Raw genomic sequence first — 57,213 nt, forward strand, 5'->3', positions numbered from 1 at the left:
TCTGTGTGCCTGGCGAGCTGGCAACGCTATGTTAGTCCCGGGGCGAGACGTTGGAAGCTGACAGACATGAAAGAACAATACGCGCAAATTATCGAAGCCATTGGTGAAGACCTCGATCGTCCGGGTCTGAAAGACACTCCCCTGCGCGCCGCCAAGGCCATGCAGTACCTCACCCGCGGTTATCAGCAGACCCTGGATGACGTCGTCAACGACGCCCTCTTCCCCTCTGACTGCAGCGAGATGGTACTGGTCAAAGACATCGAACTGTATTCGCTGTGTGAACACCACCTGCTGCCGTTTATCGGTAAGGCCCACGTGGCCTACATTCCCGACGGTAAGGTACTGGGACTGTCCAAGGTGGCGCGCATTGTAGACATGTTTGCCCGCCGTTTGCAGATTCAGGAACAATTGACTGTGCAAGTTGCGCAAACCATCCAGCAGGTAACCGGCGCCGCCGGCGTGGGTGTGATCATCGAAGCGAAGCACATGTGCATGATGATGCGCGGTGTGGAAAAGCAGAATTCGGTGATGAAAACCTCTGCCATGCTGGGCTCCTTCCGCAGCCAGCAGGCCACTCGCAACGAGTTTCTGTCCCTGATCCGCTAACCTTCAAGTACGCAAGGAGAGTCCGGCAATGCCACATCTGGTGATTGAGTATTCGCAAAAACTGGAAGACAGCATTTCCATTCCCGCCCTGATCAGCAATGGCCAACAGGCGATGAGCGATACCGGACTCTTCAACGCGGGCGCGATCAAAACCCGCGCCCTGCCCTACCGGGATTTTGTGCTCGGCAAAAGCCACGAGGGTTCCAGCGATCTGTTTATCCATGCGGAAGTGCGAATTCTGGAAGGACGCACATTGAAGCAGAAAGAAGACCTGAGTGCGGCCATCTTCAATTACCTTTGCGAAGCGGCGCCGGAAGTGCCGGAAATTTCAGTGGAAATTCGCGAGATGGAAAAGGCGAGCTACTCCAAACGGGTTCCCTTTTAACCGGGTTAACCTGCTAACCAGTCCCCTCCAGGAACGGCAGAAACCAGCGCGCAATTGCCTCAGCCCCGTCTTCCATATGCAGGTGGTGACCGCCGGGAAATTCGCGGATCGTGATATTAGCGTACAGCTCCGCCAGCGGACGGATACGCTCGATCATTCCCTGAATCCCGTCCTCACCCAATGCCAGGTAAATCGGCATGGTGGCCCGCTCCAGAAACGCCCGCACCTGCGCTTCATTCAATTTGGCCAGAGAGCTGGCCATCAGTTGCGGGTCATTACTCCAGGTGTAGCCCCCATCACACTGGCGCACGCCCCGCGCGACCAGGCGCCGGGCGGCGTCATCGGTCAGCTTGAACAGGCCGTTTCTGCGCGCAGCCACCGCCACCTCCAGCGACTCGAACACCTTTGACTTTCGTCCCCGATAACGCGCGCGCTGCTCAATCCCCCGGCGCAACGTCTCCGGCGCCTCGGCATCGGTGGTGGGTGGCGGCACCAGCCCGTCGATCAGTGCCAGGCGCTGTATGCGCTCCGGGAAAGTCGCTGCGGCAATCGTGGAAATCACCGCGCCGCGAGAGTGGGCCAGAACGGAGAACGACTCCCACTGCAGGGCATCGGCAATACCGAAAACATCTTCGATTTCCGTCCAGATGTTGTAATTGGCATCCCGGTGGCGGTGATAGCTCTGGCCGTGGCCGGCGAGATCCGCCGCCACCAGATTGAGGCTATCCAGAAACGGGGCCATGGCATCAAAGCTGGCGCAGTTGTCCAGCCAGCCGTGCAGCGCCAGCACTGGCACGCCGTCGGGATTACCCCACTGGCGGCCGGCAATGGTGTTGCCCTGGATATCGAGAGTGATTTCGCGCGGAGACTGGTTCATGGGGAATACAGCACTGTCTGACGTTGGCATAAATGCTGACAGCGGCGCCCCGCGACCTCAATGGCCGCAGGGTTCAGATTGAGTGGCCGCGATTTACGGCCGGTGTTGCAGCCATTCCAGCTCGGCGCAGTCCCGCGCCCACACATCGGCCCTCAGGCAGGCGAGACTGGCAGTGCCCATGGGATGCTCATCGCCGCTACCACAGAGGCCGTTGACCAGGCTGCCGACAAGGGGCTGGTGACTAACAAGCATCAGCGGGAACAGGGATTCATCCGCTTGCCCAAGCGCTTCCAGCAAGGCACTTAGCGGGGTTTCGCTGGTGAGCAGCTCCTGGAACTCGACCGCGAGACCAAAGGCCTCGGCGACTATCTTGGCGGTCTGTCGGGTACGCACAAACGGGCTGGCCCAGATGGTTTTCACCTGCGCCAGTTCCGATGCCCGCTCATTACACACCGCGGCAACCTCCGTGCGCCCCTCTTCGGTCAACGCCCGGGTCTCATCGCTTTTGCTGAAAGGCTCCGCATGGCCATGACGCATGACAAACAACAGCACTACCGTCTCCCGTCAATTTAAATACAGCGGACCAAAAGCGACCCGGTTACTTGCGCTCACCGGAGGGTTTCTCTTCCCCCTCGCCAGATGCCGTCTCGGTTGCCTCGGCGGTATTCTCTGACGCGTCAGCACCCAGCTCGATCACGGTTTCATCTTCGGCTTTCTCGGATTTTTTGGCTTTGGCGGACTTGCGCTTCGCGGGTTTTTCTTCGGTCTTTTCCGACTCCACGACGGACTCCGCTTCCGCGGTTGCCTCTTCTGCCTCCGCCGCTACATCGGCTGCCTCTTCGGCAACCTCCGCTTGCTCTTCCTCGGCGATGACTTCGCCATCGAGCTCCTCGGCACTTTCGTAAGTGGAAAGGTCTTCTTCCTCAGACTCGGGCCATTCGGAAAACGGGAACGGCTTCTCTTCGGAGTTGTAAATCAGGAATTGCAGGGTCTGATAGATATACGAAGCAATCTGGTCACCCAGGCGACGCAGATTGTCATTGGCACCACCGGAGACGATGGCAAACAGGAATTGCGCAATGACCACGGCCAGCATGACAAAGCCGGCAATCTCCAGCAGCACGGCAAACAGCACCATATAAAGCAGGCGCATCCACTGGTTGGAGGAGGTCAGGTTATGTTTCAGTTCTTCATTGCTCATTGGGCGATCACCAGTCCGTTGTTGGGCACCACAAAATGGATTGGCCGGCGACTGCCGGCCGCGGGTACTACGTTTAAGGGCCGATCATAGATCGGAAAAATGTCAGGGCTGTGGCCACTCCGCAAACGGGAATGGCTTCTCTTCGGTGTTGTAAATCAGGAATTGCAGGATCTGATAAATATAGGATGCAATCTGGTTGCCGAGCTGTCGCAGATTGTCGTTCGGGCCGCCAGATACGATCGAAAACAGGAATTGCAGTACGATCGCGGCCAGCATCACTACCCCGGCGACTTCCAGCAGGATCACAAACAACACCATAAACAGCAACCGCAGCCAGTGGTCGGCGGAGGTGAGATTGTGCTTCAGCTGTTCGTTATTCATGGTACGTCCTATCAGTAGAAATTTAGAGCTGTGCGATTCAGGGCTTGGCCGAATAGGCCACGTCAAACGTCTGCTCGCCAGACATCAGCTCGCGGATGACCGTAGGAATCGGGGTACCTTCAAATAATATGGCGTGAATTGCAGAAACCAAGGGCATGTAGACGCCTAATTCATCAGCTTTCGCCTTAATCAGACGAACGGTGTTCACCCCTTCCGCCACCTGGCCGATCTCAGACACGGCTTCGTCGAGCTTTTTGCCCTTGCCCACCAGGTAACCTACCCGGTAGTTACGGCTGAGATCGGACGAGCACGTGAGGATCAGGTCACCAACGCCCGCCAAACCGATAAACGTCATCGGGTCCGCGCCCACCGCCTCGGCAAAGCGCATCATTTCCGCCAGGGCGCGGGTGATCAACAGGCTGGTGGTGTTCTGCCCCCGCCCCAGTGCCACCGCCATACCGGTGACGATGGCGTAAATATTCTTCAGCGCACCCGCCAGCTCAACACCGAATACATCGTTGCTGGAGTAGACGCGGAAAGTCTCGGAATGCAGAACCTTTTGAATGGTGGTGCACAGGGATTCATCTTCGCTGGCAATCACCGTCGCGGTGTAGTGGCCGGCGACGACTTCCTTGGCAAAGTTGGGGCCACTCAGCACCCCCACACGCATGCCTTCGGTTTCCGAACGCAGGATATCGCTCATCAGGTGAAAGCTGTCGTGCTCGATGCCCTTGGTAAGGGAAATCAGCATGGTGCCCGGGGCCAGCACCGGCGCGGCGCGGTGCACCACTTCGCGGAAAGATTTACTGGGGATTGCGACAAAGACAATCTGGCAGCCGCTGACGGCCTGCTCCAGGTCCGCCGTTACATTCAGGTCCGGGTGCAGGGCCACGCCCGGCAGATAATACTGGTTCTCGCGCTGGGCCATACAGGTGGCCGCGCGCTCCGCGTCGCGCATCCACTGGCGAGTATCGTGGCCATTGCCGGCAACGATATTCGCGATGGCAGTACCAAAGCTGCCACCACCGAGGATAGCGATGGATTTACGAGATTCAGGGGCGCTCGAGGATACGTCTCTCTGGGTCATAACGCTCTGTGTTGTTTGCTGTGCAGCGGGGGATTATACGGAGCCTCGCCGCGGGGCCCAACGGCTCGGTAACAAATTGGTCATTTTTGCCAAGTTATCCATCAAATGCCGTCTGATAACGGCCATTTCGTGCAAAAAACCGGCAAGAAATTGATGAGGGAAATATAGCCCAGAGTATACGGGCTGCGCGGGCATAAGAACCCGGAAACAGACGGGAAGAGTCAGAAAAACGCCCGGCCGGACAGCGCCAGCCGGGCGTTAACCTATCGCTTAGCGATTGAGTTCCAGCAGCAGCGCGTTCAGGCGACGCACATAATCCGCCGGGTCCGCCAGCTGGTTGCCGGCCGCCAGGTTGGCCTGGTCCATCAGGATATTGGTGAGGTCCGCAAAGCGATCCTCATCCTGCTCCTGGTCCAGGCGCTGCACCAGCGGGTGGCTCGGGTTCAGCTCGAAAATCGGCTTGGCGTCCGGCAGGGACTGGCCCGCCTGCTCCAGAATACGGCGCATTTGCAGCCCCATATCGTTGTCGCTGGCCACCAGACACGCCGGGGAGTCCACCAGGCGCGTGGTAGCACGCACGTCTTCCACGCGCGCTTCCAGTACTTCCTTCACACGCTCTACCAGCGCACCGGATTCCTTCTCTACCTTTTCGCGCTCGGCCTTGTCGTCTTCGTTTTCGGCTTCGCCCAGATCCAGCGCGCCCTTGGCCACGTCCTGGAACTGCTTACCGTCAAACTCCTGCATATGGCCGACGAACCACTCGTCCACCTGGTCGGTGAGCAACAGTACCTCGATACCTTTCTTGCGGAAGACTTCCAGATAGGGGGAAGACTTGGCGGTAGCGAAATTATCCGCGCACACGTAGTAGATGTGCTTCTGGCCATCCTTCATGCGACCCACGTAGTCTTCCAGGGACTGGTCCTGCTTTTCGCTGTCGGTGTGGGTGGTGGAGAAGCGCAGCAGCTTGGCGATTTTTTCCTTATTGGAGAAATCTTCCGCCGGCCCTTCTTTCATCACAGAACCGAACAGGTCCCAGAACTGCTGGTACTGGTCCGCGTCTTTCTTCGCCAGCTTGTCCAGCATATCCAGCACGCGCTTGGTCAGCGCACTCTTGATGGCATCGGTGTTTTGATCTTTCTGCAGGATCTCGCGGGAAACGTTCAGTGGCAGGTCATTGGAGTCCAGCACCCCTTTGACGAAGCGCAGGTACAGCGGCAAGAACTGCTCGGCGTCGTCCATGATGAAAGTGCGCTGTACGTACAGCTTGAGACCACGGGCGGCATCGCGCTGGTACAGGTCGAACGGCGCGCGTGCGGGGATATACAGCAGGCTGGTGTAGTCCAGCTTGCCTTCCACACGGTTGTGGCTCCAGGTCAGGGGATCGTCGAAGTCGTGGGAGATGTGCTTGTAGAATTCCTTGTACTCCTCGGATTTCACCTCGGAGCGCGGGCGCGTCCACAGGGCCTGGGCGGCATTGACCGCTTCAAACTCAGGGGCCTTGTCTTCTTTGTTGTCGTCTTCCGCGGTCGGCGACTCTTCACTCGCCGCAGGCGCTTGCTTCAGCATCTCCACCGGGATGGCGATGTGATCGGAATACTTCTTGATGATGGAGCGCAGGCGCCAGTCGTCGGCGAACTCTTTGGCTTCCTCTTTCAGGTGCAGTACCACACGGGTACCGCGGTTCGGCCACTCGACGTTCTCGACGGCGTACTCGGCTTCACCGCTACACTCCCAGTGCACGCCCTGGCTGGCGTCGGAGCCCGCGCGGCGGGTAAACACGTCTACCTTGTCGGCGACGATAAACGCGGAGTAGAAACCAACCCCGAACTGGCCGATCAGGTGGGCGTCCTTTTTCTGGTCGCCGGTGAGGTTCTGCATAAAGCTGGCGGTGCCGGAGCGGGCGATGGTGCCGAGGTTCTCAATCACCTCGTCACGGCTCATGCCAATACCGTTGTCGCTGATGGTGAGGGTGCCGGCGTCCTTGTCGAACTCGATGCGAATGCGCAGATCCGGGTCTTCCGCCAGCAGTTCCGGCTTGGAGAGGGCTTCAAAACGCAGCTTGTCCGCGGCGTCGGATGCATTGGAAACCAGCTCGCGCAGGAAAATCTCCTTGTTGGAGTACAGCGAGTGGATCATCAGGTGCAGCAGCTGTTTGGCTTCTGTCTGGAAGCCGTGGCTTTCTTTATGCGCCTCAACTGTCATGAATCGGTTCTCCCCTATTTAAATCATCTACAGCAGATCAGGTCAGGAGAGGTGATATTGGGCCACAATCAGCCAATTCAAGCGCTGATTGCGGCCCACCTATCGGGGAGGGAGTCGCTGGGGAGGTGACGTCTACTTTTTCGCCGCGGCGATCGCCTGGACCAGCTTGCCGCGACCGGTGATATCGGCAATGAAATTGCCGGTCAGGTCTGAGATAACGCGAGACTCGGCGTTCATCAGGATCGCGATGCCCACCTTGCGCTTCTCGGAGTAAGCCACCGCGGCGCGGAAGCCAGCCACCCAGCCGCCGTGGAAGATGATCCGGTCATCGCCCACAGAATAGAGACGCCAGCCGAGGCCGTAACCAGCGTGGTCAATATAGTCACGCCAGATCCGGTGGCGCAGGTGGCGGCGGGTTTCCACGCGCTCGGTGGTGAGATCATCAATAACGTCGTGGGACAGCACATCCGGGTAGTAGCCCATCTGCGCCTTCAGCCACTGCCCCATATCGCTGATGCTGGCATTCACACCCGCGGCCGGTGCTGCCAGATAGTATTCCTTTTCCACCTTCACCGGACGCCAGCCGCGCCCGGTCTGCACATGGGGGGCGGCGCGGTTGTTGGCCGCCATAAAGCTCTCCCAACCCAGGGAGGCGTCTTCCATTTCCAGCGGCGTGAAAAAGCGATCCTTGAGCTGGCGACTGTAAGGCACCCCGGTGGCCTTGTGGATCACATCCTCAATCAGGCTGAACAGCACATTCTGGTAGCCGTAGCACTTGCCCGGCTTGCAGTGGGGATCGATGGTGGCAAACATCGGCAGGATCTTGGACAGCGGCCGATTGTCTTCCAGGTAATTGTCGTAGGCGTTGGGCGTCAGCCCGGAGGAATGGCTCAGCAGGTGCTGCACCTGCAGCTGCATGGACAGCGCAGGCGTCTTGAAGCTGAGCTTCGGTACGTAGCGCACCACCTTGTCGCCCCAGCTGAACTTCTGCTCGTGCTCCAGCACCGCTGCCATGCTGGCGGCAAAGGTTTTGGACACCGAAGCCAGGCGGAACACCGTGTGAGTGGTGACCTTGGCATGCTTGCCTTTTACCCGCACCCCGTAGGTATTCATCGCCACCACCTGGTCGTGATCGACGATCACATAGGCGGCACCGGGAATCCCGTGCTGCTCCAGCAGCTGGCGGAAGTAGCGATCAAATTCCTTGGCACTGGCCTGAACATCCTTGCTTACCGCCTTGCCAGCGACGCGCGCGGATTTTTCCTGGCCCGCGGCATCCGCCACCGCCTGACCCGCGGCCAGCAGCGACAACGCCGCCAGGAGTGGTATCAACCTACCCTGGAGGCCCCGGAAACTGTTGGTAATACCCTGAATCACCGTGAAAAACACCATGTGCCGTACTGCAAACTGCCCCGGCGGCGACTCCCCATAAGGGGAAGCACACGGCCGAATATTTGTCGTGGAACTTGTATTAAGACTAGCAGCCCCGGAAAAAATTCTTGGCGATCGCACCTTTTTGCCGGGCCAGCGAACGCCACATATTCCACGCCGCAGCCACTGGTCACCGCGGACCCTGTCGCCGCTGCGCGCACATTGTAATAAAACTGGCACAAACGCGCACTGTTACGCAATTTTCACCCAGAAGCCATCACAAAACCCCGGCAGGTATCGCCCGCGGTAGCTAACCCGCAGCAGATTCTGCGGGCACAAAAAAACCGCCTGACGGCGGTTTTTCGAGCGATGGAGGGCAGTCTGTGCCCTCCCTCACAGACAGGCCTTACAGCTTGTCGGAGTTCTCGCTCAGGTACGCAGCAACGCCTTCCGGAGAAGCGTTCATGCCTTTGTCACCTTCCTGCCAGCCAGCCGGGCAAACTTCGCCGTGCTCCTGGTGGAACGCCAGCGCGTCAACCATGCGCAGCATTTCGTCAACGTTACGGCCCAGCGGCAGATCGTTTACTACCTGGTGACGAACAACACCTTCTTCGTCGATCAGGAAGGAACCACGGAAAGCAACACCGCCTTCGGACTCAACGTCGTAGGCCTGGCAGATTTCGTGCTTGGTGTCGGCAACCAGGGTGTACTTGACCGGACCAATGCCGCCCTCGTTCACCGGGGTGTTACGCCAGGCGTTGTGGGAGAACTGGGAGTCGATGGAAACACCGATAACCTCAACACCGCGCTTCTGGAACTCTTCCAGACGGTGGTCGAATGCGATCAGCTCAGACGGACATACAAAGGTGAAGTCCAGCGGGTAGAAGAAGATAACCGCCTTCTTGCCCTTGATGGTTTCCGCCAGGTTGTAGGTGTCAACGATCTCGCCGGTACCCAGTACTGCAGCTGCAGTGAAATCCGGAGCGGGCTTGCCTACTAATACGGCCATGAGAACCTCCTCAATGAGATATATGATTTACGGTGAAATTGTTCAATTTATAACCTTCGGCTATAGATTGATAAAAGCTTGATAGGGGGCCGCTATGATACACAGGCGCCTATGCCAGTCCCATTAAATTTTTATATAAAGGCGATAGCAGGCGCCACTACCCATCCCCACCGCAGACACCGCGATTTCGCGTCTTTTTTCCCCAAGAAACCCCGCCGACCAGCAAGTCAGGCAAACTGCTACCGACTGCGCAATCAACAACTAGAATATTTACTGAACAGTCGAATAATCTTATTGACACTTATTCTCATTACCAATAAGATCAACCGTACGTTCACTAGAGCATAGATTTTGCGCCAGGGTTACTCGCGATGTATGTATGTATCTGTAAAGGCATTACCGACAGTCAGATCAAAGAAGCCGTCTACGATGGCTCCACTTCCGTGAAGGCCCTGCGTCGCCATCTGGGGGTTTCCTCGCAGTGTGGTCGCTGCGCCGAGCTGACCCAGGAGATCATCGACGAGACCATGACCGCCGGCGTTATGGCCAGCGCCAACAGCGCCCTCTTCTATTCCGCGGGCTGAGTCGCTTCAATACAGACAACGGCTCGTTAGCGCGCGACGCGCCCCTGAAGGCACCGATCTCTCCGGTGCCTTTTTATTTTCTCCCAAACCAAACCGCCCCGATCCCCACTACCTGACTCTGGCAACTCTCTGGCAACCCCGCAGCCCTGACCTATCTTTAAAGCCACTGCCGCAAAGTCACTGACGGCTATCGCTTGCCAATTATGCCGGGGCGCCATGAGACACCAGCTGCTGCACCTTTCCGAACGCCTGCGCGCCAGCTTCTGGGTGATCCCGGCGTTGATGATGATCACCGCAATTATCCTGGCGCAGACGTTCCTCGCCATCGACCAGCGCTGGGACATTCACCATATTCCCGGCCTGAGCTGGCTGCGCCTGCGCGACCCGGACAGCGCCCGCGCCCTGCTCTCCACCATCGCCGGCTCCACCATTACCGTGGCCGGTACGGTTTTTTCCATCACCACCGTGGCGCTGACCCTCGCCTCCAACCAGTTTGGGCCCCGCCTGGTACGCAACTTTATCCGCGACCGCCGCACCCAGGTTTCACTGGGGATATTCCTTTCAACCTTTGTGTACGCCCTGCTGGTCATGCGCGGTGTCGACGCCCGCGGACCAGACAACCGCCAGACCCTGGTGGTGAGCTTTGCCCTGTTGCTGGCGCTGGCGTGTATCGCCTACCTGATCTACTTCATTCACAACGTCGCCCAGTCGATCCAGGTCGACAACATTACGTTTCAGATCAATAAGGAGTTCCGCGGTGCGCTGGACGCGATCTACCCGACGGAAGAATGCAGAGATCCGCGCAATCACCGCAAGGATCTGCGCGAAGTCAATCTAGGCGAGGACTGCCTTTGTGTACCGGCAAAAAGTGGAGGATACGTGCAACGTATCGATCGCCAGAAACTGATCGACTGGGCCGCGGAACACCATTGCAGTATTCGTATGGAATGCCACCCGGGCACCTTCCTTTTTCACTGGAGCTGTGTCGCACGGGTTTTTGATCCACCGCGGAACATCGACAGCAAGCGTATCTCCGACGCCATTCAGGGTGCCATTACCCTGGGACCACAGCCAACCGCGGAACAGGATGTCATTTTTTCCGTACGCCAGCTGGCACAGATCGCGGTGCGCGCCCTGTCTCCCGGCATCAACGACCCGTTTACCGCCTACACCTGTATCGACAGACTCATCGATGGCATCGGCGTCATCCTGCAGCGCCCGCCCCTGCCCAACTGCTTCTACGACGATGAAGAAACCTTGCGCCTGGTGACCAGCGAACTGGATTTTGCCGATGTGCTGGCGGCGGCACTGGATGAAATCCGCGAGTACGGTCGCGACAGCGGCGTGGTGATGCGCCACCTGCTGAACTCACTCAATGCACTGGCGGAGCTCTGCACCCAACGGGACGATCGCCACGCAATGAAATTTCTCATCCAGCGATTGATGGAAGACTGCGCAAACAGCGTCGATGACAAATTCGATAACACCGCCCTGCAGAAACAGCTTTCCGCCATGCGAAAAAACCTGAGCTGACGCCTCAACTGCCTCAAGACCTGCGGCTCCACGAACAATCTAAACGGCAATCGTTCTCGTTGTAGTTTTCTGCCTTTTTCCCGTTAATTTTCCCGCTTTTTTCACGCAAGATCGCCGACATTCGGCGCTTGACTTGTGGTTTTCTGCAACGCAAACTCCCTCCAATCTCGCGCGGCGACTCTACAATTTCAAAGGTGCCCGACTATTGGTACCGACCGAGTTTTCGCGGCCGATTAATTGATTACCGACAAATACCAATTAATAAAATCCCGCACAGGACACAGCCATCCGGCTCAAGGAGACAACCATGAAGGGCGATCCCAAGGTCATCGAACATCTGAACAAAGCACTGGGTAATGAACTCATCGCCATCAACCAGTACTTCCTGCACTCGCGCATGTTCAAAGACTGGGGCCTCAAGGAACTGGCCGACAAGGAATATCACGAGTCCATCGACGAGATGAAACACGCCGACTGGCTGATCGAGCGTATCCTGTTCCTGGAAGGCATCCCCAACCTGCAACACCTGGGCAAGCTGCTCATCGGTGAGAACACCGAGGAAATGCTCAAGTGCGACCTGAAGCTGGAGCAGAAAGCCATTCCAGACCTGCGCGACGGCATCGCCTACTGTGAATCCGTACGCGACTACGGCAGCCGCGAGCTGCTGGAAAAAATCCTCGATTCCGAAGAAGAGCACGTGGACTGGCTGGAAACCCAGCTGAGCCTGATCGACAAGGTGGGTATCCAGAACTACCTGCAGACTCAGATGGCCAGCGCCTCGGAAGAATAACGCCGAGCTGCAGCAGCCAGCCTGCTACCGAAAGCCCGGAAGAAATTCCGGGCATAAAAAAACCGCGGTCAATGCCGCGGTTTTTTTGTGGGCCGGGAGAGTGAATCACTCGCCTTCGCCAGCACCCTTGGACGCTTCTTCGATCAGGGTCTTCAGCTCGCCGCTTTCATGCATTTCCATGATGATGTCGCAGCCACCTACCAGCTCCTGCTTTACCCACAGCTGCGGGAAAGTCGGCCAGTTGGCGTACTTCGGCAGTTCCTGGCGGATATCCGGGTTGGACAGTACATCCACATAGGCGAAGCGCTGGCCGCAGGCCATCACGGCCTGGGATGCGCGCATGGAAAAGCCGCACTGGGGCGCGTTCGGGCTGCCCTTCATATAAAGCAGAATGTCGTTGTCGGCGATCTGCTGCTTGATGTTTTCCAGAGTATCCATAGTGGAAGCAAACCTCGGGTTGGGAAATTTCCGGCACAGGCGCTCGGCGCCAATCCGTCTCGAAAGCGCGCATTGTACCCGATTCCGCCCCGCGCGCACGCCTCGGAGGTGGTACTACCCCCTATCGACTTTAGGATTAACAGGCCCTATATTGGCCGGCTTCCCGGGAAAAGCGCGGTCAGATTACGTCAAAGACGTATTTTCTGCGGTTTCCCAATCCATGGCCCACTTACAGAGGAGATTTAACGTGGCCAGTCCCGCATTAATGCAAAACTACGGTAACAGAACCCTGACCCTGGTCAGAGGTGAAGGCAACTACCTGTGGGACGACAGTGACCGACGTTATCTCGACGCTCTCTCCGGAATTGCCGTGTGCGGCCTCGGCCACTGCCACCCGGCAGTCACCCTGGCCATCCAGGAGCAGGCCAACACCCTGCTGCACGTGTCCAATCTTTACAACATCCCACCCCAGGAGCAACTGGCCGAAAAGCTGGTGTCCCTGTCGGGCATGGACAACGTGTTTTTCTCCAATTCCGGCGCAGAGGCCAACGAGGCAGCCATCAAACTGGCGCGCAAGCTCGGCAACGAGCGCGGCCTGGCGTGCCCCAAGATTATTGTGACCGAAGGTGCGTTCCACGGTCGCACACTTGCCACCCTCACCGCCACCGGCAACCCCAAGGTACAACAGGGCTTCGCGCCGCTGCCGGAAGGCTTCCTGCGCGTCCCGTACAATGATGTCGCGGCCATCGAGCAGTTGATCGACACGCACAACGACATCGTCGCCATCCTGGTAGAACCGGTGCAGGGCGAAGGCGGTATCCGTATTCCCGATGCCGATTACCTGCCGCGCCTGCGCAAGCTGTGCGACCAACAGGACTGGCTGCTGATGCTGGACGAAATCCAGACCGCCAACGGCCGCAGCGGCAAGCTGTTCGCCTACCAGCACTGCGACGGCCTGCTGCCGGACGTGGTCACCACCGCCAAGGGGCTCGGCAATGGTGTGCCCATTGGCGCCTGCCTGGCGCGCGGCAAGGCCGCAGAACTGTTTTCCGCAGGCAGCCACGGCTCCACCTTTGGTGGCAACCCGCTGGCCTGCCGCGCCGCCCTCGCCGTACTGGATACCCTGGAGAGCGAGTGGCTGATCGAACGCGCGCAACAGCTGGGCACCCAACTGCTGGATCAGCTGGGTAGCGAACTGGCGGGCTGCGCCCACGTAAAAGAGATCCGCGGCCTCGGCCTGCTGATCGGTATTGAACTCGACCGCCCCTGTGGCGAACTGGTGGATCTGGCGCGCGCACAAGGCCTGTTGATCAATGTCACCGCCGGCAATGTAGTACGCCTGCTGCCGCCGCTGACCCTGACCGACGGCGAGTGCAACCAGATCGCCACCACTGTCGCTGCCCTGGTGCGCGACTTCGCCCAACAAGCCGCCTGACCTACGGAGAAATTACCCATGGCAGTCAGACATTTTCTTACCCTCCTGGACCTGAGCAAGGAAGAGCTGCACGGCATTATTGAGCGCGCGATCGAGCTCAAGGCCCTGCGCAACCAGGGGGTGGCCAGCGAGCCGTTCCGCAACAAGGTGCTGGGGATGATTTTCGAAAAATCCTCCACCCGTACCCGGGTTTCCTTTGAAGCCGGTATGGCACAGATGGGCGGCAGCGCCCTGTTCCTGTCCCCCCGCGACACCCAGCTTGGCCGCGGTGAACCCATCGAAGACAGCGCGCGGGTCATCTCGCGCATGGTGGACATGGTGATGATCCGCACCTTCGGCCACAACGTGCTGGAGCGCTTTGCTGAATACAGCAAGGTGCCGGTGATCAACGCGCTGTCCGACAGCTACCACCCCTGCCAGCTGCTGGCGGATCTACAGACCTATGTCGAGCACCGCGGCAGCCCCGAAGGCAAAGTGGTGACCTGGGTGGGCGACGGCAACAACATGTGTCACTCCTATATTAATGCTGCACGTCAGTACGACTTCGAGCTGCGCATTGCCTGCCCGGAAGGATACGACCCGGACGAGAGCATTGTGGCCGCCGCCGGCGACCGCGTTTCCATTTTGCGCAACCCGGTGGATGCGGTGCGCGGTTCTGACTGGGTTGCCACCGACGTATGGGCCTCCATGGGCCAGGAAACCGAACAGCAGCTTCGCCTGAAAGCATTTGAAGGCTTCCTCGTCGACCACGAGCTGATGAGCCACGCCAACAGCGATGCCGTGTTCATGCACTGCCTGCCCGCCCACCGCGGCGAGGAAGTCAGTGGCGAGCTGCTGGAAGACGACAAAATCTCGGTGGTCTGGGACGAGGCGGAAAACCGCCTGCACGCACAGAAAGCCCTGATGGAGTTCCTTCAGGACAGCAGCAACTGATATCGCGCCCCGAGTGCGGCGGGGCGATATCCACAAAGGGCGCCGGAAACCATTCTGGCGCCCTTTTTCACTTCAAGATCGGCAAAAGTCGAGCGCTCGCAAACGGCGCGCGGCAGGCGGGAAAATGCACCACTTTCCGGCAACCGTGTTGACCGGCAGGTGCCGGTTTGATCAGGGAGTAATCAACCGCATTTTGTTATTGCCCCGCTTAATTTGAGACCTGGTTACTATTAAAAAATATTCTTAAAACCGCCCACAGCCCCTACCCCCTGTTCACTTTTTATACCCGGCCAGCAATGGCGGGCGCTGGCGAGGGGAAAAATCCACGTCGCCCCTGCTACCCACACTTTATCCACAAGTAACCCCAAAGTTATCCGCCTTGAATTAGCCCCTCAATCGCATTATCTTGTTGCTCATCCGAGGTCACACCCCAACATATAGGGTTCTGGCAGAAAAAAGGGACTAATATCCCCAGGGAAGCCGGCGCACCGCGCCCCCACCGAACCACAATATGTTGTGTTTGCCCTCGTCCGTACCAACAAGCTTCAAGCTGAAGCCAGCCCACAGGCTGGCGCCGGAACGGTGGATAAGTTCGCGCGAATGCAGTCGCCAGTACACATATCCACCAACAGCCCTCCCCAGCGAGGCAATCCGGCGACGGGACGGCATCCATGTTCAGACGCAGTATCAAGCAGTACCCCTCAAGTGTTATCCGAGCGGAGCCCAGGCTTCGCCGTCAGCGCTTGCGCCTGCTGAACCTCTGAACCGGTGCCTCCGGTACGGCACAAAGGTTTTACGGCCACAAGCCGATTGATCGCAAAAAACCAAAGCAAAAACCAAAGCAAGTCGACCAGACACGCGCGCAAACTTTACGGAGAAATTCATGCACACAGAGACAGGGCGCTCTAAGTCTGTGCCAAACGGCACTACCAAGGATTCGGTAACAGACCAGGCCAGCAGCAATACTTCACTGGCTGCCACTGCCCCCGGTCAGATCCGCGTCATCAAGCGCAACGGCACCGTCGTGCCTTACGCGGACAGCAAAATCTCCGTGGCCGTTACCAAGGCGTTCCTCGCGGTAGAAGGCGGCACCGCCGCTGCTTCCAGCCGCATCCACGAACGCGTGGCCGACCTGGTGTCCCACATCAGCGCCACCTTCAAGCGTCGCATGCCTTCCGGCGGCACCATCCATATTGAAGAAATCCAGGACCAGGTAGAACTGGAACTGATGCGTGCCGGCGAGCACAAGATTGCCCGCGACTACGTGCTCTACCGCGAAGAGCACGCCCGCCTGCGTGCAGAGAAAGAAAAAGAGAAGCCGGCCGCCGACGAGCCTGCCGCCGATACCCACCCGAGTATCCGCGTAAAAATGGAAGACGGCAGCCTGGTCGCCCTGGACATGGAGCGCCTGCGCACCATCGTCAGCGAAGCCTGTGAAGGCCTGACCGACGTAGACGGCAGCCTGATCCTGAACGAAGCGCTGAAGAACCTGTACGACGGCGTTTCCGAAACCGACATCAATACCGCACTGGTGATCACCGCGCGTACCCTGGTTGAGCAGGAGCCCAACTACACCTACGCCACCGCATTCCTGCTGCTCGACAAGCTGCGCGCCGAAGCCCTGCGCTTCCTGGGTGTGGCCGAGTCCGCCACCCAGCAGGAAATGAAAACCCTGTACAAGCCGGCACTGGCCGCGTACGTGGAAAAAGGTATCGAGCTGGAACTGCTGGACCCGGCACTGGCCAGCTTCGACCTGGAAAAACTCGGCGATGCGATCAAGCCCGAGTGCGATCACCAGTTCACCTACCTCGGCCTGCAGACCCTGTACGACCGCTACTTCCTGCACTCCGACGAAGTCCGCTTCGAACTGCCGCAGCTGTTCTTCATGCGCGTTGCCATGGGCCTCGCCATCAATGAAGAAAAGCCGAACGAGCGCGCCGTAGAGTTCTACAACCTGCTGAGCTCCTTCGACTACATGAGCTCCACCCCGACCCTGTTCAACGCCGGCACCCTGCGTCCGCAGCTGTCCTCCTGCTACCTGACCACCGTGCCAGACGACCTGCACGGCATCTACGGTGCCATCCAGGACAACGCCATGCTGTCCAAGTGGGCCGGCGGCCTGGGTAACGACTGGACGCCGGTGCGTTCCCTCGGTTCCTACATTAAAGGTACCAACGGCAAATCCCAGGGTGTTGTGCCCTTCCTGAAAGTGGCCAACGACACCGCGGTAGCAGTGAACCAGGGCGGCAAGCGCAAGGGAGCCGTGTGTGCGTACCTGGAAACCTGGCACCTGGACATCGAAGAATTCCTCGAGCTTCGCAAGAACACCGGTGACGACCGTCGCCGTACCCACGACATGAACACCGCCAACTGGGTGCCGGACCTGTTCATGAAGCGCGTATTCGAAGACAAAGAGTGGACCCTCTTCTCCCCGGCAGACTGCCCGGACCTGCACGACCTGTTCGGCGATGCCTTTGAAGAGCGCTTCACCCACTACGAAAAACTGGCTGCCGAAGGCAAGCTGAAGCTGTTCAAGAAAGTGCGCGCACTCGACCTGTGGCGCAAGATGCTGGGCATGCTGTTTGAAACCGGCCACCCCTGGATCACCTTCAAGGACGCCTGTAACCTGCGCAGCCCGCAGCAGCACGCCGGTGTGGTACACAGCTCCAACCTGTGCACCGAGATCACCCTGAACACCAAGGCGAACGACGAGATCGCGGTATGTAACCTGGGCTCGGTAAACCTGTCCCAGCACATCGGCGAAGACGGCAAGCTCGACATGGGCAAGCTGGAAAGCACCGTGAAGACCGCCGTGCGCATGCTCGATAACGTCATCGACATCAACTACTACTCTGTGGAAACCGCGCGTCAGTCCAACATGCGTCACCGTCCGGTGGGCCTGGGCCTGATGGGCTTCCAGGACGCGCTGTACAAGGCCGGCATCTCCTACTCCAGCGATGAAGCCGTACAGTTCGCCGACACCACCATGGAAGCGATCAGCTACTACGCCATCTCCACCTCCAGTGACCTGGCGGCAGAGCGCGGCAGCTACGGCAGCTACGAAGGCTCCCTGTGGAGCCAGGGCATCCTGCCGATCGACTCCATCGAGATCCTGGCCAAGAACCGCGGCGAGCAGTTCATCGACCAGGACACCAGCAGCACCCTGGATTGGGACGTGGTGCGTAAGAAGGTTTCCAGCCAGGGCATGCGTAACTCCAACGTGATGGCCATCGCCCCGACTGCAACCATCGCCAACATTACCGGCGTTTCCCAGTCCATCGAGCCCACGTACCAGAACCTGTACGTGAAATCGAACCTGTCTGGCGAATTCACCGTAGTGAACCCCTACCTGGTACACGACCTGAAAGCCCGCGGCCTGTGGGACAAGGTGATGGTCAACGACCTCAAGTACTACGAGGGTTCCGTACAGAAGATCGACCGTATCCCGGAAGACCTGAAAGCCAAGTACGCCACCGCATTTGAAGTGGAGCCGCGCTGGATCGTGGACGCCGCCAGCCGCCGCCAGAAGTGGATCGATCAGGCCCAGTCCCTGAACCTCTACATCGCCGGCGCCAACGGCAAGAAGCTGGACCTGACCTATCGCATGGCCTGGTACCGCGGCTTGAAGACCACCTACTACCTGCGTGCACTGGCCGCCACCTCCACGGAAAAATCCACCGTGACCAGTGGCACCCTGAACGCAGTGAGCGCCGGCGGCGCACCGGCTACCAGCGCAGCCCCGGCACCGCAAGCCGAGCCAGCACCTGCAGCTGTACCCGCGGCCTGCTCGCTGGACGATCCGGACTGCGAAGCCTGCCAGTAACAGGTAGGAGCCTGCCTGCAGGCGAACCGCGAGCCAAGCTCGCGGAATTGATTCGAAAAGACTCTCGGGGGAGAGCACCGCGTGGAGCCGCCGACAACAGCGGCCCCACGCAACCAAGACCATAAGCGCCGCCCCGGTACCGGGCGAATTACTCCCAACAAGAGTAAACGTCCGCGCCGGGTGCAGGCCGCACACCAAACACTCGCTGGATTGCCCGTTTAGACGGGGAATCGCACAAAAGACAAGGGGAGCACTCATGCTGAGCTGGGACGATATCGACACTCAAGCCAAACCCGAACCCAAAAAAGCCGAACCGCAACCGGTGCCGGGCGCACTGCAATCCGAGCAGCAGGCAGTCACCGAACCCGGCGCTAACTACCAGGTAGATAGCGCCAGCAGTGCCCCGGCATCGACCGCGGCCCAGGCGGGCTCCTCTTCTGCAGTAGAAGCCGCGCGCGCCGCAGTCAGCGATCTGGACCCGGCCCCGGGCCTCGAAGAACTGGAAATGGGCGCCGCCCGTATCCAGGTAGACGAGAAGCGCATCATCAACTGCCGCGCCGACCTGAACCAGCTGGTACCGTTCAAGTACGACTGGGCCTGGCAGAAATACCTCGACGGCTGTGCCAACCACTGGATGCCGCAGGAAGTAAACATGAACAAAGACGTGTCCATGTGGAAAGACCCCAACGGTCTGACCGAGGACGAGCGTCGCATCGTGGAATACTCCCTGGGTTACTTCTCCACCGCCGACTCCCTGGTAGCCAACAACCTGGTGCTGGCCATCTACCGCCACATCACCAACCCGGAGTGCCGCCAGTACATCCTGCGTCAGTCGTTTGAAGAAGCCATCCACACCCACGCCTACCAGTACTGTGTAGAGTCTCTGGGCATGGACGAAGGCGAAGTCTTCAACATGTACCGCGAAGTACCGAGCGTCGCCAAGAAAGCCGCCTGGAGCCTTGCGCACACTGGCTCCATCAGTGACCCCAACTTCAAGACCGGCACCGTGGAAACCGACCAGGAACTGCTGCGCAACCTGATCGCCTTCTACGCCGTCACCGAAGGCATCTTCTTCTACTGTGGCTTCACCCAGATTCTGTCCATGGGCCGCCGCAACAAGATGACCGGCGTTGCCGAGCAGTTCCAGTACATCCTGCGCGACGAGTCCATGCACCTGAACTTCGGCATCGACGTCATCAACCAGATCAAACTGGAAAACCCGCACCTGTGGACCGAAAAGTTCCAGCAGGAAGTGACCCAGATGATCCTGGAAGGTATGGAACTGGAAGTAGCCTACGCCCGCGACACCATGCCTCGCGGCGTACTCGGCATGAACGCGGCCATGATGGAGGAATACCTCCACTTCATCGCCAACCGCCGGCTCTCGCAGCTCGGCCTGAAAGAACAGTTCCCGGGCGCCCAGAACCCCTTCCCCTGGATGTCCGAAATCATGGACCTGCGCAAGGAGAAAAACTTCTTCGAAACACGGGTTATCGAATACCAGACTGGCGGTGCGCTGCAGTGGTAAACCACTAAATGCATCGACTGTAGAAAAGGATTTACTACAACGAAGAGTCGCTCACAGGAAGAGAGGTATTGAGGCGGATGTATCGCGAGATGCATCCGCTTTTTTTATCTTTGAAAAAGCTGACCTTCGCGGACAACCTACTTCTAGATTAGTGCGTGTGTATATCTGCACACGCTTTTGAATACACTGTTATGCGAATTAGGAAATAGAATGAAGAAAACAGTCGCAACTTTAACGGTGCTATTTGCACTAGTTTTCACGGGCATGATTGCATTTGGCGGCTTTCTTATATATCAAGAAATTCCTCAATATATCACTAGCGACGTTAACGAATCACCAAGGTCAGATTTAAAATTTGAGGTGAGCGGGAAGTCCACGTCTTTTGAATTAACCAATGGGATTCCAGGTGTGATAATTCTAGTGTTAGGTAGCATTGGCTTAATATCAATGGTCTTCAAGCTTCCCGTAAAAGAAGTCTTAGGTTACCAAACCACGGGTGGTGGCAGAGGCGGCATGGGCCTTATGCTCAGGGAAAAGGTTTTATCACAAAATATATTATCCGTACCTTACCCTGTATGGCTTTTTCTCAAGCCGTTAGGCAGATTGGAGCCAGTCGAAGAAAGCGCATAACAAGCGCAAGCAGTACGCTACGGCCCTTCGGGCCTCCGCGGAACGCCCAACACCATGCACATTTTGTGCGGGTCGCTGCGCTCCCAGTTTCGCACAAAATGTGCATAGTATTGGTCGCCCCTGTTGTGGGCGTTAGATGCCTTGAGGAAGCCACGGTGATGCTCCAAACAATTCTTGAAGACCTTGCACGCGACTCGTCCGCGAGATTCCGCGACTCGCAGATCTTGGATATCCGTTTTGGTGAGGAGACCATTACAGATCTAGTACTACTGGAGCTAAAGCGTCTTTCTCCTCAGAATGTTTTGATCCTCCAGACATCAAAGGCCGCCGAAGCTAGTACGGGGACGGACTGGGAATGGTGGATCGGCTCCGATCGGGTTGGTTGGACTCGATATGCTGTTCAGGCAAAGAAGATGAATTGGGACACTGAGAGATATAACAGCATCACCCAGCGTACCGGTTCGAAACTCCAAATTGACGTACTCGATGCATTCGCCGCTAGCAATGGTGCAATTCCACTCTACTGCTTTTACAATTCAGCTACATCAACGGCCAAATCAGCTTGGAACTGCTGCAAAGCATTTGATGCTCCGCAACTCGCATGTACCGTTACTCCCAGCGCAATTGTCAGGCCATGTATCTCAACTCGTGGTACAAAGAACTTTAGCTGGATGCACAGTCACATCGAAACGGTACCTTGGAGGTGCCTTACCTGCCCAACTACAACTAAACGCTACCAAAGGTGGGTAACTCCTGAGCCATTGGATGCAAATGAAAGTTCAGAAGAAGAAAAACCTTTAGATTCAAAGGTACAAAGAACTAATGTTCCTGATTCGCCTCCGAGACGCAGCGCTCACTACGAAACGCTACCGAGGGTCATTCGGGAGGCTCGCCAACGCGGAAGGCTCGAGCAATTTCCGTACGAGCTCTACGACGATAATCAGTCTTATCCGCGAAGAATTCTGGTGCTTGAATCTTCAGTGGAAGATGAAGCGAGAGGCGGCGTCCAACACGGAGGTGAAGACTAAATGAAAATAAAATCCGTAACCGTTAACCGGTTTCGAAGCTACTCAAGCCCGGTGACGGTAAAGGTTGACGACCTTCTCGTTCTTGTTGGCCGAAACGACATTGGGAAATCAACGATTCTTGAAGCATTGGACATCTTTTTCAATGAAGGTAAGGGATGCGTCAAGATCGACAAGGACGATATAAACAAAGACTGCCTTACTCAAGGGCAGGATTGCATTGAAATCGGAGTCGAATTTACTGATCTTCCTGCAGATATCGTCATTGACGCCACGAACCAAACGACACTGCAGGAGGAATACTTACTAACGTCAGCGGGAACCCTGCATGTCATAAAGAGGTACCCAAATGCGGGAAAGGAAAAGGTATTTATTAAAGCCAATCACCCCGCAAACCCAGAATGTGCTGACTTACTTCTAAAGAAGAACGCTGACCTCAAGAAGATATTAGAAGCTGGCGGTTTTGATTGCCCGGATAAAACAAAAAATGCTGAGCTACGCAAGGCTATCTGGCGTGGGCAGGAAAACTTGCAGCTAAGCGACTGCGAAATTGAAGTTGCCAAGATTGACGCCAAGAGCATATGGGAGCAGCTCAAGGCGTATATGCCGCTGTACACCCTGTTCCAATCTGATCGAAAAAATAGCGATTCTGATGATGAAGTTCAGGATCCAATGCGAATCGCTGTTAGAGAAATACTCGGTGATCCACAAATTCAGGCAGACTTGGCGCAGGTCACGGACACGGTGAAGGCTCGTTTGGAAGAGGTGGCTCAGAGGACCCTGCAGAAGCTTGGTGAAATGAACCCAGCCATAGCCAATTCGCTTGATCCTCGACTTCCTGATTTTGCCACCCTGAAGTGGCCGGATGTCTTCAAGAACGTATCAATTACCGGCGATGACGATATCCCCATCAATAAAAGAGGGAGTGGAGTAAAGCGCCTCGTGCTGATAAGTTTCTTCCGTGCAGAAGCTGAGAGGAGACAAAATGAGGCTAACTTGCCCGATATTGTATACGCCATTGAGGAACCGGAAACATCTCAACACCCAGAACATCAGCGTGCATTGACTGATGCGCTGATCGCTCTTTCTGAAGCGCCCAACACCCAGGTGTTGCTTACAACACACAGCCCCGAGATCGTAAAGCGTCTGAAGTTTGAGAACATCATCCTGATTTCAGATCAGACTCCAGAGCGAGTCTCAACCGTTCTGGAGCATGAGCTACCTTATCCAAGCCTTAATGAAGTGAATTTTTCGGCTTTTGGAGAGGCTTCCTATGAATATCACAACGAACTATATGGGTTCATTGATGCAGAAGGACGATTCACGGAGTACAAAGCTGGTAAACCGCAGCGTCAGTACATTCGTCTTCGGCAGGATGGTTCTACAGTATCGCAGCAGATCGCTCTTACCGAGTACATTCGCCATCAAATTCATCATCCTGAGAACGACCAGAATGTATCGTTTACCGCAGAAGAACTAACAGAGTCGATCGAAGCTATGCGGTTGTTTCTCCAAGTTTGAGGCGCAGGGAGAAGCGGCATCAACAAATGGGGTCAGATCAACCTTTTGGCATCGCCCCCCCAATACAAAGATATGCCAATAGCTTCACTTGGCCACACTTTACCGACTACCGACGACCCTGAGCTCGCACTGATCACTGGAGAAGTAACCCGCAATGACCGACAACAGCTGGGATAGCTATGCCGAAGGATGGGACAGTAATAGCGACGTCATCAGCTATTCGGAGCGCGCCTTCCGGTCCCTTACCGACACCCTGAACTGCAAAGGCGCCCGGATCCTGGATTTCGGCTGCGGCACGGGCCTGCTGACTGAACGTCTCTCTCCACTGGCAAGCAGCATCGTTGCCCTCGATCCATCGGGGGAAATGCTTGCCGTACTGGAGGCCAAGCAACTGGGCAATGTTACTACCATACAATCCAGCCTGACTCGGGAGCTGATCGACAAGAACAGGCAACTGCAGGACAAGTTCGACCTGATCGTCGCTTCCTCCGCACTCGCTTTTGTCCCGAACTACACGGACACAGTACGACTGCTGGCTGAGCTACTGAATAACTATGGGCGCCTGGTTCAGTGGGATTGGCTGAGGGAGGACGGTAACGAAGATACCGGATTTACCCGCGAGGATATCGCAGCCGCTTTCAGGGACGCAGGCCTGTCCGACATCCAGGTAACCCTACCCTTCTCCATGGGAACAGGTGAAAACCGGATGGACGTGGTAATGGGCACAGGCACCTATCAATAAGACTATGTGGGCTCTGAGCAAGAATTTTCCGGTGAACTAACCAGAACAAACATCCCGCTAAGATTGCTCCCCATTTATTGCGCTGAGACCGCAAAATAGCGCGACCTCCGCGAGAAAGCCTACACTGTGCCTCGGCTGCTCCTACTATGGGCGTTAGGTGACAGACCTACCCACGTTTAGTTTTGGGGAATGACATGTCAGAGAAGACAGTGAATGAAGAGGCAGCGCAAACAGTATCCCCTCGCCAGTGGATCAGATTGGTTGTGGTGTACCTCCTTATCCCGCTGGTTTTACTGATATGCGGTGGGGATCTCGGTTGGTGGCAGGCGTGGCTCTATTCCCTACTGATCTTTGCCGCTGGTATAGGGGGGCGCATATGGGCGGAACAGCGACACCCCGGATTGATAGCCGAACGGCAAAATAGTGAAAATTTCCACAACGCAAAAGCCTGGGACAAAGTACTTGCTCCGCTGATGGCGGTGAGTCTCGTGTTCCCTATGGTTATAGCGGCGGGGCTGGACCACCGCTATCACTGGTCCCCCGAATTCCCGCTATGGCTCATCGTGATCGGCTTCACCTTGATCGCCCTCGGATATGCGTTCGCTGCATGGGCACTGGCAGAGAACCGCTTTTTCTTCAGCGTGGTGTGCATTCGGGCGGATCGAGGGCACGTGGTGTGTGACAGTGGCCCGTACCGGTTTGTGAGGCACCCGGGTTATGCTGGAAATATTTTTCCACTGCTCGGTATTGTTCTTGCGCTGGGCTCGGCGTGGGCACTGATTCCTGCGGCGGTGGCAACAATCATCACGGTGATTAGAACCGCACTTGAAGACCAGACGCTACAGGACGAATTGCCCGGCTACCGGGACTATGCACGACGCGTGCCCTATCGGTTAATCCCCGGGATATACTGAGAGATCTGAGTAGTGGGTATCCCAAATCCGCATAATTGGGGGCCTGCCCTAGCCGTAGTTACCGTAATGTTCTTGTTAGGCTTTGTCTTTGCGCTGGCGATAATAAAAACCCGTATTTCCATGAATTCCTAGTTTTCGCAGGAACATTAACCGGCAGCATAACGGCTTATTATTTCACCAGCGGCAGAAATGCCTAAAGATCAGGTGAAGCACTTTAATATCTACAAATTGGGTCTTGTCGCCCAACCCCTTTAATACCGCTAGACTAAGCCAACGATTTAGCCCCGAAAGCGACGCCTCGAAATGCCCTACGTACTGATTACCCTAGCCATAGTCGCCCTTATCGTCGCCCCCCAGCTGTGGGTACGCTTTGTACTGTGGCAGCACTCCACGGAAATCGGCGATATGCCGGGCTCCGGTGCCGAACTGGCCAGACACCTGATCGAGCGCTACCAGCTCGACGGCGTTAAGGTGATCGAGGCCGGCAAGGACCAGAATTACTACTCGCCGGCGGAGAAGATCGTGGCGCTGAGCCCGGAGGTCTACCACGGCAAGTCGGTAACCGCAGTGGCGGTGGCCGCCCATGAAGTGGGCCATGCGATGCAGTTCTGTCGCGGGGAGCCCATCTCCAAACTGCGGGACAAGTACCTGGGCCGGGCCGGGCAAATCCAGAAAATAGGCGGTTATATCCTGATCGCCGCCCCTATTCTCACCCTGCTGATCAAGTCACCGGTGATATTCCTGTGGATTGGCGTGGTGGCGGTGATTACCATGCTCGCGTCCGCGCTGATGTATGTGGCGATACTACCGGAAGAGTACGATGCAAGCTTCAACAAGGCCCTGCCGATACTCAGGGAGGGCTACCTGCCGGAGCACCTGTTGAGCAAGGCGCACAGTGTGCTGAAGGCCTGCGCCCTCACCTATGTGGCCGGTGCCCTGCTGGATGTACTCAGGCTGTGGCGCTGGATACGATTTCTCAGATAAGCACCGTGGAGCCCGTTTTCCCATGACCACCACTACCGGAATCAAAACCGCCATCATCGGCTACGGTTTTTCCGCCACCACCTTTCACCTGCCGTTTATCCTGAACCTGCCGCCCTTCCGCTTCACCGCGGTCAGCACCTCCAAGGGTGAGCAGGTGCAACAGCAGCACCCGGAGGTCGAGGTCTATGCCGATGCAGAGACACTGCTGACCCGGTGCGATGCCGATCTGGTGATCATCACCGCCCCCAATGAAGCGCACTTTGCCCTGGCCAAGCTCGCCCTGCAGCAGGGCAAGCATGTGGTGCTGGAAAAGCCCTTTGTTACCCGCGTCGAGCAGGGCGAGGAGCTGATCGCGCTGGCGCGGCAGCAGCAACGAGTGTTGAGCGTCTACCACAACCGCCGCTGGGACGGTGACTTCCTCACGGTAAAGAAGCTGATTGCCGATAACCGCCTGGGTGCGGTGCGCTATTTTGAAAGCCATTTCGACCGCTTCCGCCCCGAGGTGCGCAAGCGCTGGCGTGAGTCCGATGTAGAGGGTGGCGGCATCCTGTTCGATCTGGGGCCGCATATGCTGGATCAGGCGCTGCAGCTGTTTGGCCCACCCACGGCGATCACCGCACAGGTAAAGACGCTGCGGCCACAGGCGGAAGTGGATGACTTTTTCCACCTGACCCTGCACTACCCGGAGCATATAGCTGTGTTGCGCAGCAGCCCCTTCTGCGCGGCGCCGAACCTGCGCTTTGAGGTACAGGGCGCGGCCGGGAGTTTTATCAAGCACGGCCTGGACCCGCAGGAAGATCGACTGAAATCCGGCGAGCTGCCACTATCCGCAGGATGGGCGCAGGAGCTACCCGAACAATACGGACAGTTACACGCGGCCGACGGGGTTGCCACAATCCCCACAGAAACCGGTGGCTACCAGCATTACTATCAGCAGCTGGCGAGTGCCATTCTGGACGGCAGCGAGGCACCGGTAAGCGCGGAGCAGGCCCTGTGGAATATCCGCTTGATCCATCTGGCGCGGCAAAGTGCGGCCAGTGGCCAAACGATTCAGGTTGATAGCAATCGATAGCGGCCAGTAGCTTCGCGAAGAAAGCTCGACCGGGACGATAAAGCGCCCGACTCACGTGGTCCCAGCCATACAACTAACTACCCAAACATGCGGTCTCTATGCAACCTTTCAAGACACAGTTCACCCTATCTCGAGAATACCTCGCCGAGTGTTTTGATCAGTCTCTACCCCACGGCAAAGGAGCAAAGCCCAATTACCTCTTGCCGGCCCTATTACTTGCCACGGGTTCCGGGGCACTGATGTTTACCGAGCAACCCAAAGTCCTGGGCTACCTGCTGGTCGCCCTGGGCATTCTGGAGCTGCTGCATATTCGATTCCGGCGCGCCTGGTGGCTGGCACGTCAGATGTTGGGGAGAAGTGCCAATACGGAAGTGACATTAACGATTGATGACGATGGAATAACCACAAAGAGCACCCACACACAAACAACACTCGCGTGGTCAGATATCGAGCGAGTTATTGAAACCGATCTGGGGCTGATTCTGGTCACCAAGTCCGGAGGCCAGCAGTATCTTTCCAAATCCTTATTTCCTGCCGAGCTGGTAAGCGAGATTGTTGCTCGCAATCAATAGATTCAGGCTCCATAAAACCTGCGCAGACCAGCGCCACGGCTGGATCTGCGCTTAGACCATCCATCGGGTGACACCTGCGCGCCTGATCACTTACGTATTGCAAAAATCCTTAATCGCGTCTTTAAAGGCCTTGACGCTGGGGAAGCCATGAAAGGCCGCCGCTGCGGCGATGCCACCGTGTATGGCTGCCTGTGTGGCAATGCTCTGGCCCGAGCAATTGGGTTCGCCGGGCGAACCACCATCGAGTCCCACAAGCAGAGACAGTTCGGTGTCGCCATATTCCAGAAACAGCTTGAGCCCACCCTCCAGCGCCATGTCGAGATCGATTCCCTCGATGCTGCTGAATTCGCCCAGATGACTCGCGTAGGTGATCAGCGCAAAACTGTCCTGGAAGCCGGGCGCGAAGCCCTCGTTAAACTCGACGTTGAGCGTTCCATTGAACTGGACGTTCTGCATATTCAGCTGGTCGTGCTCGAGCCCCGGAGCAAGGCCGCCGATATCCAGATCCGTTTCTGAAAGGGATTCGAATGTCGCATCGTCAGTGAAAACACCCAGCCCATTGACCTGTACGCGCCCCCCGAGCGAGGTTTCACCGCGCACTTCGGCTCCGCTGGGGCCGCCGTCCAGTATCAGCGCATGCTTGGGGAATCCATTTCCGGAAAAGCCCTGCTCCCATCCGTCGACAAACTCGATAAAGCGCCCCGCTCCTACAGTAATTTGCGCCTGTACGCTGTCTGCAATGGCGCCATCGAAAATCAGGTCGCCATTGATAGCAGACAAGGCGGCATCGGCATCGCCAACAAAGCTGGGGCCGTCAAGATCCAGCCGCGGCGGCCCGACCACGACGGTGTCGTCGGGATCTCCCTCCGGGATTGCGAAGACCAGCGTACCGGAGTCAGCGGTTATCCTTCTGGCGTTTTCAAGGACAAACACGTTGATGACGCCGGCCCCGCGTATCAGGCCGAAGCTTTCCAGATTGCCGAGGTTGGTCTCGCTGCTGGTATTTACCAAGAACCTGGCCTCGGGTTCGATATTCAGATCGAATGCGTTGAACACCCCGGTAGCTTCCACCTCAACTGTGGTGAAGGGGCCCTCGGTGCCGATGGGCGGCTCACCGCCCATCGGCGGGATAATCGGCCTCAGGGGGCCGGTGGTGGAATTTGGGCCGGCAGCGGTAACGGGGCCAGCAACCGCCAGTTCCGAGCTGCCGTGAATGGTCAGCTTGTTTTCATCAGCGATATACAGGCTCTTTGCATTGCGGCTGTCGGTGACTTCAATCTCGGTCACGAAGAACAGGGGCAACTGATTGACGATAAACACCTCGTCCGTTTCGTTAGGCACCTCATTGCCCAGCCAATTGGACGCGGTTGACCAGTCCCCGCCGGTGAGACTGTAAAGGCGCGGCAGATTGATCTGTTCCCAGTTTCCGCCCTGTTGCATCACGAGAATGCCGTTGATGGAAGGCCGGGCGCGCGATTTCGGATAAAACGCAAACCAGTTCAACGCCTGGTGGGAGGCGCATTCCCCGACCGTCAGGCCCTCGACAGTGCTGGGGTCGTCGAATAGTTCACCGACCGATTGATCCTGCTGGTCTGCCGGCTTGCACATGTTCAGGCCGCCGAGTGCCAGATGTGCACAGTCGAAGTCTGTTTCCCCCTCGTTCAGAAATTCATAGGCCTTGACGCCCAGTGATGCACTGCCGTCAAATTCCGGATCGACGAAGTAAAAAGGTGGATTGTCTGCCTCGTTGCAGGCAGTACTCACGTCCGCACTGATACCGAGGGCGTGCGCCATTTCGTGTGATACAACAGTTACCAGATCCAGGCCGCCTATCGGGTCGATCTCCTTACCGTTATACGCGACTTCATAAATTTCCGGTGCCACGCCGGAGAAGGCTTCCGCCACCTCGAAATCCGGTACCGTCCTGGCCAGCTTGGGACGCATAACGAATTCAGAGTCGAAATCCGGAAAGGTGTCGTAGTAATAATTGAGGTTCGCCGAAATCCTGATTCTCGCTTCGATCGGTTTGCCGTCTTCGTCCCTCTCGATAATCAACGCATCCGGGGCGCCCAGGGCGGGATCCAGCCACCAGAAGCGGATGGTCATCTCGTGCTCGTCTTGAATAATGCTCTCAAAATGATCCGCTACTGACCCCACGATTTGAATAAGCTCTTCCGTATGCCCACATGCGGCAAGCCCATCATCACAGGGATCTACGGCACCAGACCCATCGGGATCAAATACCAGATTGATTTCCAGTGCCGTGCTATTGAGTGGAAAAAATCCAATGACGACAAATAAGAAAAGAGAGAATATCGAGGTTTTGTTAATGCGTGGTAAGACATTTTCCAGGTGTTTATTCATTGTCGTCCCTCCGGTGACTCGGCTATCCAGCACAAGTCAGATTATGGTTTTGATGCCGTGGGTGAAAAATTGAAAAACGGAAATGCGAGCCCTTTTTATAGTCCACGCAGTTTTTATTCTCTATCGTGCATAGAAAATATTGGCAGTAAATACGGCACTAGAATTTAGTTTTAACGGAATATTTTTCAGGCCTGAAAAATTAGTGATTCATATCGGGTTATTTATGCAATAGAGTTCGCGATTCGATTATTAGGTGGGACTACCGTTTCACTCGCTGTGCTCGCGAAGTAAGTATGTAGAGGCGGGTCTTTTTTACCCGGCACCAGATAGGGGGCGTTATCTTCCCCGCCACAATGCGCTGTGCGCTACGGGATTGGTAGAGACTCAAGAGCCCATGTGCTAGAAATGCTCACAGAATAATAACGAGTGGATCGAACGCCATGGATGAACTGGACAAGCGGTATAACCACCCTGCCCGGCTGCTGCCGATATGCCTGGCCGCGCTACTCTCCGCCTGCAGCTTTGATACGGATAGAGAATTCGGATCGAACAGCGGCAAACATCAGGAAGGTCAACAACACGATCAACAACAAGAAGACCAAAAAATAGTGGCGCGCGTCGGCGATAGCGCGATCACCCTGCGAGAGGTGGATCAACAAATCCGCCTGGAACGGCACGACCTGGCACTGGCCGAGTACCAGCTGCGCTTCAATACGCTCAAATCCATGGTGGATACACAGCGCCCGTCGCAGGCCTCCGGTGGAGACGCACCCACGGTGGAGTGGCTGCTGCCCCATCCCCAACCTCCCAGACTGGACATCGATAGTGGCGACCGCCGCCTGCGCGGCAACCCCGAAGCCCCGGTAACCCTCGCGGTGTTCTGCTCCTACCAGTCGGTGCACTGCGCCACCACCAATCTGGTGCTGCGGGAATTGCTGGATCGCTATGCCGGCTGGATTGCCGTGGTGCCTTTTGACTTCCCCATGCACTACCACCGGCAGGGCGCGCAGGCCGCAGCGGCAGTGCACTGCGCCGGCCTGCAGGATACGCCCTGGGCCTACGCGGATGGTCTCTACACGCAGGCGAAAACAATGGATGGGGAGACCTTCATCCAGCTCGCGATACAGCAGGGATTGTCACAGGATACGTTCAGCCGCTGCCTCGATGATCCCGTAGGTAGTGATCGGGTTGCCGCCGATACCACCCTCGCCCGCTCCCTGGGCCTGCAGAGCGTGCCGGTGGTGTTCGTGAACGGCCTCTATGTCAAAGGCCCGCGCCCTCTGGAACACTACGCCATGTGGATAGACCAGGAGTTGCTGCGTCTGGGGCACGATCCGGCAAGCGCCCACGCCGATGCGGCCCGCTGGCGGCAATCCGGCGAGAGGATCGCCGAGACCGAATTGCCGCTGCGGCTAAACGGCACCAGTGTCTCCTCCCAGCCCGAACAGTCCACCGCCCTGATTCGCATCCGCGATGCCTCTGCCGGGCAATTCTCCCCCGGAGATACACTGATGGACGGCGTCACCCTCAAGCGGGTACACGAGCGCTACGCCATCCTGCAGGTCAGCGACCACCTGGAGCGATTGACCCTGCGCGGAGAGGATGGCGATTACGTGCGGGTGCCCATGACCACCACGGCACAGCGGGACGAAGCCACCATGCGACGCATTGAGCAACCGGACGGTGAATCCCGCAAACTGATCCCGCCTTCCGGCGTATTGACCCTGGGGCAGGCGTGGCTGGAAGAGCAGCTGCAAAATCGCGCGGAGCTGGAAAAGAAATTCGTCCCCGCGGAGCACGTGGTCGACGGGCACAACCTGTTGCGACTCGAGGGCATCGCAGATAGCGAGTTCTTCACTGCACTGGGCTTCGAGGAAGGTGATGTGGTGGTGCGGGTGAATGACACCTGGGTGCACAGTGGCCAGAATCAGCTCTGGGATGCACTGACCAGTGGCGAGGTGGTCGATGTGACCTTCATGCGCAACGGATTACCCGAGCGGGTGCAATACGTTGTCGAGGAAGAGAGTTATTTCGAGCAGGACAGTAGCGAGGGCAAAGGCCAGGACAACAGCGGCGAAGATAAAGATTCCGACTAGCGCCGGCGGGCCGAGGCCTGACACCGGGCGAACTTGCGGCGATAGAGGTTGAGGGCTCCTTGCGGAGCCCTGTTCACCGCCCGCAATTTACTTGTCCGGGTTACCGTTCCACATCAGGTTCGCCACCGTATTCTGGCCGCGCACGCTGGGGTGGAAGCAATCCCCGCCATCAATATCATCCTTGCCGAACGAGAAGGTGCCCACATTGGTCTGGTTGGCCCCGGAGTACTCCGCGACGACCTCCACCCCGTTGGTGCCATTGTAGGCCGCGGCCTCCTGCTGCAGGACCTCGTTATACAGGCGCTGTGCAGTATTGATTCCGGCGTAACGTGTGGCAAAGGATTCACCGTTCATGGTGCCGCCGTTGGTGGCGATCCGGCAGATACCGAAGGTGGACCAGACGCTTTCGCAGTTAACCCGCCAATTACCGCTCTGTTTGGCGACGCCCGCTGCGCGCAGATCCTGCACCCGGGGCACCGACCCCAGCACCACCGTCGAGCCACTGGGCAGGCCACCCACCAGTTTGTCGAGCCCGGCTTTCACCGCACCGCGCCATTCGTTTTCCGTCAACAGCGGGTCCGAACAGTTGGCCGGGTCGACGCAGTCGCGGTTGCAGATATCATTACCGCCGAGCACCACTTCCACGTGATCCGCGACCAGAGTCTGGGAAAGAATCCGGTCTGCCTGGACGCTGAAATTATCGCTGCCGCCGCGCATCTCGGAACCGGAACGGGCGGCATTTTTGTTGGCGACAATATTCGGGTCTATGGCCTTGTATTTGTCGTGGACACTGTTGACGCTACTGTCCCAACCGTCGAACCAGCTGTGTTCCGGCTGGTCACCGCCCAACAGGCAGAAAAACCCGCCAGTAAAGAACGTATTGCCGGTACAGTCGGCCGCGAACCCCATGGTGATACTGTCGCCCGCGGCCGTGCCTTTGGCTGGCGCGGCCAGGGAATTCATGGACCAAAGTGCAGAGGTAATGGCGAGGGAAACAAAAAGACTGGCTTTATGCATTGTGCTATCTCCGATCATCCTATTTATGCTTATTTTTTAATGCGGTGAACGGAGATAGGTTAGTTGGTCACATTATCGCGCGCGGTTGGGTTAGATGCCGGCGTATCCAGTCTGGGATATGCATCGCAGCTCTGTCGCCCAAAGCGTTTATGCGAAGTCGCGTGCGGGGCACTCAGTGATCCGGTTTAAGAGGCAAACAGTTTTCGCAAGCCAAACCAGCCACCCTTTTTCTTGATCTTGGCACCAGCGTCGCCATAGGAGTGGAAAAGTTCGATCAGCGCTTCGGCCTCAGTCTCCTGGAACTTTAGGGGTTCGAAGCGCTGGTAGTTGTGGCTGCGAATAAACTGTTTTACCGCTTCCTCTGCCGGAACATACTTCATCGACCAGTCGGCGAAAAACCGCTCAGATACCGTCTTTAATGACAGAATCGTCACCTCCCGGTGTCGCAAATCCGCCGCAATGCGCCGGTAGGCCTGGTTGACGGCCTGGCGCTCGCCTTCCAGCGCCTGAAAGAAGTAGCCATCACCGAAATACAGTACGCCGCCAATATTGGCATGTGCATTGTTCCTGCGGCTCTGCATCAGGATGCGCCCCACGGACGGTTCAACGCCCTGCTTTACCGGCACAGGTTCAAAGGCGGCGCGGCTGGCATAGACCAGCCGGATCAATTCGCTCATAGTTCGACCCAATTTATTCGAAATGTATTCGCCGTTACTACGCCGCCAACTGGACCCTGGATCAGTTTTAAATTGCGACCGCGCTTGGAACCGCGCATCGACGCCTAGCCATCAAACCCATCCCAGTAAGGCGGATCACCAAAGTAGTTGCCAATAAAATCGATAAATACCCGAAGCTTGGTGGCCAGTAATTTCCTGTGGGGATATACCGCATACAGTGCCAGCGGCTCGGGTTCATACTCCTGCAGTATGACTTGCAGCTTGCCCGCTTTTATCGCTTCCCCGGCGATAAAGGTGGGCTGTAATACATACCCTTGGCCGGCAACGGCGGCCTGCATCAGGATTTCACCGTTGTTGCACGCGATACCCGCCGCACCCACTGGCTGGCTTCTTTTCAGCGCGGCCATCAGCCGGGAATCCCCCTGACTCGATTCCATATAGCTGTAGCGCAGGTAGTGTTCCGGCTTTAAGTCTTCCGGGGTCTCCGGTACGCCCTCCCGCGCCAGGTATTCAGGGGATGCACATACCACCAGGCGTATTGGCGCCAGCCGCCGGGCGATCAGCGAAGAGCTTTTCAAGTGGCCGATACGCAGGGCCACATCAAACCCCTCCTCCACCACATCCACCTTGCGGTCGTTAAGCTGCAGTTCGATGCCTACCGACGGGTGGTCTTGTTTAAAGTCTCCAATCAGCGGTGCCAGATGGCGTGTGGCAAAAGTGACCGGGGCGCTGATGCGCAGCAGCCCCTGGGCTTCGCTCTGCATCTGTCCCAGCTGGCTCTCCATGTCCGTGAGGCTTTCCAGGATTTGTACCGCAAACTGGTAACACTGCTCGCCCTCCTCCGTCAGATGCACGCGCCGCGTGGTGCGGTTGAACAGGCGCACCTTGAGGCGTTCTTCGAGTTGGGACACGTACTTGCTGACCAGCTGGTTCGATAACTCCAACTTGTCTGCGGCCTTTTTAAAGCCCCCTTCGTCGGCGACCGCCACAAAGGCGTTCAGCGCGGTAATCCGGTCCATAGCAGCATAACCAATCATATTGCCAACAATTTGTTGATAGTAGACCAACAAACTGCGCGTTTATACCCCACATTGTTGCCATTAAACTGATTTCCAAGCTGGTGAGGTTTGAACACCAAGCCCAAACCCAACAACTCGGAGAACGGTTATGAACAAGCAAATGATCAACAAGGTTTTGAACTCTAACGCTGGACTGGGCGCGCTCGCCCTGCGTGTACCGGTGGGCATCATCCTCGCCGCCCACGGCGCCCAGAAACTGTTTGGCTGGTTCGGCGGCTACGGGCTGGAAGGCACCGGCCAATGGATGGCAAGCATCGGCCTGGCGCCCGGCTACCTGATGGCCCTGCTGGCCGGCAGTGCGGAATTCTTTGGCGGCCTCGCCCTGGTGCTCGGCCTGCTCACCCGCCCCGCCGCTGCAGTCAGTGCCGTCACTATGCTGGTGGCAATCTTCAGTGTGCATATCAGCAACGGCTTGTTCATGGCAAACAACGGTTATGAATTCGCGCTGGCGCTGTTCGCGGCGACCCTGGCTCTGGCAATTCAGGGGGGCGGCACCCTCGCGCTGGACAATGGCCTGCGCAATCTCCTGGCCAACGAACGCGACCTGCAAGCGGCGCAGCCCGCCTGATAGCCAACAGTGACAACCCCGTCTTGCGCCCCCGGCCGGGGGCGCACGCAGATCAACAAGTGGTGACAGCATGTTAGTGAATGGCGTTTGGCAGGAAAATTGGCAACCGGTGCAACAGGAAGACGGTGATGGCCGCTTTATTCGGCAGACGTCTTCCTTCCGCAACTGGGTAACGGCAGACGGAACTGCCGGTGTCACGGGCCGCGGAGGCTTCAAGGCAGAGGCCGGCCGCTACCACCTGTACGTGGCGTACATCTGCCCCTGGGCGAGCCGCGCCCTGGTGGCGCGTCAATTGAAGGGCCTGACCGACGTAATCAGTGTGTCGGTAGTCAACCCGGTGCTTACCGATCAGGGGTGGGCGTTCGGCGGTTTTAGCGGCGCCGACGAGGACACACTGAATGGCGCGCATTACATGCATGAACTCTACACCCGCGCCGATCCCAACTTCACCGGGCGCGCCACGGTGCCGGTGCTGTGGGACAAGCACACGAGGACCATCGTCAACAACGAGTCTGCAGACATCGTGCGCATGCTCAACAGCACTTTCAGCCATCTGGGTAACCAAGGCCCCGACCTCTACCCCGCCGTACTGGCAGAGGATATCGACGCGTTAAACGGTTACCTGTATGAAAACCTGAACAACGGCGTTTACAAGGCCGGCTTTGCGACTACTCAATTTGCCTATAAAGAGGCCTACAACCGTGTATTCGCCGCACTGGATGAGCTGGAATCACGACTCGCCGACGGCCGCAAATTTTTGTTCGGCGATGACCTCACCGAATCCGACATCCGCCTGTTTGTCACGCTGGTGCGATTTGATGCTGCGTATTTCGGCCTGTTCAAGTGCAATCGCAATACGCTCAAGGAAATGCCAAACCTGCACCGCTATATGCACCGGGTGCTCGAATTAGAGGGAGTACAGGAAACGGTGAAGCTGGCGCATATCAAGGCTGGGTACTATTCGATCAAGGCGCTCAATCCCACAGGAATTGTCCCGGAGGGGCCGCGCGGTATTTGATGGAATCCGGAGAACTGCTCCGCAGGGAATTCACGGAAGAGCGGGTGCTAAGGGGGTGCTGTCGCGCTATAGTCAGGACACATTCACCCTAAACATCCGTGGGGTAGCATATGGAATTTCTGATCCTCCTCATCATCGTAGTGGCAATCCTGGTGGTGCCGCTGAAGATGGCCGCCGGCATGCTGGGAGCGCGTAATACCGGGGTTTTCTCCTGTCTGTTTGCCCTACTGCTGGCAGTAATCATCCAGCATTTTGTCGGCGGGATGATTCCCGGCGTCACAGAAGAACTCGGCCTGCTGATCACCATCCCTCTCGCAGCCATCGCCTATATGCTGGTGCTGGGAACCGGATTCCTGAAAGGTATTCTGATCGCGATTATTCAGGGGCTGCTCACCATTGCACTTACCCTGCTACTGGGTGGTTTTGTGGCGGCGGTTTGATTCGCTGCGACATTACGAGAAAACCTGCCATGCTCCAGACATTGCACAATGCCCTTAAAGTGCCGTGCACCGCCTCTAGGGTGACTATCAATTGCCGACCATGCGGCGGCTCAGAAATGACGCAGCATATGGCACGAGTAATACTGGGGCTGTTATTGGTAATACTGGCGGGATATGCAATGGCAACGGAAGAACCGGCGTATACAGTGACGGAAGAATCGGCGCCGTTCGAGCTGCGCACCTACCAGCCCAGAATTGTGGCGGAAGTGGTGGTGAGTGGTTCGATGGACGAGGCGTCGAGCAGGGGCTTTCGCCTGCTCGCCAACTACATCTTTGGCAACAATACGGCAGGTGGTGGCGGCAGCGAGAAGATTGAGATGACAGCACCCGTGGGTATGGAGCCCCGCTCGGAAAAGATCAGCATGACGGCGCCAGTCAGCATGCAGGAAAATGACGGCCGCTGGCGCGTCTCATTCGTGATGCCGAGCCACTACACCCTGGAAACCCTGCCGCGTCCGAACAATGCCGCAGTGACTATCCGCCAGATCCCCGAAACCCGCTACGCGGTTATTCGTTTCTCCGGGCTGACCGGCGCAGACAAGGTCGCGGAGAAAACGGCGGACCTGCAGGAATGGGTCGCAGGGAAAGGCTTGCAGCCGGTCGGCGCGCCGGAGCTGGCGCGTTACAACCCGCCCTGGACCCTGCCGTTTTTACGCAGGAATGAGGTTATGCTGGAGGTTCAGTAAACCAGCGCATCTTCCTCTTCGTCCTCGATCGACTCCAGCGCGAGCGACAAGCCACCACCGGTCTTGGCCGCTCCAGTTTCCTCGTCGGATTCCTCGACCACCGCCTTGGGCTTCTTGCCCTCTTCATACATTTTGATCCGCAGGCGCAGGTTATTGGCAGAGTCCGCGTTCTTGATCGCCTCGTCGTGGCTGATACGGCCTTCCACGTACAGTTTGAACAGCGCACCGTCAAACGTCTGCATACCGAGGTTTTCTGACTTTTCCATCATTTCCTTGATGTTGTGGAACTCGCCTTTCAGGATCAGCTCGTTGATGGTCTGTGTTCCCAGCAGGATTTCCACAGCGGCGCAGCGCTTGCCGTCCACCGTGGGCACCAGGCGCTGGGATACGAAGGCGCGGATATTCTGCGACAGTGACATCAGCAGTTGTGGGCGACGCTCTTCCGGGAAAAAGTTTACGATCCGGTCGAGGGCCTGGTTGGCGTTGTTGGCATGCAGGGTGGAAATTGCCAGGTGGCCGGTTTCGGCAAAGGCGATGGCGTGCTCCATGGTCTCGCGATCGCGGATCTCGCCGATCAAGATCACGTCCGGCGCCTGACGCAAGGTGTTCTTCAGCGCCGCGTGGAAGCTGCGGGTATCCACACCCACCTCGCGCTGATTGATCACGCTCTTCTTGTGCCGGTGCACATACTCCACCGGGTCTTCAATGGTGATGATGTGGCCACCGCTGTTGGTGTTGCGGTGGTCAATCAGCGCCGCCAGCGAGGTGGACTTGCCCGAGCCGGTACCGCCCACAAACAGCACCAGGCCGCGCTTGGCCATCACCACGTCCTTGAGAATAGGCGGCAGCTTGAGGTCATCAAACTTGGGAATCTCGGTGACGATATTTCGCGCAACAATGGAGACCTGATTGCGTTGCCAGAAAATATTGATCCGGAAGCGCCCCACATTGGGGATGGTCATCGCCAGGTTCATTTCCAGCTCGCGCTTGAACTCATCGCGCTGCTCGTCATCCATGATATCCATGGCGATCTTCTCGATCTCCCCGGGGCCAAGGGGCTCTTTGCTAAGGGGTTTCAGCACCCCCTGGAACTTGGCACAGGGCGGCGCGCCGGTGCTCAAGTAGAGGTCAGAGCCATCATTTTTGGCGAGTACACGGAGATAACCGGTAAAGTCCATTGATACAGTTCCTGCTGGCGCGAAAATCATCGAGCGCAAAGCTTATCGAAAACTGTGACATGCGGCAAAGAAAAACACTGTGAATGTGAATCGGAGCAGGGAGCGGAGAATGATACGAAACGCGCATGTTGAAGATGCTCAAAATATCGCGTCAATATACAACCACTATGTCAAACACACCTGCATTACCTTCGAAATAGAGCCGGTATCTGCTGACGAAATAGCGCGCCGTATCGAAGAATGTGGCAGCAATGCACTGCCGTGGCTGGTGGCCGAAAACAATGGTCAGGTAATTGGTTACTGCTACGCAACGAAATGGAAGGGCCGCAGTGCGTACAGATATTCAGTGGAAGCCACCGTCTATCTTAATCCGAACGCTACCGCTAAAGGTTGGGGTTCCGCACTGTATCAGGCGTTACTTGAACAACTAAAGTCGCGCGGCATTCATGCGGTGATCTGCGGTATCGCACTGCCGAATGCGGCGAGTGTGGCGCTGCACGAGAAATTTGGTATGCAGAAAGTGGCACACTTCAAAGAAGTGGGGCGAAAGTTCGATCAGTGGGTAGATGTGGGTTACTGGCAGTACCTACTGCAATCTTGAGGTCGTTTGTACGAACAGCTCGGCCCGATGCGGGCGTGGTCGACGCTTCAACAAGACAACAAACTGGTTAATTTTTACCCAAAATAGAGTTCAGCGTCTATTCAGCTTCAACTGGTACGATAGTGCATCAGAAAAATTCACTCCGGGCGCCACCCCTCCGCGTCGATTGCCGTGATCGCACAGATGTACCCCCAATGAAAAGAAGAATGCTATTGCTCCATATAACTGCGATCATCACCACCGCCGGATGCAGCATGGCTCCCTACCAGCATTCGCCGCAAGACACGCCCCGCGCCTCACAAGAACGCCCTCTCTCCCAAACCAAGCATCCTCAATCCAAGCCCGCCCCATCCCCCTCGCCCTCTGAGTTAGTCAAAGCACGCCTGTACGAGCAATTTCAAGAGTGGAAGGGTACCCGGTATCAATTGGGCGGTATGAGCAAGCGCGGTATCGACTGCTCTGCGCTGGTATTACTCACCTACCGGGATCACATGGGCATACAGCTTCCCCGCACCACCAGATACCAGGCCCGAACCGGTAAGGCCATCAAGCGCAGCCAGCTGCGCACGGGAGACCTGGTGTTCTTCAAGACCGGTCGCCGGGGCCGGCATGTGGGCATCTACATTGAGAATGGGCAGTTCCTTCACGCCTCTGTTTCCAGAGGCGTGACCATTTCCCACTTATCGGAACACTACTGGAACAGTCGCTACTGGCGCGCGCGCAGGCTGGATATAGATGGTCGTAGTTAACCTCCGCCCCAGTCAGAAGCGAATCTGCGCTCGCACCGCACCGACAGTTACATCGGGGCGTCCCTGCTCGTGCGGCTTAACTCTTTGCAGGTCAGCGGTAATACGCAGCCAGGGTGTTACGTGCAAATTGTAGAAAATTTCCACGCCCTGCTCGTCACGGATGAAAAAGGAAGGATCGAATGGAATGGTATTGCCGATGGTTGCCAGCCCATCGACCAGTTTTTTGCTCAAACCGTATTTAAAATAACCGACTCCCCACCGGTCTTGCGGTCGGCCAGGATGCAGCCCCTGACCGCCCAGACCAACCAGGAAATGCCATTTAAGCGGGTTGGGATTGCCGTCGGATGCAGCCGCTTCTAAAAAAAGCCCCCAACCGGCATCCGGATTACCGGGCGTGTGGTAGAGATATTGCTGCGCAGCGGCGCTTAAATACCAGTAGCCTTTTTTCGCCAGCAGAGATTCAGACTCGGGCGGAATATCAAGCAGGGCCGGTATCAAATTAAGGTCAAACCCCGATTTTGAGCTGTAGACGCCGCGCACACTGTAGAAACCCTTGTTGTCCGCGACCTTAACCGGGAATGTCGCCGAGATACTGGTGGTTGTGCCTTCCGAAAAAGGGTTTTTGATGACCTCCTGATCCTGTGAATTACGCGGATCGTAGACCATCAGTGTGAAGGCTGCGTTTTCGATTTTATGCACGCCAATAAAGCCAAATAGGTACGGCGGCGTCACGCCACTAATCGGAGCTGCGAGCCCGATATTCATGAACGTATCGAGGCCACCACCGCCGGCAAGAGGTTTTTTGGCGGCGACGCTCAACATATTGAACTTGCCAAAGCTTAACGATGTACTGTCCCCGAATTGCTGCCTCAGCGTAAGTGCCGTTTCACTATCGCTCCCCCCCAGTCGCGGATAGGCGAGCGCCGTATTGAACGGAAACAACTCTCCATTCCCCGGGTTGTTGGCATCTTCCCCGTAAATCCATTCCTGGTGCACATTGACGGAAAAGCCGCGCCACAATCCCAGCTTCGACATATCCAGATTTACGATCAGGTCTCCCTTGCCCCCGTACTGCCAACTTTTACTGCCATCACCATCGAGGACACCCTGGGAAAATTGTGTGAGCCTGGCATCTATGTTTACCCCGCGATCTCGCAAGGTTTGCCTCGCCCCGCCGGGACAGTCGAACAAGGCTGGACGAGAGCAAAGAGACGTCCCGTTGTCGGCTTGGTCAACGTTTTGCGCAAAAACCTCCGGCAAAAAGACAATGCAGGTAACCATGGTTACTGCAATTACCCGCTTCAAACTCCGTCCCATAGCAGCCTCTCGCGCACTTACCCTTGATTAGCTCAACAGCTTAACTGGTAGCATCCCGGACAGAGTGTAGTCAGTTTTCGCGCTATGGGTTTCGACCCAGCGGTGGGCACCTTGGAACCTGACGGCGCCAGTTCGTCAGAACCCGCTAACTGATTGCGAGTGGCGCGCTGTCAGTTGCCTGCTCCACCACCTTTTCGGGTGCAATCAGACTGACGATCTGCCAGTCCTCCTTGAGCGCAATATCGTGTAAAACGGTGTATATATGCACTCTGCCCTGTGGGTCTAAGGCGTAAAGCTTTGTCGCGCGATTACCGTAGGTTTCCTTGTAGTCGTCAAAAGTGAAAGCCTCGGTAATGCGTGTTGTCCTTATGGTTGCACCTCTCGCTACCAGGCTGGCGATGCGACTATAGGTGGCATTCTCTGAAAACAGCGCCAGCTTCTTCGCGTAGTCATCCGAAACCCGGTGGCTGGCCCGCCCCTCCTGGCCGCCATGGCTCAACCCCAGCACCGCCCCTTCGCCAAGCACATGTTCGAAGTGATAAGTGACCAGCGGATTCAACTGCTTGTAAGGCGACAGGACGAGAACCTTGCCAATGGTCGAAAGGTCCATGGTCAGGCTCGCGTGTTCCGAGATCGGGTTGCCGTAATAAGTGGGGATATTTTCCATGCGCGCCTCGCGTATGGCATCCCAGTTGGTATCGGCGATCCTGACCGGAATATCCTTTTCCATCAGATCTTTCGCCAGCATGCGCGCAAACTTGCTGCCCCCAAATACCAGGAACCCATTGGGATAAGGGGCGCGCACCCCGAGCAACTTGGCGATCGGCTTGGAAGTCAGGCTTTGCAGGACGACAGTGGCAATGATCACCAGAAAGACCATCGGTACCAGCAGTTCCGATTTTGGCAATCCGAAGGGTTCCAGTTTCAGGGCAAACAGCGCGGATACCGCAGCGGCAACGATACCCCGCGGGGCGATCCAGCTGAGCATTGCCAGCTCGCGCCAGTTGAGACCAGAACCCGGAGAAGACAGGAACACAGAGAGCGGCCGGGCGACAAACATAATCGCCGCCAGTACCAGCAGCGCGCCCCACCCCAGCTGTGCCAGGGTGAAGAACTCCACCCGCGCTGCCAACAGAATAAACAGGGCGGAAATCAGCAATACGCTGAGGGTTTCCTTGAACTCGAGAATATCGTCGACGTCCAGGTTCTTCATATTGGCCATCCAGATACCCATCACGGTTACCGTGAGCAGGCCGGATTCGTGGGCCATCAGATCGGATGCGGCGTAGGCGCCCAGCATCAGGGTGAGCACGGCGGTATTGCGCAGGTAGTGCGGTACCCAGTTGTTCCGGAGCAGCGTACCAAGGAAGTAGCCCATCAGCGAACCCAGGCCAAAACCGATGGCCACAACCTTCAGCAGTATGACCAGGGTGTGCTCGACGGCATTTTGCGACGCCACGATGTACTCGTACACCAGCACCGCAAGCAGCGCTCCGATGGGATCAATGACAATGCCTTCCCAGCGAAGAATATTGGAAATACGGGTGTTGGGGCGCACCGAACGCAACATGGGAACGATCACCGTTGGCCCGGTTACGGTGACAATGGCGCCAAATAGCGCCGCGAGATGCAGGGGCATGCCGAGCACATAATGAGCGGCCGGTGTGGCGATTACCCAGGTTACCAGGGCGCCCAGTGTGCACAGGTTGCGCACCATGGTGCCGTGCCCGGCGATATCGGAAAACTTGAGGGTAAGCGCCCCCTCAAACAGGATGATGGCCACCGCCAGCGATACGAGCGGGAACAGCAGATCGCCAAACAGCGCGTCGGGATCGAGCACCCCGGTCATCGGCCCCAGTACAATCCCCGCCAGCAGCAGCGGCAGGATCGCCGGCAACTTGAGCATAAACGCCAGATACTGGCACGCAATCGACACGATCCCCACCATTACTAACAGGGCCATTGGGTTCGAGATCAGTTCTTGCATAGAGATGGCTTGCCGATTGAGATAGTTATTCGAGCGCTGATGCTAAGTTAGCGAATCGTCTCCGGAATTCAATGACTCATAATTACACGAGGGAACGGACGGCTATCGGTTCTGTACAATCCCGTATAAAGTGAATACCGGTGTAGAGAGCCCCCTGGAACCCGGGAGGTAGCGATGGCGCCAAATCACTTCCGTGCCAGCCGCTTGCACCACCAGCCAAGATTTACCAAAAGGGCAAACCATGAGCGCACAAGAACTACAGGCAATTCTCGAACTGGATTGCGAAGCCCGTTACGAATACTTTCTGGATGTCACCGGAGAAGAGCGTGAAGTCTGGATTCTGATCAACAGCGATGAGCACTTCCTGAAACTGCATTCCGACGAACAGGGCGGTTTCGAGTACCTGCCCCTGTGGCCGTCACAGGCATTCGCCGAGGCCTATGCCGAGGGAGAGAGCGATCTCACCACCCGCAGTATTCCCCTGCCCCAATTCCTGAACCGGTGGCTGCCGGGGCTGGACAAAGACGGGATTGAGGTCGGAGTGTTTCCCGGCGCCGACAACAGTGTCTGGATTACGGACCCCAAAGACCTGGAACAGGACCTGCGCGAGGAGCTGAACCGTTTTTGAAGGGGGGCAGCGTCTGTATCTTCCCCGATACCGGGGAATGCGATGCCTGGATCCTGATGAAGGAAAAGCGCTGCGAAGCGATGGACACTACGCAATAGTGCCGGGCTCTGCCTCGGCCATTTGCCCGGATCGTCCGCAGAAAAAGTGATACTGGTTGCGGCCGTGATTTTTCGCCATGTACAGCGCCGTATCGGCGTTGTCGATCAAGCGCTCCGGACTCGCCGGATATCCGCCGTGTATGCCCTCCACGGTAGTTCCGCCGATACTGGCGGTAACAATACCTTCCCCATCGTTTCTACCCTGGTGAGGAATGGCACACTCTCGAATTGCCTGCTGCAGCCGCTCGACGGTAACCGCAAGTTCAGCCTTGTCGGTACCCGGTAACAGCAGCGCGAACTCCTCCCCACCGTAACGCGCCAGCAGTTCGCCGCTGCGGCGAACGCATCCGGCAATGGCATCACTCACCAGGCGCAGGCAGTGATCCCCGGCAACATGCCCGTAGTGATCGTTGTACGCCTTGAAGTGATCGATATCCAGCAATAGCAGTGACAGCGGCTGATCGCGCCGTGCAGCGCGGTCGAGCTCTTTTTGCAGGGTTTCATCGAAATGTCGTCGGTTAGCGAGACCGGTAAGACCGTCCTGCTCGGAAAGTTCCCGCAGGCGGATATTCAACTCTATCGAGCGTACGATGGAACGATATACCGGTGCCGACGCCAGCAAGATCACCACGCCGTACAGTACTATTGCGGCCGCGAGGATTTGCATGCGCTCACTTCCATCGAGCACCAGCAACACAGCGCCCGGCACCACCACCGGGATAAAAAATGCCAGCAGCGTCTTCGGCTCCGCCGCATACCCCACGACCGCACAGGCGCTCAACCCCATCACCCACAGGCAGACCACTGACAAATAAAACGGGTCTCCCGCTGGAACAAAAGCAACCCAAGCGACCCCGTAAAGCAGTCCCTGTAGTGCCGACATGGCGGCAAAGTAATACCCCCAGCGCCGACACTGGGCGATATCTTTTTCGTGTTTACGGTAGTGACAGTAAAGCGGCACCCGTATTACTGCCACCAGAATCACGGCCGCGAGCCACAGCAGGAGCGGTAACGGGTGGGCAACGTCCCAGAAATTGGCAGCCAGCAAGGCGCCGGCGATCGGGTGGCTGATAGAAAGTGTCCAGGTGTGTCGGTACACACTGGCAATTTTTTGGGCTCGGACTTGTTGTGCGAGAGTTGGCTTTTGCGTGTTCATTTTTTTATTTTTTTAGGGAGGGGGTGGAGATGAGGGAAGGATTGGCTTCGTTGCACTTGTGAAGCTTATAGAATAACCGGGAGGGATTGCCTCAAAACACGCTGTGCGTGTTTTGCCCCTGCGGGCTCGGCTTCGCCTCGGTCTCAACTCGCTTTGGCGAGTTGATCGAACCCCGCGAAGGTTCTCACCCGACCTCATCGTCGTTAAACAAAAAAGCCCGGCTTTTAGCCGGGCTTTTTTGTTTAATGGCGGTGAGGGAGGGATTCGAACCCTCGATGCCTTTCGACATACACACTTTCCAGGCGTGCTCCTTCGGCCACTCGGACACCTCACCGAAACTGATTGTCGCGTTGATTGTGAATTGTTTAGCGAGCCTCATCCGCACGCCTGCGGGCTCGTCGGCGTTTTGCCTTGCTAATCAGTAACATAGCTCCCGATCAGCGAGCGCGAACTTTACAGAAAGGCAGCGGCAGGTGCAAGTGTATTTCGCAAAAAATCCCGCCAGCCGCGCATCCGGGTTTGGTTCACTCGCCGGTCCAGTCGGCAAAAAAGTCCGCTACCGCCAGGTCTGGTGCCGGTCTCGGGGGCTTTTGTGGGGTACCCATATAGATGAAACCGCTTATCTCTTCATTTTCTGCGAGCCCCAGGCCCTCGGCGACCACGCGGTTCTCGGCCAGCGCGCCGGTGCGCCAGTATGCGCCAACGCCCTCGGCAAAGGCGGCGGTCAGCATGGCCTGTACCGCACCGGCGGTAGACATGCGCTGCTCGTTGTGAGGTACCTTGGGATGCTCTTGCAAGCAAGTGATCGCAACCACCACCAGCGGTGCTCGCAGGGGCATGGCCAGGGTGCGTTCGCGCTGGGCTTCGCTGAGAGGCTCGCCAGACTCGCTGGCCTTGAGATAAATCTCCCCCATGCGGGCACGCGCCTCACCCTCTACCACCAGAAAACGCCAGGGGCGCAGATTGCCGTGATCGGCTGCGCGCAGGGCTGCGCGGAAAATGGCTTCCCGCTGCTGACTATTCGGTGCTGGGTCACCCAAAGCCCCAATTGATACCCGGTTATGCAGTGCCTCCAGCGCGTCCATCCATTGCCTCCTGATATTGAACGGTGCGAAATAATTCCCCCCGAAGGGACGGGGATTCTACCTCAAATGTATTAACTACAAATGTTGAACGAACGTACTATTTAGAACCTTATCCTCAAATGCCGTCGCTTTCACTGCAGCAAGAGGTTAAACTTTGCGCCTGTCAGTGATCCAGGCCTCGTTATAATGAAAAAAGCTGAGGCTCTGGCGGTACTTCCCTTCGCCCGGCAATAGAAGTTGATGTCCGCCAGTAATTGACGGGGACGAGATGAGAACAAAATGCTCCCGGATCAATACAGTTATCGATAAGACCCGCGTTCATGCAGAATCAGCCAGAAGAAACCCGCGGCCGCCAGCAAGATTCCCGGTATCCGCTCTATTTCCGCGCCCTGATCTGTTTTGCAGCTTCCGGCACGCTGCTCAACAGCATCAACTGGTCGGCGCTTATCACCCAGAGCACCTTGTTGCAGCTGGCGATGGCAGCGCTGCTGCTGGCGTACATCCCCGTTGCACACCAGATTTCCCGCCGCAGCGTACCGGAAACCGCTGAACAGGTTCGCCGCTGGCTCTCCTTTACCGACGCCCTCCTGATCGGCATGGCCATGGCCATGGCCAATTTCAGCCTGCTGCCCAGCCTGCTGTTTTTGACCATGATCCAGTTCAACGCCCTCACCCAGGGCGGCGGCCGCTGCTGGTTTGAACACAACACCGCCATGCTAATGGGCGTAGGCCTCGGCTATGTAGTGCACCGCCCTGCGCTGGTGGTCAATGCCGATCTCAATATCAGTGCTGCCAGCCTGATCGGGGTATTTACTTACTTCTGCTGTTACGCCTTCTACACCCACAAACAGCTTGCGCGCCTCAGGGAGCAAAACCAGAAGCTGGAAAAAGAACAGCGCATCGCCAACCTGGCCAGCTACAAGCTCTCCCGCTACCTGCCCAAACGCCTGTGGCGCGCGGTGACGACCGGCAAGGACAAAGAGATTGTCACAGAGCGCAAGTTGCTCACGGTATTTTTCTCCGACATCAAGGACTTCAGCCAGCTCACCGAAGAGATGGAGGCGGAAACCCTCACCGGCCTGTTGAATAACTACCTCACTGAAATGTCGCGCATCGTGGCCCACTACGGCGGAACCATCGACAAATTTATCGGCGACGCGGTGATGGTGGTATTCGGGGATGACCAGAGCAAGGGGCCCAAATCCGATGCGCTGCGCTGCGTAGCCATGGCGCTGGCAATGCGCAAACGCGTGCGGGAGATGATGCAGGAATGGTACGACCAGGGGATCTCTCACCCGCTGCAGATCCGCATGGGCATCAATACCGGCTACTGCACCGTCGGGGTGTTCGGCACCGCAGACCACCAGACTTACACGGTGATGGGTACCCACGTGAACCTGGCAGCCCGTCTGGAAAGCGCTGCGGAGCCGGGCGAGGTACTGATCAGCCACGAAACCTGGGCGATGATCAAACAGACAGTAATGTGCCGCGACAAGGGCCACGTTAGCGTGAAAGGATTCAGCACCCCGGTGAAGGTGTACTCGGTGACCGACCTGCGCAAGAACCTCGGCGGCCAGCAGAGCTACCTGGAAGAACACGCGCCCGGATTCGCCATGCACCTGGATCTGGACAAGGTGCGCAACTACGACAAGGAAAAAGTGCTGCAGGCGCTGCAAAAGGCGCAGGCACGCCTCAAGAGCAAGGTCATCATCTAGATATAGAATTTAGTCGAGCGCGGCTTACTGCCGCGCAAACCTTCCCGGAAACTCAATCTCACCCGCAGACGTCCGCAGCGGGTTAATGTCCAGCCCTCCGCGACGGGTATAGCGGGCGCAAACCGTCAGCTTCTCGAAGTCCGCGAGCTTCTGCAGGTCGCAATACATCCGCTCCACACAGTGCTCGTGAAAATCCTGATGCTCACGGAACGAAATGATGTAAGCGAGCAGCCCCTGCCTTTCCAGCGCCGGCCCCCGGTAATCGATGGAAACCGTTGCCCAGTCGGGCTGCCCGGTGACGGGGCAGTTACTGCGCAAGAGGTGACTGTAGAGCACCTCCTCTACGACGTCATCGCCCTCGCGCAACTTCAGCAGCTCCGCATCCGGCTGATAGGTCTGCACCTGGATATCCAGCTGGTCGATACAGGTTCCGACCGGCTTGTGCACATCCAGCGCTGCGTCTTCAACGTCGTATAACGTTACTGCCACGTCGCTGCCCGCAGCGGCACTGAGGTCTTTCTCGAGTACTGCGCGCACGTCATCGGCAGAACCAAACTGACTCTGGTTAAAGGAGTTCAGGTATAGCTTGAAGGACTTTGACTCGATCATGAACGGACTGCTGGCGGCGAACCGGAAGCGCGCCACCACTACCTGCGGCACGCCTTTCGGGTTCAGCCACGACAATTCAAAGCCCCACCATTCATCCGCACCACTGAACGGAAGTGCGCCATCCTCCAACCCCAACTGGGCCCGGGATACCGAGCGCGGGATCGGATGCAACAGGGAGGGGTTATAGCTGGATTCGTAGCGGGTCTCCTGCCCCAGGGGCAGGTTTTGCCAGTCTTCTCGATTCATGTGTTGACTCACGCATTTGTTCGCCTGCCAGGCAGGCGAACCATCAATATTCAATCAGTGCCGCAGGCGCTTGCCGTGACGCATCAGGTGTAATGCCCAGGCGGACAGTGCAGCGATAAACACCAGTACACCAGCGAATGCCCAGCCCACGCTGATATCGGACACACCGAGCACACCGTAACGGAAGGCGTTGACCATATAGAGAATGGGGTTCAGCTTGGACAATCCCTGCCAGAAGGGCGACAACAGCTCGATGGAATAAAACACCCCACCGAGATAGGTCAGCGGCGTCAGCACAAAGGTCGGGATAATGGAGATATCGTCAAAGCTGTTGGCAAAAATCGCATTGATAAACCCGGCCAGCGCAAACAGCACCGAGGTCAGGAATACGATCAGCACCGTCAGCCCGATATGCTGGACCGTAAGGGAGGTGAACACCAGCGCGATCAGGGTGACTACCAGCCCAACAATCAGCCCGCGGGCAACACCGCCAAGTACATAGCCTGCCATCACCACCCAGTTGGGCGTGGGAGACACCAGCAACTCCTCCACACTGCGCTGAAACTTGGCGCTGTAGAAGGACGACACCACATTGCCATAGGAGTTGGTGATCACGGCCATCATGATCAGACCGGGCACCACAAACTCCATATAGGAATAACCGCCCATTTCACCGATACGGCTGCCAATCAGGGAGCCGAATATCACGAAATACAGCGACATGGTGATGACCGGCGGCACCAGGGTCTGCGGCCAGATACGGGTAAAACGACGCACTTCCCGGCGAAAAATGGTCGAGAAGGCGGTCCAGATCAATTGCAGGCTCATAACTACCCCTCCTCTCCATCGGCTTTCTGTTTCTTGTTTTCAGTGAGCAGGGAGACAAACAGCTCCTCCAGCCGGTTGGCGCGGTTGCGCATGCTGGTCACGGCGATGCTCTGCGCGCTCAGCAGGGTAAACAGGTCACTCAGTGACTGCCCCTTTTCCACAGTCACCTCCAGGCTGTGCTCGTCCACCAGCCGCCCATCAAACTCGCCGAAGTCCGGCGCCTCGCCGAGTGACTCGCGCACATCGAGAATAAACACTTCCCGGCTGAGGGTTTTGATCAGGGACTTGATAGAGGTGTTTTCCACAATATCGCCCTGGTCAATGATGGCGATATTGCGACACAGGCTCTCCGCCTCTTCCAGATAGTGGGTGGTGAGGATGATGGTGGTGCCCTGCTTGTTGATTTCCTGCAGGAATTCCCACATGGAGCGGCGCAGCTCGATATCCACACCTGCGGTGGGCTCATCCAGAATCAACAGCCTGGGCTCATGGATCAGTGCGCGGGCAATCATCAGGCGCCGCTTCATACCGCCGGACAACATCCGCGCCTGGGTGTTGCGCTTGTCCCACAGCCCCAGCTTGCGCAGGTACTTCTCCGTGCGTTCTTCCGCCAGGCTGCGCGGCATACCATAGAACCCGCCCTGGGTGCAGACAATGTCGAAGACCTTCTCAAACTGGCTGAAGTTGAACTCCTGGGGCACCACACCGAGCATCTGCTTGGCCTTGGGGAAGTCCTTGTCGATGTCGATCCCAAAGATCGACACCTCCCCGGCGGTCTTGCGCACCAGGGAACACAGGATGCCGATAGTGGTGGATTTGCCGGCGCCATTGGGCCCCAGCAGAGCAAAGAAGTCCCCCGGCTGCACATCAAAGCTAATGCCCTTCAGTGCCTGGAAACCGTTATCGTAGGTTTTTTCGAGATTGCGAATGGACAGTGCAGCTGTCATTACTTCCTCCAGACGGTAAGGGCGCTTATTCAACGCCCTCGCCCCAGATATTGCAACCGCACAGAAATTGGGGATATTTGCCCGGCGCCGAATAGCAGACATAAAAAAAGCCGCTCAATTGAGCAGCTTTCTTTATTTGGAGCGGGAAACCGGGTTCGAACCGGCGACCTCAACCTTGGCAAGGTTGCGCTCTACCAACTGAGCTATTCCCGCGAATTTGACCGAGCCAGAAGTTAAATCTTCCGGCCCGGTTTTGCAAGATCGTCGTTACGTTGCGACCCTGCTGTATTGGCATCCCCAAGGGGAGTCGAACCCCTGTTACCGCCGTGAAAGGGCGGTGTCCTAGGCCTCTAGACGATGGGGACATAGGAACTGGAGCGGGAAACCGGGTTCGAACCGGCGACCTCAACCTTGGCAAGGTTGCGCTCTACCAACTGAGCTATTCCCGCAATGGCATCCCCAAGGGGAGTCGAACCCCTGTTACCGCCGTGAAAGGGCGGTGTCCTAGGCCTCTAGACGATGGGGACCCAGAATCCTTCTCAGCGTTGCTAACCACGTTTCCGTAAGTCAGTACCGCGTCGAAGTGGGGCGCATTCTATGGAGACCCCGGGGGGCTGTCAACACCCGAATGAAAAAATATTAAGAAATTTTTCCTTTGCATACAGGCACTTACACAGCCGTCGACAAAACGACCGCTCGCGCCCCCGGAATCCAGCTGACGATGCGGACGTAGATTAGCGCGCCCCTTCGACACGCCTCTCCAGTCTCCGCATGAATTTGCGGATTCTGGCTGCATTGCTTCCCAGATCGCGGTTGCCGGTACGGGATGCAGACCGCATATCCACCCGCACATCACTGCTGCCGGCTTCCCCTGCCGCCGCCTCTTTCACATCGGCGCCTTTTGCGTCCTTGGCCCCGGTCTCTGTGCCCGTGCCTGAGGAGTCTGGCTTTGTGCTCTCCCCTACCGGCCTGACCCGCACCACAATGTCCTGGGTAATCCCCAGGATCGGGGTGCTGTCCACCGCTTCCAGGCGCCCCTGCCCCGCCTTGACCGCAATGACACGCCAACCCAGCTCCCGCGCCACCGCCTCCGCATGGGTCAGTACGTCGGACACCGGCAAGGACAGAATCAGCGGCTGGATGTCACTGTAGGCCGGGGTAGCCTGTTGCACCTTCGCCGAGGTCGGGCCCGGATAGTCCGGGCTGTGGTCGCCGTCCCTGCGCAGGGACAGCAACAGGTCGAACTGGGGGGGATCGACGGTATCGGTAGTGATGTCGTACAGCGCCGGGGTATTCAGGTTGTGCTGGCCCACGGTAAACAGGGGCAGCGCCACCGGCACAAGCCCCAGCACCATGGCCCACAGGGCCGCTGTGCGCGCCTCCCCGTGCCGTCGCACCAGCCCCCACAGGAACACCAGCATGGAAAACAGCGCCACGGCGATCATTGCCAGCCCCAGCGCACCAAATAGCGCATAGGCGGAATCCAGATCCAGCAGCCCCACCCGCACACCGACCACACCGAGACCGATGACAGACAGCAACAGCCACTGAATGCGGTACAGCCAGCGGCTCCAGTGGCGCGGTCGCCCGGATCGAATCATTACAGATCTCCACGCTAGGGTTAGGGGAACTGTCAGTGTGCAGCTGCCGGACGGTATCCGGCATTCTGTGACCCGGCTGCGCCTCTCAGTCGGCGCCTTCGTCCGGGTCGTGTTTTACCGACAGGGAATTTACACAATAGCGCAAGCCGGTGGGCGCCGGCCCGTCCGGAAACACGTGCCCCAGATGAGAGCCGCAATTGGCGCAGAGGATCTCGATACGACGCATTCCCAGGCTATTGTCGACCCGCTCTTCGATAGCTCCCTTCTCCACCTCGCTGTGAAAGCTCGGCCAGCCGCAGCCGGCATCAAATTTGGTCGAGGAGTGGAACAGGGGCTCGCCGCAGCAGCGACAGCGATAGGTACCATCCTCGAACAGGTCCCAGTACTCGCCACTAAACGGACGTTCGGTACCGGCCTCGCGACAAACACGAAATTCTTCATCGGTCAGGCGCTCGCGCCAGTAGTTATCGTCTTTTTCTTTTGACATACTGTGACTCCTTTTTCGCCTGATAAGTCAGTATCCAGCGGCATTACCCTGCCCGGCACAACGCTTAGCGGCAGCACCTTCTCTTACCCATGGTGTCATACCCATCGTGACCGGTCCTAAAAAACCGGGCGTTGGCCAACCCGGTTCCATGACTGGTAGCAAAGCCTACTAAAAGTCAGGCACCAATTAGAAGAATTTGCCCACTGGATTGTCTAGACAGACATCCGGTTTACTGTTGAAAGCCTATTTAAAGAACACAGCAATGAAGGATATTCACAAGTCGGAAAAACTCCACGGCGTCTGTTACGAGATTCGCGGGCCCGTCATGGAGCAGGCAACCCGTCTGGAAGAAGAAGGCCACCGGATCATGAAGCTGAACATCGGCAACCCGGCGCCCTTCGGCTTCGACGCGCCCGATGAAATCCTGCAGGACGTGATCTACAACCTGTCCCAGGCACAGGGCTATGTGGAATCCAAAGGTCTGTTTGCTGCGCGCAAGGCGATCATGCAGGAGTGCCAGACACTGGGTATTCCCGGAGTGGATATCGACGATATTTACCTGGGTAACGGGGTGTCCGAACTCATTTCCATGTCCACCCAGGCGCTGCTGAACACCGGCGATGAAATGCTGTTGCCGATGCCCAACTATCCCCTGTGGATGGCGGCCACCAATCTCACCGGAGCCAAGCCGGTGCTATACCGCTGCGACGAGCAGGCGGGCTGGCTGCCGGATATCGACGATATCAAATCCAAGATCACCCCCCGCACTCGCGGCATCGTGGTGATCAACCCGAACAACCCCACCGGTGCGGTTTACCCTAAGGAACTGCTGGAGCAGATCGTGGAGGTTGCACGCCAGCACAACCTGGTGATTTTTGCCGACGAGATCTACAGCAAAATCCTGTACGACGATGCCGTGTTTACCCCCATGGGCACCCTCGCCGAAGATGTGCTCTGCCTGAGCTTCAATGGCCTGTCCAAGTCCTACCGCCTGGCCGGATTCCGCTCGGGCTGGATGGTTGTGAGCGGCGCAAAGCATCGCGCGCGCGGCTTTATCGAGGGCATGGATATTCTTTCCTCGATGCGCCTGTGCGGCAACGTCCCGGCCATGTTCGCGGTACAGACCGCCCTCGGCGGCTACCAGAGCATCAACGATCTGGTACTGCCCGGCGGCCGACTGCGCCAGCAGCGCGATCTCGCGCACCGTATGCTGAACGAGATTCCCGGGGTGAGCTGTGTCAAACCGCAGGGCGCCATTTACCTGTTCCCGCGCATTGACCTGGACCGGCACAAGATCGAGAACGACGAGCGGTTCGTGCTCGACTTCCTACGCCAGGAAAAAATCCTGCTGGTACAGGGCAGTGCCTTCCACTGGGATGCCCCGGATCACCTGCGGATCGTATTCCTGCCCCGCGCCGACGATCTCTCCCATGCGATCGATCGCCTCGGCAATTTCCTCGAGCGCTATACGCAGTAAACCCCGGGCGACGAAAAGAGAGCATGCTAGACGATTTACATATCCACGACTTCTACCGCGATGCGGGGCGTATTCTGCTGGCGCTGTTCCAGCAGTTCCCCGCACCTGCCACGCTGTATGTGGAGGATATCGCGGGGCCGGACACGCCGGATGAATTCGGCCTGCACTCCCCCCGCCACCTCGCCTGCCTGGGCGCCATGACCTGGCTCAAGGAGTGCGGTTATATCCGCTTTTCCCAACTGGTGCGCCAGGAAGCGGTGGAAGAGGCAGCCCTCTCCCACCACAGCTTTCTGTTGATGGTCACCCGCGGTGAGGACGGCGTCAGTAACGCAGAGAAACTGGATCGGATAGTACGTGAGGGTTCGTCGCCCCAACTCGAAGAGCTGATGGTGGCGCTGATGAAGCGCCTCGGACATTAACCGTTGCGGTTAAACCGCACGTGCAACATCTTCAGCGCCCCATCCGGGTCACTGTCGGGGAAGTCCGGATTCTGCGGCAGGCGCTCTACCACGCTATACCCCGAGCTGGCCGCAGCAACCATTTCGCGGAAATACGCCTCACTGTGTGCCGGTGAATTCAGTACCAATAACAGGTCTGCTTCATCGGCGAGACACGCCGGAAGTTTTTCCAGCAACTTGGCATAGTTCGTCTCGACCTCAAACGCGCCGCGCTGCCGTGTGGGCGGATCCACCACCGCCAGCTGGAAGGGACCACTGCGGTCATATCGCTTGAAGTCCCGCAATGCATCCCGGGCGACAAAACGGACGCCCTTCATCGGCAACTGATTAAACTGATGGTTCGCCTGTCCGCGTTTCAGCACGCCCTTGTTGAGATCAATATTCAGAATCTCCAGCTCACCCGCCGCCCGCGCGACCACCGAAAATGCACAGGTAAAAGAGAACAGGTTAAGGAGCTTGAGGTTATCCAGCTGCCCGGCCTTTTCCCGAACCTGCTGTTCCAGCCAGAACCGCCCGGGTTCGATATCCAAGAAAAAACCCACATTCTGGCGATCAAAGGTCAGTGGAAATTGCAGTTGTCCACGGCGCGCAACCGGCGCCTCCACCGGCTCACCACACTCCCACACAATGGGCGCGCGCGGCCGGTATCGGCGCTGCACCGCAAGCCCGGTATAGCCGAACGGCTGCAGCAACGCCCACAGCTGCCGTGCAAGCTCGTCTTCCGCTTCGTATTCTTCGAACAGCGTCACCAGAATTGCCGGGTGATAGCTATCCACACAGACGCGCTCGAACCCCGGATAACAATTACCGCGGCCATGGAACAGACGGCGGCTGTCCAGCCGGTTTTCCGCGGCATGCGCCTCTGCAACTTTGCTGCGCACAACCTGCAGCAGGGATTCCCAATTCAATGTAATACTCGCCTGTTTTCTACGCTGAGGGCGCGGGGGTTGCTGTCACGGGTGCCGGGGATTCGCCACTGCCATCCCCTGACAGCGGGTAAAGAATTTCATCGCGATAACCAGTGACCACGGGAATAAACCCGCTCCAGGCGGCATCCAGAGAGGGATCACCACTATCCACCAGTAACGGCCGCCCACCCAGCTCGGTAATTTTGGTTTTGGTTGCCACCACCATCAGTTGTGCGCGCCCTACTGCGCGCAGAACATCCGGCGTCAGCTGCTGATTGCCGCGGCCAATCAAATGGCCCTGGCCACCAATCGCGGTAAGCAGAATTTTTACCGGGGCGTCCTGCGTTTTGCTGCGATGCTGCTGAATCGCCTCAGCGATCTGTACCGCATTCACATCCGCCGCTAGCATTACACCGTCCTGCCACAGGTCCACCCCGAGCAGCGTGCCGTCGGCGCCGAGCTCAGACAGTACTGCCAGGGTGGTTGAACCCGGGCCGACAATATACAGGGTCTGCGGATCCTGCTCTTCAATGTCTTCAACAATCTGTGCCGCGATATCGGCCACCGCCAGCTCTTCCACTTCACGACCGGCATTTTTAACCGCCTGCAGAAAGTGCCCTTCTTCCGGCACCAGCAATTCGCCGTAATAGCGGGTGCTCACACGCCCCTCGCGAAAGGACTTTTCATCGATATCGCGCACTTCGCGCTGATGCAGGTCTACCAGCTCACCGGACATCAGCCGGCGCAACACTTCGCCGCTGGCTTTCGGGGAAATGGCAAAACAGGCGGAGTGCATTTTGACACCGGCGGGAATTCCGAGAACCGGGAAAGTATCCCCCAGTGCATTGACCATGTTGCGCGCGGTACCGTCGCCTCCGGCGAATACAATCAGATCTGCTCCTGCGTCGCGAATGGACTGCGCCGCAGTCTCCGTATCCGCCGGGGTGGAGCGTCCGGATGCCGCAGCACCTACCACGCTGACGGTAAAGCCGAGCTCGCACGCCAGCGCTTCGCCCATGTCGCCAGCAAAGGTGACGATTTCCAGTTCGCCGGCAAAAGGTATCAATGCCTGCAGAGCAATCGCTGCGCGCTTGTGTGACTGCGGCTGAATCCCCGCCTCTAACGCGCGCTCGACGGTTTCTTCCCCGTCGCTGCCCTTGAGCCCCGCCGGCCCGCCAATTCCCGCCCAGGGATTGATAATCAGTCCAAGTTTCTTGAGTTTCACTTGAGCCCCAGTATCTCCAGTTGCTTGCGCGTCGCCGCATCCAGTTGCGGTGCCTGCATACGGTAGTGCGAAAATTCGAGGCGTTTGGGATACCGCTTGCGCTGCAGGTCGAATGATTCCGCCATGGTTTGTGTGCCGCTGCGGGCAGCGCCTGCCGCCGTGCGCAGCCGCTGATCGTCAGCCCGGGGATCGTACATAGCCAGTAACAGCTCGCGTATAGCGGCGTAGCCAGTGGCCGCCGTTGTGAGATGGCGCGGTTGCGTGT

Annotated in this window: 54 protein-coding genes and 5 tRNA genes (1 of these 59 only partly in view); 28 read left to right on the top strand and 31 right to left on the bottom strand. The window is 57.4% G+C overall.

Features of this window, described 5'->3' with window-relative positions; translation table 11 throughout:
* Positions 1–66 precede the first annotated feature (66 nt).
* Complete coding sequence (gene folE / locus HUW35_RS00005) at positions 67–606, top strand: GTP cyclohydrolase I FolE (RefSeq protein ID WP_181253702.1); 540 nt, start codon at positions 67–69, stop codon at positions 604–606.
* A gap of 28 nt (positions 607–634) precedes the next feature.
* Entirely contained in the window at positions 635–991 is a 357-nt protein-coding gene (locus tag HUW35_RS00010) for a 5-carboxymethyl-2-hydroxymuconate Delta-isomerase (protein ID WP_181253703.1), read from the top strand.
* Positions 992–1,004: 13 nt separating this feature from the next.
* Here HUW35_RS00010 and HUW35_RS00015 read toward each other — a convergent pair whose 3' ends face one another.
* The 8 genes from HUW35_RS00015 to HUW35_RS00050 form a co-directional block, all read right to left on the bottom strand.
* A complete protein-coding gene (locus HUW35_RS00015; RefSeq protein ID WP_181253704.1) occupies positions 1,005–1,868 on the bottom strand; it encodes an alpha/beta fold hydrolase in 864 nt (287 codons plus the stop codon).
* 93 nt (positions 1,869–1,961) lie between these two features.
* Positions 1,962–2,420: a phosphohistidine phosphatase SixA gene (sixA, locus tag HUW35_RS00020; RefSeq protein WP_181253705.1), complete on the bottom strand. Its 459-nt coding sequence runs from the start codon at positions 2,418–2,420 to the stop codon at positions 1,962–1,964.
* Between the two features lie 46 nt (positions 2,421–2,466).
* The gene (locus HUW35_RS18805; protein WP_255463387.1) at positions 2,467–3,069 is read right to left on the bottom strand and encodes a DUF4389 domain-containing protein; all 603 of its coding nucleotides are present in this window, start codon (positions 3,067–3,069) and stop codon (positions 2,467–2,469) included.
* A 102-nt stretch (positions 3,070–3,171) separates the two neighbouring features.
* Positions 3,172–3,450: a DUF4389 domain-containing protein gene (locus HUW35_RS00030; RefSeq protein ID WP_181253706.1), complete on the bottom strand. Its 279-nt coding sequence runs from the start codon at positions 3,448–3,450 to the stop codon at positions 3,172–3,174.
* Positions 3,451–3,487: 37 nt separating this feature from the next.
* Entirely contained in the window at positions 3,488–4,537 is a 1,050-nt protein-coding gene (locus HUW35_RS00035; RefSeq protein WP_181253707.1) for an NAD(P)H-dependent glycerol-3-phosphate dehydrogenase, read from the bottom strand.
* Between the two features lie 270 nt (positions 4,538–4,807).
* Complete coding sequence (htpG, locus tag HUW35_RS00040) at positions 4,808–6,739, bottom strand: molecular chaperone HtpG (RefSeq protein WP_181253708.1); 1,932 nt, start codon at positions 6,737–6,739, stop codon at positions 4,808–4,810.
* Positions 6,740–6,871: 132 nt separating this feature from the next.
* On the bottom strand, positions 6,872–8,071 hold the full coding sequence (locus tag HUW35_RS00045; RefSeq protein WP_255463388.1) for a serine hydrolase: 1,200 nt from the start codon (positions 8,069–8,071) through the stop codon (positions 6,872–6,874).
* A gap of 445 nt (positions 8,072–8,516) precedes the next feature.
* Positions 8,517–9,119 (bottom strand): peroxiredoxin, encoded by a 603-nt coding sequence (locus tag HUW35_RS00050; protein WP_181253710.1) that lies wholly within the window; start codon positions 9,117–9,119, stop codon positions 8,517–8,519.
* 371 nt (positions 9,120–9,490) lie between these two features.
* Here HUW35_RS00050 and HUW35_RS00055 point away from each other — a divergent pair, with 371 nt between their 5' ends.
* The 3 genes from HUW35_RS00055 to bfr all read left to right on the top strand — a co-directional run bounded on the left by HUW35_RS00055 (position 9,491) and on the right by bfr (position 12,026).
* Entirely contained in the window at positions 9,491–9,703 is a 213-nt protein-coding gene (locus HUW35_RS00055) for a bacterioferritin-associated ferredoxin (protein WP_078085444.1), read from the top strand.
* A 216-nt stretch (positions 9,704–9,919) separates the two neighbouring features.
* A complete protein-coding gene (locus HUW35_RS00060; protein WP_181253711.1) occupies positions 9,920–11,236 on the top strand; it encodes a DUF2254 domain-containing protein in 1,317 nt (438 codons plus the stop codon).
* Between the two features lie 307 nt (positions 11,237–11,543).
* Positions 11,544–12,026: a bacterioferritin gene (gene bfr, locus HUW35_RS00065; protein ID WP_181253712.1), complete on the top strand. Its 483-nt coding sequence runs from the start codon at positions 11,544–11,546 to the stop codon at positions 12,024–12,026.
* Positions 12,027–12,131: 105 nt separating this feature from the next.
* Here bfr and grxD read toward each other — a convergent pair whose 3' ends face one another.
* Positions 12,132–12,464 carry a Grx4 family monothiol glutaredoxin gene (gene grxD, locus HUW35_RS00070; protein WP_078085447.1) on the bottom strand — a complete coding sequence of 111 codons (333 nt, stop codon included), beginning with the start codon at positions 12,462–12,464 and terminating at the stop codon, positions 12,132–12,134.
* A gap of 247 nt (positions 12,465–12,711) precedes the next feature.
* On the opposite strand from grxD, the gene HUW35_RS00075 reads away from it, so the two are divergent.
* The 12 genes from HUW35_RS00075 (at position 12,712) to HUW35_RS00130 (ending at position 27,643) form a co-directional block, all read left to right on the top strand.
* Positions 12,712–13,899, top strand: coding sequence for an aspartate aminotransferase family protein (locus tag HUW35_RS00075; protein ID WP_219932621.1), 1,188 nt, complete (start codon positions 12,712–12,714; stop codon positions 13,897–13,899).
* An 18-nt stretch (positions 13,900–13,917) separates the two neighbouring features.
* The gene (argF, locus tag HUW35_RS00080) at positions 13,918–14,832 is read left to right on the top strand and encodes an ornithine carbamoyltransferase (protein ID WP_181253713.1); all 915 of its coding nucleotides are present in this window, start codon (positions 13,918–13,920) and stop codon (positions 14,830–14,832) included.
* Between the two features lie 883 nt (positions 14,833–15,715).
* A complete protein-coding gene (locus HUW35_RS00085) occupies positions 15,716–18,655 on the top strand; it encodes a ribonucleoside-diphosphate reductase subunit alpha (RefSeq protein WP_181253714.1) in 2,940 nt (979 codons plus the stop codon).
* A 256-nt stretch (positions 18,656–18,911) separates the two neighbouring features.
* Positions 18,912–20,183 carry a ribonucleotide-diphosphate reductase subunit beta gene (locus HUW35_RS00090; protein ID WP_181253715.1) on the top strand — a complete coding sequence of 424 codons (1,272 nt, stop codon included), beginning with the start codon at positions 18,912–18,914 and terminating at the stop codon, positions 20,181–20,183.
* A 210-nt stretch (positions 20,184–20,393) separates the two neighbouring features.
* Complete coding sequence (locus tag HUW35_RS00095; protein WP_181253716.1) at positions 20,394–20,813, top strand: hypothetical protein; 420 nt, start codon at positions 20,394–20,396, stop codon at positions 20,811–20,813.
* A 158-nt stretch (positions 20,814–20,971) separates the two neighbouring features.
* A complete protein-coding gene (locus HUW35_RS00100) occupies positions 20,972–21,841 on the top strand; it encodes a DUF6615 family protein (protein ID WP_370464623.1) in 870 nt (289 codons plus the stop codon).
* Positions 21,842–23,359, top strand: a complete 1,518-nt coding sequence (locus HUW35_RS00105; protein WP_181253718.1) for an ATP-binding protein — start codon at positions 21,842–21,844, stop codon at positions 23,357–23,359.
* 154 nt (positions 23,360–23,513) lie between these two features.
* A complete protein-coding gene (locus HUW35_RS00110) occupies positions 23,514–24,101 on the top strand; it encodes a class I SAM-dependent methyltransferase (RefSeq protein WP_181253719.1) in 588 nt (195 codons plus the stop codon).
* A gap of 209 nt (positions 24,102–24,310) precedes the next feature.
* Positions 24,311–25,015 carry an isoprenylcysteine carboxylmethyltransferase family protein gene (locus tag HUW35_RS00115; RefSeq protein ID WP_219932622.1) on the top strand — a complete coding sequence of 235 codons (705 nt, stop codon included), beginning with the start codon at positions 24,311–24,313 and terminating at the stop codon, positions 25,013–25,015.
* 303 nt (positions 25,016–25,318) lie between these two features.
* Positions 25,319–25,999 (top strand): zinc metallopeptidase, encoded by a 681-nt coding sequence (locus HUW35_RS00120; protein WP_181253721.1) that lies wholly within the window; start codon positions 25,319–25,321, stop codon positions 25,997–25,999.
* A 22-nt stretch (positions 26,000–26,021) separates the two neighbouring features.
* On the top strand, positions 26,022–27,071 hold the full coding sequence (locus HUW35_RS00125) for an oxidoreductase (protein WP_181253722.1): 1,050 nt from the start codon (positions 26,022–26,024) through the stop codon (positions 27,069–27,071).
* Positions 27,072–27,169: 98 nt separating this feature from the next.
* Positions 27,170–27,643, top strand: a complete 474-nt coding sequence (locus HUW35_RS00130; RefSeq protein ID WP_181253723.1) for a YcxB family protein — start codon at positions 27,170–27,172, stop codon at positions 27,641–27,643.
* A gap of 90 nt (positions 27,644–27,733) precedes the next feature.
* On the opposite strand, the gene HUW35_RS00135 is transcribed toward HUW35_RS00130, so the two are convergent.
* A complete protein-coding gene (locus HUW35_RS00135; protein WP_181253724.1) occupies positions 27,734–30,007 on the bottom strand; it encodes a hypothetical protein in 2,274 nt (757 codons plus the stop codon).
* Between the two features lie 440 nt (positions 30,008–30,447).
* Between HUW35_RS00135 and HUW35_RS00140 the strand changes: the two genes are divergently transcribed.
* Positions 30,448–32,103 (top strand): thioredoxin domain-containing protein, encoded by a 1,656-nt coding sequence (locus HUW35_RS00140; RefSeq protein WP_181253725.1) that lies wholly within the window; start codon positions 30,448–30,450, stop codon positions 32,101–32,103.
* An 87-nt stretch (positions 32,104–32,190) separates the two neighbouring features.
* Here HUW35_RS00140 and HUW35_RS00145 read toward each other — a convergent pair whose 3' ends face one another.
* From HUW35_RS00145 to HUW35_RS00155, 3 genes are all read right to left on the bottom strand, one after another.
* Entirely contained in the window at positions 32,191–33,120 is a 930-nt protein-coding gene (locus tag HUW35_RS00145; RefSeq protein ID WP_181253726.1) for an SGNH/GDSL hydrolase family protein, read from the bottom strand.
* 185 nt (positions 33,121–33,305) lie between these two features.
* On the bottom strand, positions 33,306–33,797 hold the full coding sequence (locus HUW35_RS00150; protein WP_181253727.1) for a BLUF domain-containing protein: 492 nt from the start codon (positions 33,795–33,797) through the stop codon (positions 33,306–33,308).
* 104 nt (positions 33,798–33,901) lie between these two features.
* The gene (locus HUW35_RS00155; protein WP_181253728.1) at positions 33,902–34,816 is read right to left on the bottom strand and encodes a LysR family transcriptional regulator; all 915 of its coding nucleotides are present in this window, start codon (positions 34,814–34,816) and stop codon (positions 33,902–33,904) included.
* Between the two features lie 148 nt (positions 34,817–34,964).
* Between HUW35_RS00155 and HUW35_RS00160 the strand changes: the two genes are divergently transcribed.
* The 4 genes from HUW35_RS00160 (at position 34,965) to HUW35_RS00175 (ending at position 37,648) form a co-directional block, all read left to right on the top strand.
* Positions 34,965–35,444: a DoxX family protein gene (locus HUW35_RS00160; RefSeq protein WP_181253729.1), complete on the top strand. Its 480-nt coding sequence runs from the start codon at positions 34,965–34,967 to the stop codon at positions 35,442–35,444.
* 70 nt (positions 35,445–35,514) lie between these two features.
* Positions 35,515–36,462, top strand: a complete 948-nt coding sequence (locus tag HUW35_RS00165) for a glutathione S-transferase family protein (RefSeq protein ID WP_181253730.1) — start codon at positions 35,515–35,517, stop codon at positions 36,460–36,462.
* A 110-nt stretch (positions 36,463–36,572) separates the two neighbouring features.
* On the top strand, positions 36,573–36,902 hold the full coding sequence (locus HUW35_RS00170) for a hypothetical protein (protein WP_181253731.1): 330 nt from the start codon (positions 36,573–36,575) through the stop codon (positions 36,900–36,902).
* 179 nt (positions 36,903–37,081) lie between these two features.
* Complete coding sequence (locus HUW35_RS00175; RefSeq protein ID WP_181253732.1) at positions 37,082–37,648, top strand: heme-binding protein; 567 nt, start codon at positions 37,082–37,084, stop codon at positions 37,646–37,648.
* On the opposite strand, the gene HUW35_RS00180 is transcribed toward HUW35_RS00175, so the two are convergent.
* Positions 37,642–38,826, bottom strand: coding sequence for a PilT/PilU family type 4a pilus ATPase (locus tag HUW35_RS00180; RefSeq protein WP_181253733.1), 1,185 nt, complete (start codon positions 38,824–38,826; stop codon positions 37,642–37,644). The two genes, HUW35_RS00175 and HUW35_RS00180, sit on opposite strands and share 7 nt — an antisense overlap.
* A gap of 109 nt (positions 38,827–38,935) precedes the next feature.
* Here HUW35_RS00180 and HUW35_RS00185 point away from each other — a divergent pair, with 109 nt between their 5' ends.
* Together HUW35_RS00185 and HUW35_RS00190 are read left to right on the top strand one after the other, a co-directional pair.
* Positions 38,936–39,427, top strand: a complete 492-nt coding sequence (locus tag HUW35_RS00185) for an arsinothricin resistance N-acetyltransferase ArsN1 family B (protein ID WP_181253734.1) — start codon at positions 38,936–38,938, stop codon at positions 39,425–39,427.
* Positions 39,428–39,681: 254 nt separating this feature from the next.
* Positions 39,682–40,176: an NlpC/P60 family protein gene (locus HUW35_RS00190; protein WP_255463629.1), complete on the top strand. Its 495-nt coding sequence runs from the start codon at positions 39,682–39,684 to the stop codon at positions 40,174–40,176.
* 12 nt (positions 40,177–40,188) lie between these two features.
* Here the strand turns inward: HUW35_RS00190 and HUW35_RS00195 are convergent, their stop codons facing one another.
* Together HUW35_RS00195 and HUW35_RS00200 are read right to left on the bottom strand one after the other, a co-directional pair.
* The gene (locus HUW35_RS00195; protein ID WP_219932624.1) at positions 40,189–41,481 is read right to left on the bottom strand and encodes a carbohydrate porin; all 1,293 of its coding nucleotides are present in this window, start codon (positions 41,479–41,481) and stop codon (positions 40,189–40,191) included.
* 157 nt (positions 41,482–41,638) lie between these two features.
* Positions 41,639–43,480: a sodium:proton antiporter gene (locus HUW35_RS00200; protein WP_255463389.1), complete on the bottom strand. Its 1,842-nt coding sequence runs from the start codon at positions 43,478–43,480 to the stop codon at positions 41,639–41,641.
* A 241-nt stretch (positions 43,481–43,721) separates the two neighbouring features.
* Between HUW35_RS00200 and HUW35_RS00205 the strand changes: the two genes are divergently transcribed.
* Complete coding sequence (locus HUW35_RS00205) at positions 43,722–44,108, top strand: DUF2750 domain-containing protein (RefSeq protein WP_181253737.1); 387 nt, start codon at positions 43,722–43,724, stop codon at positions 44,106–44,108.
* Between the two features lie 87 nt (positions 44,109–44,195).
* On the opposite strand, the gene HUW35_RS00210 is transcribed toward HUW35_RS00205, so the two are convergent.
* The 3 genes from HUW35_RS00210 to HUW35_RS00220 form a co-directional block, all read right to left on the bottom strand.
* Positions 44,196–45,362, bottom strand: a complete 1,167-nt coding sequence (locus HUW35_RS00210; protein WP_181253738.1) for a GGDEF domain-containing protein — start codon at positions 45,360–45,362, stop codon at positions 44,196–44,198.
* 246 nt (positions 45,363–45,608) lie between these two features.
* A tRNA-Ser gene (locus HUW35_RS00215) sits at positions 45,609–45,696 on the bottom strand.
* Between the two features lie 190 nt (positions 45,697–45,886).
* The gene (locus tag HUW35_RS00220) at positions 45,887–46,447 is read right to left on the bottom strand and encodes a nitroreductase family protein (protein WP_181253739.1); all 561 of its coding nucleotides are present in this window, start codon (positions 46,445–46,447) and stop codon (positions 45,887–45,889) included.
* A 320-nt stretch (positions 46,448–46,767) separates the two neighbouring features.
* On the opposite strand from HUW35_RS00220, the gene HUW35_RS00225 reads away from it, so the two are divergent.
* Entirely contained in the window at positions 46,768–48,162 is a 1,395-nt protein-coding gene (locus HUW35_RS00225) for an adenylate/guanylate cyclase domain-containing protein (protein ID WP_181253740.1), read from the top strand.
* Between the two features lie 24 nt (positions 48,163–48,186).
* Here HUW35_RS00225 and queF read toward each other — a convergent pair whose 3' ends face one another.
* From queF to msrB, 9 genes are all read right to left on the bottom strand, one after another.
* On the bottom strand, positions 48,187–49,017 hold the full coding sequence (queF, locus tag HUW35_RS00230) for an NADPH-dependent 7-cyano-7-deazaguanine reductase QueF (RefSeq protein WP_181253741.1): 831 nt from the start codon (positions 49,015–49,017) through the stop codon (positions 48,187–48,189).
* 54 nt (positions 49,018–49,071) lie between these two features.
* Positions 49,072–49,845 (bottom strand): ABC transporter permease, encoded by a 774-nt coding sequence (locus HUW35_RS00235; protein WP_181253742.1) that lies wholly within the window; start codon positions 49,843–49,845, stop codon positions 49,072–49,074.
* Between the two features lie 2 nt (positions 49,846–49,847).
* A complete protein-coding gene (locus HUW35_RS00240) occupies positions 49,848–50,792 on the bottom strand; it encodes an ABC transporter ATP-binding protein (protein WP_181253743.1) in 945 nt (314 codons plus the stop codon).
* A gap of 137 nt (positions 50,793–50,929) precedes the next feature.
* Positions 50,930–51,005, bottom strand: a tRNA-Gly gene (locus HUW35_RS00245).
* Positions 51,006–51,081: 76 nt separating this feature from the next.
* Positions 51,082–51,157 (bottom strand) — tRNA-Glu (locus tag HUW35_RS00250).
* 8 nt (positions 51,158–51,165) lie between these two features.
* Positions 51,166–51,241 (bottom strand) — tRNA-Gly (locus HUW35_RS00255).
* Between the two features lie 2 nt (positions 51,242–51,243).
* Positions 51,244–51,319, bottom strand: a tRNA-Glu gene (locus HUW35_RS00260).
* Positions 51,320–51,526: 207 nt separating this feature from the next.
* Positions 51,527–52,393 (bottom strand): DUF1499 domain-containing protein, encoded by an 867-nt coding sequence (locus tag HUW35_RS00265; protein ID WP_181253744.1) that lies wholly within the window; start codon positions 52,391–52,393, stop codon positions 51,527–51,529.
* A gap of 85 nt (positions 52,394–52,478) precedes the next feature.
* The gene (gene msrB / locus HUW35_RS00270) at positions 52,479–52,880 is read right to left on the bottom strand and encodes a peptide-methionine (R)-S-oxide reductase MsrB (protein WP_181253745.1); all 402 of its coding nucleotides are present in this window, start codon (positions 52,878–52,880) and stop codon (positions 52,479–52,481) included.
* A gap of 262 nt (positions 52,881–53,142) precedes the next feature.
* Between msrB and HUW35_RS00275 the strand changes: the two genes are divergently transcribed.
* Both HUW35_RS00275 and HUW35_RS00280 read left to right on the top strand, forming a co-directional pair.
* Positions 53,143–54,357 (top strand): pyridoxal phosphate-dependent aminotransferase, encoded by a 1,215-nt coding sequence (locus tag HUW35_RS00275; RefSeq protein WP_181253746.1) that lies wholly within the window; start codon positions 53,143–53,145, stop codon positions 54,355–54,357.
* 23 nt (positions 54,358–54,380) lie between these two features.
* Positions 54,381–54,776, top strand: a complete 396-nt coding sequence (locus HUW35_RS00280) for a hypothetical protein (RefSeq protein WP_181253747.1) — start codon at positions 54,381–54,383, stop codon at positions 54,774–54,776.
* Here the strand turns inward: HUW35_RS00280 and HUW35_RS00285 are convergent.
* The 3 genes in view from HUW35_RS00285 to HUW35_RS00295 are tightly spaced (at most 19 nt apart) and all read right to left on the bottom strand, a layout consistent with a single transcriptional unit that may run on beyond the window.
* The gene (locus HUW35_RS00285) at positions 54,773–55,723 is read right to left on the bottom strand and encodes a class I SAM-dependent methyltransferase (RefSeq protein WP_181253748.1); all 951 of its coding nucleotides are present in this window, start codon (positions 55,721–55,723) and stop codon (positions 54,773–54,775) included. The two genes, HUW35_RS00280 and HUW35_RS00285, sit on opposite strands and share 4 nt — an antisense overlap.
* 19 nt (positions 55,724–55,742) lie before the next feature.
* On the bottom strand, positions 55,743–56,948 hold the full coding sequence (locus tag HUW35_RS00290) for an ATP-NAD kinase family protein (RefSeq protein WP_181253749.1): 1,206 nt from the start codon (positions 56,946–56,948) through the stop codon (positions 55,743–55,745).
* On the bottom strand, positions 56,945–57,213 hold the final stretch of the coding sequence (locus HUW35_RS00295; RefSeq protein ID WP_181253750.1) for a 4-phosphoerythronate dehydrogenase. It continues 883 nt past the right edge of the window; 269 of the gene's 1,152 nt are visible here — the last part of the coding sequence; its start codon lies off the right edge, out of view; its stop codon occupies positions 56,945–56,947. Before HUW35_RS00295 ends, HUW35_RS00290 begins: the two co-directional genes overlap by 4 nt.

The sequence above is a fragment of the Microbulbifer sp. YPW1 genome, assembly GCF_013367775.1.
In the GTDB taxonomy this organism is placed as follows: Bacteria; Pseudomonadota; Gammaproteobacteria; order Pseudomonadales; family Cellvibrionaceae; genus Microbulbifer.

Excerpts from the sequence above, each read along its gene's own strand:
- HUW35_RS00085 (WP_181253714.1), top strand. The coding sequence starts at position 15,716 with ATGCACACAGAGACAGGGCGCTCTAAGTCTGTGCCAAACGGCACTACC.
- HUW35_RS00105 (WP_181253718.1), top strand. The coding sequence starts at position 21,842 with ATGAAAATAAAATCCGTAACCGTTAACCGGTTTCGAAGCTACTCAAGC.
- HUW35_RS00055 (WP_078085444.1), top strand. The coding sequence starts at position 9,491 with ATGTATGTATGTATCTGTAAAGGCATTACCGACAGTCAGATCAAAGAA.
- queF (WP_181253741.1), bottom strand. The coding sequence starts at position 49,017 with ATGAATCGAGAAGACTGGCAAAACCTGCCCCTGGGGCAGGAGACCCGC.
- HUW35_RS00090 (WP_181253715.1), top strand. The coding sequence starts at position 18,912 with ATGCTGAGCTGGGACGATATCGACACTCAAGCCAAACCCGAACCCAAA.
- HUW35_RS00165 (WP_181253730.1), top strand. The coding sequence starts at position 35,515 with ATGTTAGTGAATGGCGTTTGGCAGGAAAATTGGCAACCGGTGCAACAG.
- HUW35_RS00180 (WP_181253733.1), bottom strand. The coding sequence starts at position 38,826 with ATGGACTTTACCGGTTATCTCCGTGTACTCGCCAAAAATGATGGCTCT.
- HUW35_RS00235 (WP_181253742.1), bottom strand. The coding sequence starts at position 49,845 with ATGAGCCTGCAATTGATCTGGACCGCCTTCTCGACCATTTTTCGCCGG.
- htpG (WP_181253708.1), bottom strand. The coding sequence starts at position 6,739 with ATGACAGTTGAGGCGCATAAAGAAAGCCACGGCTTCCAGACAGAAGCC.
- HUW35_RS00125 (WP_181253722.1), top strand. The coding sequence starts at position 26,022 with ATGACCACCACTACCGGAATCAAAACCGCCATCATCGGCTACGGTTTT.
- HUW35_RS00050 (WP_181253710.1), bottom strand. The coding sequence starts at position 9,119 with ATGGCCGTATTAGTAGGCAAGCCCGCTCCGGATTTCACTGCAGCTGCA.
- HUW35_RS00175 (WP_181253732.1), top strand. The coding sequence starts at position 37,082 with ATGGCAACGGAAGAACCGGCGTATACAGTGACGGAAGAATCGGCGCCG.
- HUW35_RS00265 (WP_181253744.1), bottom strand. The coding sequence starts at position 52,393 with ATGATTCGATCCGGGCGACCGCGCCACTGGAGCCGCTGGCTGTACCGC.
- HUW35_RS00240 (WP_181253743.1), bottom strand. The coding sequence starts at position 50,792 with ATGACAGCTGCACTGTCCATTCGCAATCTCGAAAAAACCTACGATAAC.
- grxD (WP_078085447.1), bottom strand. The coding sequence starts at position 12,464 with ATGGATACTCTGGAAAACATCAAGCAGCAGATCGCCGACAACGACATT.
- HUW35_RS00220 (WP_181253739.1), bottom strand. The coding sequence starts at position 46,447 with ATGGACGCGCTGGAGGCACTGCATAACCGGGTATCAATTGGGGCTTTG.
- HUW35_RS00185 (WP_181253734.1), top strand. The coding sequence starts at position 38,936 with ATGATACGAAACGCGCATGTTGAAGATGCTCAAAATATCGCGTCAATA.
- HUW35_RS00035 (WP_181253707.1), bottom strand. The coding sequence starts at position 4,537 with ATGACCCAGAGAGACGTATCCTCGAGCGCCCCTGAATCTCGTAAATCC.
- HUW35_RS00030 (WP_181253706.1), bottom strand. The coding sequence starts at position 3,450 with ATGAATAACGAACAGCTGAAGCACAATCTCACCTCCGCCGACCACTGG.
- HUW35_RS00150 (WP_181253727.1), bottom strand. The coding sequence starts at position 33,797 with ATGAGCGAATTGATCCGGCTGGTCTATGCCAGCCGCGCCGCCTTTGAA.
- HUW35_RS00210 (WP_181253738.1), bottom strand. The coding sequence starts at position 45,362 with ATGAACACGCAAAAGCCAACTCTCGCACAACAAGTCCGAGCCCAAAAA.
- msrB (WP_181253745.1), bottom strand. The coding sequence starts at position 52,880 with ATGTCAAAAGAAAAAGACGATAACTACTGGCGCGAGCGCCTGACCGAT.
- HUW35_RS00130 (WP_181253723.1), top strand. The coding sequence starts at position 27,170 with ATGCAACCTTTCAAGACACAGTTCACCCTATCTCGAGAATACCTCGCC.
- HUW35_RS00060 (WP_181253711.1), top strand. The coding sequence starts at position 9,920 with ATGAGACACCAGCTGCTGCACCTTTCCGAACGCCTGCGCGCCAGCTTC.
- HUW35_RS00160 (WP_181253729.1), top strand. The coding sequence starts at position 34,965 with ATGAACAAGCAAATGATCAACAAGGTTTTGAACTCTAACGCTGGACTG.
- HUW35_RS00095 (WP_181253716.1), top strand. The coding sequence starts at position 20,394 with ATGAAGAAAACAGTCGCAACTTTAACGGTGCTATTTGCACTAGTTTTC.
- HUW35_RS00155 (WP_181253728.1), bottom strand. The coding sequence starts at position 34,816 with ATGGACCGGATTACCGCGCTGAACGCCTTTGTGGCGGTCGCCGACGAA.
- HUW35_RS00190 (WP_255463629.1), top strand. The coding sequence starts at position 39,682 with ATGGCTCCCTACCAGCATTCGCCGCAAGACACGCCCCGCGCCTCACAA.
- HUW35_RS00275 (WP_181253746.1), top strand. The coding sequence starts at position 53,143 with ATGAAGGATATTCACAAGTCGGAAAAACTCCACGGCGTCTGTTACGAG.
- HUW35_RS00280 (WP_181253747.1), top strand. The coding sequence starts at position 54,381 with ATGCTAGACGATTTACATATCCACGACTTCTACCGCGATGCGGGGCGT.
- HUW35_RS00110 (WP_181253719.1), top strand. The coding sequence starts at position 23,514 with ATGACCGACAACAGCTGGGATAGCTATGCCGAAGGATGGGACAGTAAT.
- bfr (WP_181253712.1), top strand. The coding sequence starts at position 11,544 with ATGAAGGGCGATCCCAAGGTCATCGAACATCTGAACAAAGCACTGGGT.
- HUW35_RS18805 (WP_255463387.1), bottom strand. The coding sequence starts at position 3,069 with ATGAGCAATGAAGAACTGAAACATAACCTGACCTCCTCCAACCAGTGG.
- HUW35_RS00120 (WP_181253721.1), top strand. The coding sequence starts at position 25,319 with ATGCCCTACGTACTGATTACCCTAGCCATAGTCGCCCTTATCGTCGCC.
- HUW35_RS00225 (WP_181253740.1), top strand. The coding sequence starts at position 46,768 with ATGCAGAATCAGCCAGAAGAAACCCGCGGCCGCCAGCAAGATTCCCGG.
- HUW35_RS00015 (WP_181253704.1), bottom strand. The coding sequence starts at position 1,868 with ATGAACCAGTCTCCGCGCGAAATCACTCTCGATATCCAGGGCAACACC.
- HUW35_RS00140 (WP_181253725.1), top strand. The coding sequence starts at position 30,448 with ATGGATGAACTGGACAAGCGGTATAACCACCCTGCCCGGCTGCTGCCG.
- HUW35_RS00200 (WP_255463389.1), bottom strand. The coding sequence starts at position 43,480 with ATGCAAGAACTGATCTCGAACCCAATGGCCCTGTTAGTAATGGTGGGG.
- HUW35_RS00135 (WP_181253724.1), bottom strand. The coding sequence starts at position 30,007 with ATGAATAAACACCTGGAAAATGTCTTACCACGCATTAACAAAACCTCG.
- HUW35_RS00145 (WP_181253726.1), bottom strand. The coding sequence starts at position 33,120 with ATGCATAAAGCCAGTCTTTTTGTTTCCCTCGCCATTACCTCTGCACTT.
- folE (WP_181253702.1), top strand. The coding sequence starts at position 67 with ATGAAAGAACAATACGCGCAAATTATCGAAGCCATTGGTGAAGACCTC.
- HUW35_RS00205 (WP_181253737.1), top strand. The coding sequence starts at position 43,722 with ATGAGCGCACAAGAACTACAGGCAATTCTCGAACTGGATTGCGAAGCC.
- HUW35_RS00100 (WP_370464623.1), top strand. The coding sequence starts at position 20,972 with ATGCTCCAAACAATTCTTGAAGACCTTGCACGCGACTCGTCCGCGAGA.
- argF (WP_181253713.1), top strand. The coding sequence starts at position 13,918 with ATGGCAGTCAGACATTTTCTTACCCTCCTGGACCTGAGCAAGGAAGAG.
- HUW35_RS00010 (WP_181253703.1), top strand. The coding sequence starts at position 635 with ATGCCACATCTGGTGATTGAGTATTCGCAAAAACTGGAAGACAGCATT.
- HUW35_RS00170 (WP_181253731.1), top strand. The coding sequence starts at position 36,573 with ATGGAATTTCTGATCCTCCTCATCATCGTAGTGGCAATCCTGGTGGTG.